Consider the following 57,671-nt stretch of genomic DNA (forward strand, 5'->3'; position numbering starts at 1 on the left):
ATGATATCGGGCCCTATTTCGCTGCAAGGCTGACGACGCTTGAACAGCATCCGCTCGTGGGTGAGGTGCGTGTGTCCGGGCTGATTGCGGGGATCGAGATCGCTGAGGACAAGGCAAGCCGCCGCCAGTATCCGGTTGACCTTGGGGTTGACCAGCTGGTGGGACAGGCGGCCCTGGCGCGCGGGTTGATCGTTCGGCCTGCCGGGAACGTGCTTGTGCTGTGTCCGCCCTTTGTGATCAGCCGGGCAGAGGTTGATTTCATCGTTGATGCACTTGCCGAGGCATTGGACCAGATTCACACGGCGTTGATGGCATCCTGATTCATGCCCGTTGACTTTCAAGCCGCACGCAATAGACAATTCACCCCATAAGAACGGGGGCGCGCCGTCCATCGGCGCCCATTGAGACGGGATCGCATATGGAGCTGTTCGGGCCTTACATCGCCATGGGCGTGGTGGCGTTGATGTTCTACCTGTTCACGCGGGAGAAACATCCGCCGGAGATGGTTGCCCTTGGCGGGGTCACCATCTTCCTGCTGACAGGCATCCTGAAAACCGAAGACCTCCTCAAAGCCCTCTCCAACAGTGCGCCGATCACGATTGCCGCGATGTTCGTGCTGTCGGCAGCCCTTGTGCGCACGGGGTTCCTCACCCGGTTCACGCATCTTCTGAAGGTAACAGGCAAGCGCCATCCTTGGGCGCTGATGCCGCTTCTGTTGATCCCTACGATGGCGGCTTCTGCCTTTGTGAACAACACACCGCTTGTCATGGTGATGATCCCGGTTGTCATGTCGGTGGCGCGCGATCTTGGCAAAGCCGCGTCCAAGTATCTGATCCCGCTTTCCTATGCGGCGATCCTTGGCGGTACCTGCACGATGATCGGTACCTCCACCAACATTCTGGTGGACGGCGTGGCCCGCGCACAGGGGCTTGAACCCTTCGGGCTGTTCGAGATCAGTATCCTCGGGATCGTCATTGCGGCGGCCGGCATGATCTATATGGCACTCATTGGTGTTCACCTGCTGCCGGACAGGTCTTCGCTTGCCGAGATGGTCACGGGCGGCCAGAAGCAGCGCTATCTGACCGACGCCCTGATCAACGAAGGCTCGCCCCTTGTTGGCAAGACGATCAAGGAAGTGACCCAGTTCAAATCGCGCGGCATCACGATCGTTGACGTGATCCGCGATGACCGGTCCCGGCGGGGACATCTGGCCGATATCGTCCTGCAACCACAGGACCGGATCGTGCTGAAGTCCGGTATCGCCGAAGTGCTGAGCCTGAAGGAAGAAAGTGATGTGTCGCTTGGCGCGCCGAGTGGCCTGTCGGCAGTAACCGAGCGCGCGGCCATTGTCTATGAGGCCCTTGTCGCGCCCCACAGCCCACTGATCGGCCATCCGCTGCGCGACCAGCGCCTGCGCCGCCGCTATGGCATCTATGTGGTGGCGATCCACCGGCACGGCGAAAACCTGGGCACCATGATTGCCGATGTAGCACCGAAAGCGGGCGATACGCTGCTGATCGAGGGAAGTATCGAGGACATCCGCCGGTTCGGCGAGGAAATGAACCTCATCAACCTGTCGGAGACGACCGAACGTGCTTACCGCCGCAGTCGCGCCCCGCTTGCTGCTGCCATCATGGCCGGCGTTGTGACGCTGGCAGCGTTCGACGTGATGCCGATCGCGGGGCTTGCTGTCATCGGCATGGTGGCTGTGCTCTTCACCGGCTGCCTTGATCCCGATGAGGCATTCGAGGCAATCGATGGCCGCCTTCTGACCCTGATTATGGCCATGCTGGCCGTGGGGGCAGGGCTTGATGCCACAGGGGCAGTCGAGATGATGGTGAATTCCGTTGTCCCGTTCCTCACTGACCTGCCCCCCTATGTTCTGCTGGCGGCGGTATACATAGTGGCCTCGGGGCTGACGGAGATTGTTACCAACAATGCGGTCGCGGTGATCCTGACGCCCATCGCGATCAGCCTTGCGATCAAGCTTGGGCTCGATCCACGCTCCTTTGTGGTGGTTGTCATGTTCGGGGCAAGTGCCAGCTTCGCCACACCAATCGGCTATCAGACAAACACCCTTGTCTATAGCGCCGGGGGCTATCGCTTCACCGACTTCATGAAGGCCGGTTCACCGCTCAATATCCTTTGCGGGATTGTCACTGTGGCGGTGGTGCCGTTCCTCTGGCCGCTGTGAGATAGACGCCGGGCGGCTCAGGCCGCCCGACGATTTCGTGACCGCACCATCAGCACATTGCCGACAGCGACAAGGCCGACGCCCAGAATGGCGGGCATGGTCCAGTGGAAATTCTCGAAGACCGTTGAAATGGCAAGGGCCACGAACGGGATGAGGACGGACGTATAGGCCGCACTCGCCACACCGATCTGGCCGATCAGCCAGATATAAAGCGCGAAAGCGACCACGGTCCCCATCACCGCCAGATAGCCAAGCGCCATCCAGTATTCGGGGCGCAGGTCCAGTACAATCGGGTCGCCGGTGATCAGGGCATTCACCACATTGCTGATGCTGCCATAGAAAAGCCCCCACGCGTTGGCTGCGAAAAGGGGCAAGGCACGGGCGCGCGGCGTGGCGGCAAAATTGTTGCCGATCGATGCGAGGAAGGTGCCGACGATACAGATCACAACGCCAAGGACGGTCTGGTCTTCAAAGCTCAGCACTTCGATCTCGGGCAAGAAGATCAGCACAAGGCCGAAAACGCCAAGGATCGAGGCGGCGAAGGCCGTCGGCGCAATTGACGCCTTCAGGAAGAGGCGGGCGTTGATCAGGTTCATCAGTGCCAGCAGCGAGAAGGTGACCGCCACAAGGCCCGAGGGCAGATGCTCGGTTCCGTGATAGACAAGGATATAGTTCAGCGAAAACATGAAGACGCCGAAGCCTGCAACCACAGCATGATCCTTCAGCGTGAAGCGCAGGCGTTCGCGCCGTGCGAATGCAATCACGAAGGTGATGATGCAGGCCAGCCCGAACCGGAAGGCGACCGACCATTCAGGTGATGTGGTGCCAAGTTGCCATTCGATGGCGTACCAGGTGGAGCCCCATATAAGGACACACCCGACAAAGGCGATTAGGGCCTTCATTTTATTATGCTCCCCGCTGCTGTGCCTTGAGCGAGTAACAGGTTAAAGCATCCGGTCAAGTGAATTGTCCGGGAGGCGAGGCCTCAGGCGAGGCGCCCGGCCACAGCGGCCTGAACATCGACCGGCAAGGGTGTGCCGTCCTGTACGGCAAAGCGGCCGGTGAAGCCGTTGGCCGCAAGCGCCGAATCAAACAGCGCCGCAAGCTCCGGGGCGAGGGCCGCCGGGAGTTGCGTGGGGGTGCGAAGCACAAGATCGAACCGCCGCCCGGCGACACGGCCGTCCAGCTGGACTGTGCCGAGCTTCGAGAAATTCACCTCGATGAGGAAACGGTCGGCGCCGTCCTTGTCATCTCCCTGTTCACCACCGCCGTCACGCGGGTCATGGCGGGCTTCTTCATGCCGGAACATCATATAGAGGAGCGGGGCATCGTTCGGGCGGATATCGAAGGGGATTTGAACCGCCCGCCATTCCTGGCTGCCATCGGCGGCAAGCGCCAGCGCCCGACCGGTTTCCTGGCGCAGCAGATCAAGCAGCCCGCTATCGCGCTTCTCAAGGTTCGCGACGGTGCCGCTGCCAAGCCAGCCATCCGGATGGCCGCGCCCGGCCGCCTGCAGAAGGAACAGAAGCGCGTTCGTCAGCTTGCCGCCAGCAGCGGCCCGGCTCGCCAGATCGCCGCTTGAGGAAGCCACAGAATGCGCGCTGCCGCTGAAGCTGGATGCGGTGAGCGCCGAAGCAGCCTCAAGCCCCGCCCAAGTGGCGCCTGTGGCTGGGGGCAGGGCCGGGAAATCGTCTAGCGGCGGCAGGGCAACGTCACCCCGCAGCGGCAGGGGTGCTGCGGTTGTCTGTCCCTGTGCGGCTGTCATCTCTGCGGGTCGTGCACCTGTAGCTTGCTGGGGGTGCACATAAAGGGCACTGCCAACAGTCGGGCGGGCATCGGCGGGCAGGCTGAGCGAGAATTGCCCCCACGCGGTGTTCACTGCAATATCCGCACGGTTGCCGCCGGTCGCTGGATAGGCCCGAAGCGTTTGGACGGTGTTCACGACGACAGCGCCCCCGGCTGCTGCAGGACCCGGCACCCGGTCCCTGCGGGCGGGGTCAATGCCAGCCTCCCCGGCCCGCACGAAGCTGACCTGCAGGTTGGCGATCTGGCGGCCATCCGGTTGCTGCAACGTCGCCGTATGGCGAGGCTTGCCTGCCGCGAAAGCTGGAACTGCTGCGGTCTGTGAGGCGCCTGCAGGCGCGGCCTGAGGTGCGGCGGCTGCTGATATCGGCTCGGGTGTCCGGATGGTGGCTGCTGCCGCGACGCTCGCCTGCCCCACACCGGCCTGCAGGCGGACCTGTTCCCCGATCAGGCTGGTCGCAGCATCTGCCGGCATGGCAAAGCGACCGCGCGAGGTTTCAAGCCAGGCCAGCGGCGTGGCTGCACCGGCAAGGGCGGGCAGGGCGGGCATGCCTGCGGCTTCTTGCGGGGTAATGGGGCGTACGCCGCGCACCATGGTCACTTCGGATGCCGGGATGCCGCCGGTCAGCGCCTTGATCGGCGTGATGGTGACGGCCACCCCGGTGCCATCAAGGGCTGCGATGGGTTTGGCGCTGGCGCTTGAAACCGGTTGGGTAAGCGCTGCTGTCAGCGAGGCAAGGCCGACAATCGTGGGGCGGAGGCCCGGCAGGATCGCATTCTCGCCTGCGGGCGGGGCGGCGCTGGCCGGTGGATAGGGTAGCATTGCGCCGGGGCTGGTTGGTTGTTTCCCCCCCTGCAAGGCGGGGGCAAGGCTGATCTGCTTCAGGTAAGCCTGTGCCAGCGGCGGCAGCTTCTTCTGCTGGGCGGCGACAAGATCGGCGATGGCGGCTTTGTCGGCATCCGCCAGCGGCGGCAGGATTTGCGCTGTGTGGGCTGCGATAAGCTCTGGCGGCAACTTCTCTGCCGCTTGGTAGAGCCGGCGGTATGCTGGTCCCGTATGGGCCGGGATCAGCGGTTCTGGAACCTGATCGGGCGGTGCGAGCTGTACGTTCAGCGGCACCGGCAGGCTTTCGCCCCGCCGTTCGGTGAGCCACGCTTCAAGCACCGGGCCGTCGGCTTTCAGCTGCAGGGTGGCGAGGTCACCGCGCTGCAGGTCCGCACTCGGGCGAAGGCGGTAGCTTTTTGCATCAATCGTCACCTGCGCTTCGGATGCCGTGGCCCATTCAACACGGGCGGCGCGGGTTTCATTGACCTGCCAGCGCGATTCCGCCGCCGCCCTTGCCTGAGTGACAGGCTCGCTCGGTGTTGCGGCGGGGGCGGCTTGCGATGGTTCTTGCGGGCGGGCGTCCGTTTCCCGAAGTTCGGACAGGCGGGCCTCAACGCCGTGCAGTTTTACCCGGAAGGGCGGATCAACAGGTTCGCCCCCACGTGCTGTCACACGGGCTTCGGGGGTGACACCGGCCCGGACGATTTCAAACGTTACGGCCTCGCCGGGTTTGAGGCCTACAGCCGGGTCAACCAGATAGCGTTTGCCGGCGGCTTCCACAAAGGCGCGTTCCGGCACGGGGCCGGGCACAAGCTCGACCTGCCGGACCTCACCTTCCCGGAAGGGCGGGGAGGGGGTGGCAGTGGCCGCAGCAGGCGGCGGAGGTGCAACTGTTTCTGTTCGCGTCACGACGGGCTGCGGCTGTGCAGCCGGGGCAGGCGGTGCTGCAGGGGCGGGATTTGCCCTTGCGGTTCCGGCGGGTGGCATCCAGTTCAGGGTCATCACACCGGGCGGAGTGAGCCTGCGGCCGTCCAGAAAAACGACCCGTGCTTCCGCAGGGTTCTTCGGGGCGCCGAACTCGATGGTCGCAAGCGTACCGGTCTTGAGGGGGCGGTCGGCGGTCACCGCGTAAAGTTCCCGCCCGATGCGGACAACCGGCTGCTCGCTTGCCGGGTGGGCGGTCAGCGCCACTTGCCGTGTTTCGCCTTCGCGGAAGGGCGGCGGCGGTACGGCCACGGCCTGCGTGGCTGGCGGTGGTTCGGCAGCTGCAGGTGAAGGCCCGATGCGTTCAAGCGTGATGGTGACGGGCGGTGTGACCGGCTCGCCGCGCCGTTCGGTCAGCAGGGCCTCAGGGGTTGGCGTCAGCCGTGTGATGTCAAGCGTGGCGCTGTCGCCGGGGCGAAGGCCGGCGGGTGGATCAAGTGCCCAAAGGCTTTTGCCGGTGTCGATCACCGGGCGAGCTTCGCCTGCGACCTCGGTGATTGTCACTGCGGGCTTGTCGCCGGGTTTCCACGGCAAGGGCTCGGGCGGGGTGCGCGCATTGTCGCGGAAGCTGGCGGCGGTGGCCTGTACGGGGGCTGCGGGTGGTGCCGGAGTCTCGGCCTCCGTCACCTGCGCAACACGTTCGAGCCTGATGACGATAGGCGGGTTGAGCTGCTCGCCGCGCCGTTCGGTGAGCAGCGCTTCGGGTGTGGGCGTCAGTCTGGTAATTTCGAGCGTGGCGCTGTCACCGGGGCGCAGTCCTGCAGGTGGCTCCAGCGCCCACAGGCTTTTGCCCGTATCGATCACTGGCCTGTTGTCACCGGGGATTTCGGTGACTGTGACGCTTGGCTTTTCGCCCGGCAGCCATGGCGGCGGTGGCGGTGCCTTTTGGTCACTGCTTGTGAAGGCCGGTGGCGGGGCAAAAATCGCTGCAGCATAGGCTTGCCGCGCCGCGCTTGGGTTCGGGGCGCGCGGGTCACGCAGGGGCGGCAGGGCAAGGTCTTTCGCCGTTGCTTCCTCAGTGGGCGGCAGCGGGGTCAGCGTCGGCAGCGGGCGGCGGTAGAAACTTGCGCTGGTTGGCGGCTCGTGCGGCAGCGGGGCGACCGCCGGGGCGTCCGCTGCTGCAGGCGTGCTCGCCGGGCTGTGCAGCGCGATCACAATGAGCTGCAGGCGGACAGGCGGGTCCACGTCGCGGCCGTTCCGCTGGGTCAGGTCCGCCATGACCTGATGGCCGGTCTCGCGCACTTGCAGGGTCACATCGTCGCCCGGCTTCAGGCCTGCATCGGGCCGAAGGGCGAAGGTGGCGGTTTCGGTGATGATGATGGGGCGGCCTTCGCGGTCCACGCTCGCAATCGGGGCCTTGAGATTGTCGCCGACGGCGACATGGGCGGTGGCGGCAGCGATGGAAACAGCAGGATCACGCGCCCGTAAAGCTTCCAGCTCGGACGTGTCGGTGCGCTGCTCCCTTCTGTCCTCATGCCGCGTCTCGGCGCCGGTCTGTTGCCGGTCGCGCGAGGCAGCTGGCACCCGCTCCGGTCCCCGGCTGACCGCCGGGGTGCCTTTCGGCGGCGGTGGACCGGTTATCTCGGCCATTTCCGCTTCCCTCGGTGGGCGCTCCGGGCCTTATGGCGGGGGTCAGAACAGGCCGGCGGCCAGCGTCTTCACATCGCCTGCGGCATCGGACTGCGGGTGGCGCGTAAAGAGCGGCACCTGCGACCGGATGGCGTCCACAATCTTGCTATCCTGCCTGATAATACCGGCAAGTGGCGGTGAAATCTTCAAAAATCCTTCTGCGGCCCGCTTGATAGCCTCGTAGGCACGCTCGCCTTCCCGCTTGTTTGCCACATTGTTCACCACGATGCGGATATCGGCTTTGGGGTCGCGCATATGCGTGACCTTCACAAAGGCGTAGGCATCGGTCAGCGACGTGGGATCGGCTGTCATCACGACAAGGAGCGTGCCGGCCCGGTAGCTGAGAAGCGTGACGGCGGGGTCGATCCCGGCAGCGAGATCGAGGATCACATGGTCATAATCGGCGGCGAGCGCCACCAGCCCTTTGCGGATGCCGGTCAACGTATCGCGGTTGAGGTTGCCAAGGGCGCCTGAACCCGACTTGCCGGGCAGCACATCAAAGCCCGATCCATCCTGCTCGCGGTAAGGAATAATCACGTCCTTGAGCGTGGCGTCGCCCGAGATAACTTGCCCGAGGTCGCGTTCCGGCATCAGGCCCAGCTGGATATCTACGTTGGCAAGCCCGATATCGCCGTCAAACAGCAATACCTTGCGCCCGGCGCGCGCCAAAGCCTGTGCCAGCGTCACCGAAAAGAAGGTCTTGCCCACGCCGCCCTTGCCCGAGGCGACGGCAATCAGCTTGTGTTCAAGGGGCGACAATGGGGTCGGTTGGTCACTCATGGGTGTCATTTCCGGTTCGGGGCTTCTTTGCGGCGCGACGGCAGGGCCGTGATGAGACGCGCCAGCGTCATCGGCGATGCAGGTTCGAGGCCATCTGCGATATAGGGGCTGCGGCTGATGGCGGCGAGGCTGAGGAAACCGGGCCGTGCCGCCATGATAACGCTGGCGTAGCGCCGGGCTGCATCCAGCCGGGTGGCGATGAAGCGCTGGCAGCCCATCTTCGAAAAGACGCCGGCAATTTCCTGCGCATCAAGCGGGTCGATCCCGGCGGGCAGCACCAGCACGGGCTCGGCATCCACCGCGCGGATGAATTTCAGCAGCTCTTCCAGTTCGCCCATGTCAAACGGGTTGGTACCGGGCGTATCGATCAGGGTGATGTCTGCGCCGCCCTTGCCGTTGACGAGGGCCGCGAGTTCGCCGGGGCTGTCGGCGGTCGATACCGTCTGTTTCATCAGCGAGGCGAAGTGATCCAGTTGCTGCACGCCGCCAGCCTTCACGGTGTCGGTGGAAATCACGCGAGTGCGGCGTTCATGCAGCACGGCATCGGCGGTGAGCTTGGCGGTGCAGACCGTTTTGCCAGCACCGGGCGGGCCAACCAGCATCACCGGGCGGCTGGTGCGGTCAGTGAGCGGGCTGAAACGGATCGAGGTTTCAAGCGCGGTCGAGAAAGCTTCGGCAAGGCTTGCGGCATCGGTCGCGCGGGCGGCTTCGCCCAAGTGACTGGCAGTTTCGAACGGCAGGCCGTGGTGGCTGAGCACAGCGCTGACGTCAGCGATATCAAATTCCCGCATTTTGGGGATCGGGTGCGATATCTCGAACGCCAGCGGCGTCTGTTCGGTGTCGGGTGCCCTCGGTGGTGGCGGCGGGGTGATGCCGGCTTCAAGGGCAGCGGTCACGCGCACGCCGCCCACGCCTTTGCCTTCCTCGATGGAAATGATGATGGCGTCCGGACCCATTTCGGCCCGCACCTGATCCATCACGGCGCTCATCGTTTTGGCGTGAAAGGTTTTAAGCCGCATAAAGCCGGGTCATTCCTGCGTTCAAACTCAACATACTCAAATCTGGCCCAGGGTTCGTATCTTGGCCTGGGGGTGGATCTCGTTCTGGCTCATCACCACTGTTGCCGGGCGGAACCGTTCGATGATCGAGCGTACATAGGGGCGCACCAAGGGGCTCGTCAACAGCACCGGGCTTTCGCCGCGGTCGGCATGCTGGTCGTAGGTCATGCGCACCGAATTGATGAATTCCGAAAGCTTCGAGGGCGCCATTGCAAGCTGCTTCTCTTCGCCGGGCCCCACAAGGCTGTCGGCAAAGGCATGCTCCCATTCGGGCGACAGGGTGACAAGCGGCACAAGGCCGTCCGGTGTCTGGTTCACGAAGCACAGCTGGCGGGCAAGGCGCATGCGCACATGCTCGGTGATCGAGACGATATTCTTGGTGAAGCCGGTGGCTTCGGCAATGCCCTCGAGGATCGTCGGCAGGTCGCGGATCGACACACGCTCGGACAGAAGCGCCTGCAGGATACGCTGGATGCCGGATGCCGTGATCTGGTTCGGCACGATATCCATCACCAGCTTCGAATGCTCGGTCGGCAGGTCGGAGAGCAGCTTTTGGGTTTCGGCGTAGGAAAGCAGATCCGGCATATTGTCCTTGATCAGCTCGGTCAGGTGCGTTGTCACGACGGTGGCGGCGTCGACAACCGTATAGCCCCGGAAGGCGGCTTCTTCCTTGGTGCCGGCATCGATCCACATGGCGGGCAGGCCGAAGGCGGGCTCGACCGTCGCTTCGCCCGGCAACTGCACGGGGCGGCCTTGCGGGTCCATCACAAGGAACATGCCGGGGCGCACGTCGCCGCGCCCGACCTCGGTTTCCTTCACCCGGATCACATAGGTATTCGGTGGCAGCTGCATGTTGTCGAGGATGCGCACGGACGGCATCACGAAGCCCATTTCGCTCGCCAGCTGGCGGCGAAGCGCCTTGATCTGGTCGGTCAGCCGGAAGCCTGAGGCATCATTGATCAGGGTCAGGAGACCATAGCCAAGCTCCAGCCGCAGCTGGTCAATCGCAAGGGCCGAGCTGATCGGTTCTTCGACCGGCGTGGCGCGCTGCGATTCCGCCTGTTTGGCTTCGGTTTCCTCAAACACCTTCTCGCGTTCCTTCCGGGCCAGCGCATAGGCGGTGTAGCCAAGCGCACCACCCATCAGGGCGAAGGGCAGGAAGGGGATACCGGGCATGAAGGCCATGGCAGTGAGAAGCGCGGACGAAACGCCAACGGCGCGCGGGTAACCGGCCAGCTGGCCGAACATCGCCTTGTCGGTCTGTCCTGTCACGCCCGCCTTGGTGACGAGCATACCGGCAGCAGTCGACACGATCAGTGCCGGGATCTGCGAGACGAGGCCGTCACCGACCGTCAGGATCGTGTAAACGTCGATGGCTTCAACGAAGGGCAGGTCGTTGATCACCACCCCGATGATGATACCGCCGATGACGTTGATGAAGGTGATCAGCAGGCCGGCGATGGCGTCGCCGCGCACGAACTTGGACGCACCGTCCATCGAGCCGAAGAAGGCGCTTTCGTCTTCAAGCTCTTTCCGGCGGCGGCGTGCTTCGCCTTCGTCGATCAGGCCGGCGGACATGTCGGCGTCGATCGCCATCTGCTTGCCGGGCATGGCATCAAGGCTGAAGCGGGCGGCCACTTCGGCGATACGGCCCGAACCCTTGGTGATGACCATGAAGTTCACGATCACCAGGATCGCGAAGACGATAAGGCCGATGACGATCTGGCCGCCCATCAGGAAGGTACCGAAGGCCTCGATCACCTTGCCGGCGGCATCTGTGCCCTCGTGGCCTTTCGCGAGGATCAGGCGCGTGGACGCGAGGTTCAGCGATAGCCGCAGCATCGTGGCGACCAGCAGAACGGTCGGGAAGCTCGAGAACTGCAGCGGCTTCTGGATGAACAGCGCCGTCATCAGGATCATCACCGAGAAGGTGACGCTCATGGCCAGCATGATATCCAGGAGGAAGGCTGGCACCGGCATGATAAGGACAAGGAGAATGGCGATGAAGCCAAGCGCAAAGGCAACGTCGGAGCTCTTGAGCCCGGCCATCAGGCCGGCCAACGCCGTGTTGCCTCCGGTCTTGTCGGTGGCTGTATCGCTCATTCTGACTTGTGTCCTTGCATCATGCCGTCTGATCAGATCGGCATGCGCTGGTTATCGCCCGGCTGGGGCACATTCACGCCTTCGGACTGATACTGGTTGAGCTTGTTCCGGAGCGTGCGGATCGAAATCCCGAGGATGTTGGCCGCATGCGTCCGGTTGCCAAGGCAATGCTTCAGCGTGTCGATGATCAGGTCACGTTCGACCTCGGCGACCGTGCGGCCGACAAGCGAGGCATTATCCGCACCGCGGTCGGCACCGTCTGCGCCGTCAGCGGATGCCTCGGGCGCCTGCGTGTTCGTCATGCCCGACATGGCAAGGTTGCCACTGGCATCCGGCAGAAGAATGGCAGCGGTGCTGATTTCATCGCCGGTGGCCAGCAGCACGGCGCGGTGCAGGGTGTTTTCCAGTTCCCGCACGTTGCCCGGCCAGTTGTGGGCCAGCAGCACCTTCAGGGCATCCTCCGAAAGCTTGCGCTTCGGCATATGGTTCACGGTCGCATATTTGTCGGCGAAGAATTCGGCCAGAACCTTGATGTCGCCGGGGCGGTCCTTAAGGCTGGGCACGCGGATGTTCACCACGTTCAGGCGGAAGAACAGATCCTCGCGGAAATTGCCGGACTTCACATATTCCTGCAGGTTGCGGTTCGAGGTCGCGATGATGCGGATATCCACATTCACCGGCTTGCCGCCGCCCACGCGGTCGATCTGGCGTTCCTGGATGGCGCGCAGGAGCTTGGCCTGTAGGCGGACGTCCATTTCCGAAATCTCATCCAGAAGCAGCGTGCCGCCGTCGGCTTCCTCGAACTTGCCGATCCGGCGGGCCACTGCGCCCGTGAAGGCGCCTTTTTCGTGGCCGAACAGCTCGGATTCCAGGAGGTTTTCCGGGATGGCAGCGCAGTTTACGGCCACGAATGCCTTGTTAGCGCGGCGGCTTTTCTGGTGAACGAAGCGCGCCATCATTTCCTTGCCTGTCCCGCTTTCACCGGTGATCAGGATCGAGGCTTCGGACGGCGCCACCTGTTCGGCCAAGGCTGCGGCCGACTTCATCACCGGGTCACGGAAGATGAAGGTCTGGTTGTCTTCGGCCACGGCTTCAAGGACAGCGGCGATCAGCTCGGCATCCGGGGGCAGGGGGATATATTCCTTGGCGCCGCCGCGGATGGCAGCCGCTGCCGTTTTCGGATCGGTGTTGATGCCGCAGGCAACAACGGGGATCGAGAAATGCTCGGCGCGCAGGCGTGGCACGAAGGTCGGGATATCCAGTGTGACCTCGATCATCAGGAGGTCGGCACCCTTGGTACGCAGGATGCTCAATGCCGTTTCCACATCCGGGGCATTGGTCACCTGGGCCCCGCGCGACATGGCGATCTGGCTCGCCGCGCCAAGCTGGCCGTTTAAAGTGCCCACGATCAACAGTCGCATCGTCTCTCTCCGTCAGCGGGTGCGCAGCAGCAGGCGCGCATCCCTTATTTGAAGAACACTACCCGCTTGGCGGGCGGCAGAATGGTGTTCAGAAGCATTTCGAGCCGGCGGGGGTTTTCCTGCCGCCGCATCGAGGTTGCCCCGATGGCATAAAGATTGTTCACGAGCGCTTCCTCGGTGGTGCAATGCTCGGTCTTCGCCGCCAGCGGGATGAAGATCAGGTGTGCCAGCACCGCGCCGTAAAGCGTCGTCAGCAGGGCGACCGCCATCGACGGCCCGATCTCGGCCGGGTTGTCGAGGTTGCCGAGCATTCTGACAAGGCCGATCAGCGTACCGATCAGGCCCATGGCCGGGGCCACGTCGCCCGCGCGGCGCAGGAAATCCACCGCCCGCATGTGCCGGGCGGAGGTGGTGCCTGCCTCGCGGCGCATGATCTGCTCGATCTCCTCGACCGGTGTGGCATCAGCCACCAGCTGCATTGCCTTCGCGAGGAAAGGCGTGTCCTTCACCCGGGGCAGCATGCGCTCCACCGCCAGCACGTCATTTTCCTTCCGCGCTTCGACCGCCAGCCGCAGCACCTTCACGGCCTCAGCAGCCGGATCGCGCTGGCCGTGCCGCAGCAGCGTGAAAACATGGTACGGGATGGTCAGCATCTCGCTCAGGGGGAAGCTGATCGCGGTGACGGCAATGGTGCCAAGCACCACGATGAGAATGCTTTCCACATTGATGAACGGCAGCGGCGATCCTCCCATGAGGATTGCCCCGATCACCAGCGCGAAGGCCAGAATCATCCCGATCACTGTGCTCATACGCCCGCTTGCCCCCTTGCTGCCTTCTGCCTGCGCGTCATGTGCCCTTTTGGGCTCAGTTGCCGTCCAGTTTGATGATCTCGGTCATGGTCACGCCCAGATGGTCCTCCACGAGAACCACTTCCCCCCGGGCGACCAGCCGGTTGTTCACATAGATGTCGATGGCCTCGCCGACCTTGCGGTCCAGTTCGACCACGGCGCCCGGGGCGAGCTTCAGAAGCTGGCTGACCTCGAGCGTCGATTTGCCCAGTACGGCCTGAACGCGCACCGGCACATCGAAAACCGGTTCCAGCTCCTGCGCGGAACGAACCTGACCTTCTTCCTTTTTGGCGAGTTCAGGTGCAGCGCTTGATGACGCCAGATCCTGCAGGCCCATGTCGTCGGTTTCACCAGCCATTCAATTCTTCTCCCCCATCAAAGCCCGGCGCCTTCGCCGCCGACTTCGTTGTTTCGTTCATCAAGCAGCATGACGAACCGCTCGACGGCGGCATCGATCTCTGACTGAATTTCGGTTTCCGACCGCTCCACGCCGCCGTCATGCCATTCCACATGGCAATCGAGCGCGCCCATGGCGGGCTCGGCGATCAGGACAAGCTCGCCCGCATAGGCAAGCGACGATTTGATGGCCTCGAGCCGCGCATCGACGGCCTCGGCGAGGCTTTCCGATACCCGCACAACTATGCGCGGTTCCTTGCGCACTGTTTGCAGGCATTCGGCGATCAGGGCCTCAAGCTCGGCGGTCGGATAGCGCGAGATCAGTGCCGGCACGAGCCGCGCGGCGATCAGCTGCGCGAGCGCCGCCATCTGCTTCTGAAGCTCGGCCTCGATGGCGGCATGGCGCTGCAACAGGCCGTTCACATTGGCGGAAAGCTCGGCAAGCACCTGCCGGGTCGCGGCTTCGATCTCGCCAAAGGCTTGCGTGCGACCGGCATCCACGCCTTCGGCATGGGCCGCTGCGCGCGCAGCATCGATTTCCGCGCGCAGGGCAGCAACCTCGCGGTCGTACTTGGTACGCGCACCGCCGTCGAAAGACTGCTCGAAGGTGAATTTGACCGGTTCTGCCATATTGCCTGACTATGATTCCTTTGCGTCGACCCTGCCTTAGTAGACGAGTTCGTCTTCGCCCTTGTTGTCGGACAGGAGGATTTCGCCGGCTTCCGCCAGTTCTTTCGCCTTGTTGACCATTTCCATCTGGGCCTCGTCCACGTCGCGCAGGCGCACGGGGCCCATGGCCTCCATGTCCTCGCGCAGGATTTTGGCCGCGCGTTCCGACATGTTCGAGAAGAAGAGATCGCGCAGCGTATCCGATGCGCCCTTCATGGCCAGCGCCAGCTTGTCCTTGTCGACGTTCCGAAGCAGCGTCTGTACACCGCTCGGATCGAGCTTGGCCAGATCCTCGAAGGTGAACATGAGGGCGCGGATGCGTTCGGCGCTGTCGCGGTTGCGGTCTTCAAGGGCTGCAAGGAAGCGGGCCTCGGCCGAACGGTCGAGATAGTTGAAGATCTCGGCGATCGTTTCATGACTGTCGCGGCGGCTGGTGCGCGCCAGGTTGTTCATGAATTCGATACGGAGCGTCTGTTCGACCTTGTCGAGGATATCCTTCTGCACGGCTTCCATGCGGAGCATGCGCATCACAACTTCCATCGAGAAATCTTCGGGCAACACGGCCAGCACACGGGCGGCGTGTTCGGGCTTGATCTTCTGCAGCACCACGGCAACGGTTTGCGGATATTCGTTCTTCAGGTAGGATGCCAGCACCATCTCGTTCACGTTGCCGAGCTTGTCCCACATGGTGCGACCAGCCGGGCCGCGGATTTCGTCCATGATCTGGGCGACACGGTCGCCGGGCAGCATTTTGACGAGCAGGCGTTCGGTGCTGTCGAACGAGCCATTGAGGTTGCCGACCGAGGAAACCTGCGAGGCGAACTCGACAAACAGGTTTTCAACCGCCTGTGCGGACACCGACCCCAGCATCGCCATATGCTGCGACAGTTCCTTGATCTCGTCCTCGCTGAGGCTTGTCCAGATCGCCCGGCCGTGATCGTCCCCGATGGCCAGCATGAAGGCTGCAGCCTTCTGCGGTCCGGACATCTTGCTCAGATCGTTATGCACGCTCATGCTGATAGCCCCTCTGTCGCCTGAACACGGTTACTCGGCATAAAGCCACTGGCGGACGATAGCGACGGAATCGTCCGGATTTGATTTGATGATTTCCGCCACTTTCTTGAGCGCGGAATCCTTGATTTTGCCTTCGACCTTGGCAACGTCGATCTTGCTTTCGATCTGCAGGTTCGCTTCGTCCAGCGTGCCGGATTCCTTGGCGGCCCGTACGAGGGCGGCGGCATTCTCGTCGCCGGCGGCAGCGAGCGCCACGACCTCGGCGGTGATCGGCGAGTCCGGGCCCATCAGGGCAGGTGGCGCCTGCTGGGCTTCAAGGGCCGCCTTTTGTTCTGCAGCAAGCTGCGCAGCATCCGGGATGCTTTCAAGGACGCGGGTTACGATCGGCCGTACGACCAGAAGGAGTACGAGTACGGCCAGAATGAACATCCCGACCCACGAGCCGATCTGGAATACATCTTCCTTGTTGAAGCCGAAGAAATTGAAGACGGGCTCGGGTGCTTCCAGCGCCGGCGGGTCGGCAAAGCGCATGCTCTGCACGGTGATGGCGTCGCCGCGTTCCTCATCATAGGGAATGGCCGTCAGTACAAGAGTGCGCAGCGCGTCAATCTCGGCTTCCGGCCGGTCCTGATACCCTGTCGTGGTGCCATCTGATGCCAGTTCGCGGATGCCATCCACCAGTACGGAAACGCGAATCTGCGAGACCTGTCCGGGTTCCTGCACCGTCACCGTTTCGGTTTTGGAGTTCTGGAAGTTGGTAACTTCGTTCGACTTCTGCGACGTGCTCGTTGGTCCGCCCGCTGCGGCGTTGCCGCCTTGCTGGGCTTCCGGCAGGTTGTTATCCACCGTCACGGCATTCTGGGGGTCAGTTTCCTGCGCGCGTTCTTCGCCAACGGTCTGCGACAGGACCACCTGACCTTCAGGGTCAAATTCGGTTTCGCTGCGGGTGGTGCGGTTCATGTCCATCGACACGGCAACCTCGGCCCTCACGTTGCCACGACCCACGCGGCTGGCCAGCAGGTTTTCGATCTTTTCCCGGTACAGCTGTTCGCGCGAAAGGCGGGCTTCTTCAAGGTTTGAAAGGCGCGCCATATCGCCGTTCGCGGCCCCGTCCGAAAGGAGGCGACCGTTCGTATCGGTAATGGTTACATGATCCGGCGAAAGGCCGGGCACGGCGGAGGCGACAAGCGCCTGTATCGCCTGTGCCTCGCGGCCTGTGAGGCCCGGGCCCTTGGGCTTGATCATGATCGAGGCAGTGGGCTCGGCGGCTTCGCGCTGGAAGGGGCGGCGCTCCGGCATCACAATATGGACGCGGGCTTCCTGCACAGACTGGATATAGCGGATGGTGCGCGCAAGTTCGCCTTCGATGGCGCGCACATAATTGACGTTGAGTTCAAAACTGGTGCGGCCAAAGCTGTTGCCCTGGTCAAAGAGTTCCTTGCCGACCAGGCTGCCTGCGAGGCCTTCGCCGGCCAGCAGGATGCGCAGGCGGTCCACCTGATCATTGGGCACGCGGATGGTGCTGCCGCCGGCAGCGGTTTCATAGGGAATCTGGTCTGCTTCCAGCCGCTCGACAATGCTGGCAGCGGCGCCTGCTTCAAGATCGGAATACAGGGTCGCCATCGGCTTGTTTTGTAACTGGCCGATAATGAGCGTGAAAAAGCCGACGGTGAGTGCACCGACAACCGCCATGGCGATCAGCCTGCCGGTTCCCAGATTGCGCAGGAATTGTAAAAGTCCGTCCAAAGCACACCTCGACCGGGCTTCCGGTAATCCGCATGACCCTGCGAATAGACCGCTTTTTCGGTCTGTCCGCTGAATTCCCGGTTTCGGCCGTTCTGCCCCACCAGCGTCCGACTATCTGCCTGACAATCGCCCGACACGTATGATTCGGTTTTTCGAGCCTAACGCGACGACTGTAAACAGATGGTTAAATCTAGGCAAAAATTGCCTATAATCAAACAGAAAAACGCTGGTGGGGTGAACTTTGACAGAAAATGCGTCAGGCGCTCTTGGCCTCGCGCGGTCTTTGGATGCGTGTGACCTTCAGGCCGGATACGCCGCTGCGATCAATTGCCTGCTGCCAGGAGAGGAACTCCTCGACAGAAAGGGAATAGCGATCACAGGCCTCTTCAAGGGTCAGGAGACCGCCACGGACAGCCGCGACGACCTCGGCCTTGCGCCGAATCACCCAACGTTCGGTTGAGGGCGGCGGGAGGTCTTTCAGTTTCAGGGTCTTGCCGGTTGGTCCGACAACTTTTAGTTCAGGTTTCATGTCTTTTCCGAATACACGTTACTTAAGGGAACGGACCGGTCCACTATAGGAAAAGGGTGTAAAAAAAGGGCTAATATCGGCTGACTTTCCTGTGATCGACGCTAAGTCTTTCTCGGAAAAGCTCTTTAAAAATGCCGAAACCGGCCCGCCTGTTCTCAGGCGGACCGGTCTGGTGCAAAAGAGTTGGTGGGTAAGGCCGCAGCCTGCCCCGTTAGATGCGGACCAGTTCCTCGAGGATTTCGTCCGAGGTCGTGATGATGCGGGTCGAGGCAGAGAAGGCGCGCTGCACCTTGATCAGTTCGGCAAACTCGTTCGCAAGGTCAACAGTCGAGAGTTCAAGCGCGTTCGGCGCAATGGCACCGGCACCGCCTTGTCCCGCCGTCTGCAGGGCGAAGTTACCCGACAGGTTCGAGAAGCTGTAAGCGTTGCCCTGTTTGCGGGCGAGACCATCCGGGTTCGGGAAGGTTGCGACCGGCAGGCGGAAGATCGGTTCCTGCAGGCCGTTATCGAAGAGGGCATAGACGTAGCCGTCTTCACCGATCCGGATATCGTTCACGTTGCCGAACTGGGCGCCCGTGACGTTTGAGGCAATCAGGGTCGAGGGGCTGTCGAACTGCGAGAAGCCGTTCGCCTGGCCGTCAGTACCGACGTTGAAGACGATGTTGCCGTTATCAACCGAAGTAACGCCGGTGCCGTAGGTGAAGGTAAGTGCTTCGCCAGCTGCTAGGCTGACCGGGTTGCCGCCAATGTCGTTCATCGTGGAGTTCACGAGGTCGATCGAACCATCCGAATTGAAGAGCAGGCTGCCCGAAGCGATAAGGCCGTCGGTGTGGGCTGCATCCAGTTCGCTCGGATTGTCGAAATACATTTCATACGACCAGTCGTTGGCGCTCGATTTGATCGCGGAAAGGACGACGGTGTGCGAAATGCCCTGGCTGTCGAACACTTCGAAGGTGGTTTCGAAGTCCGCGGTCACGGTGCCCGGCGGTGTAGCTGCGGCGGCGGCCATGTCGCCGACGGCATAGGTGCCGGCAGCTGCGTTGACTGAGGTGCTGGACTGCAGGTTGGCGCGCAGCGACACGCGGCCCGTGGCGCTTGCCACACCGTTCAGATTGTCGATGTTGATGGGCTCGAGGAGCGTCAGGTCGTTCTGGCGGGACGGAATGCCGCCGGTGGCGTCAAGTTTCCAGCCCATCAGGTAAAGACCTGCGGTATTCCTGAAGAAACCTTCCTCGTCCTTCGAGAAGGAGCCGGCACGGGTGAACTGGAATTCGCCGTCCTCGTTTGCATTGCCTGATTTCTTCACCACGAAGAAGCCGGCGCCGTCTACCGAGAGGTCGGTCGGCGAGGACGACGGTTGCAGCAGGCCCTGGCGCGAAATCAGCGATTCCGTGAAGGCCCTGACACCGCCCGGCGAATAGGACGAAGCGGAAGATGTTTCGGTCACAAGGGTCGAGAAGCGCGAGCGGCTCTCTTTGTAACCGATGGTGTTAACGTTGGTAATGTTGTCGGCGATCACCCCAACGCTTTGCGAGAAAGCCTGGAGCCCCGATACGCCGGCGGCCAGAGCCGTGAATGCCATTTTACTTCTCCTGAACTCTTTTGCGTGTTCACGTGCGTATGGCGTTCTGCACTTGCCGGGATATCCCGGCGATCATGGCGAGCACTTCGGCCCGCCGGTTTCTTGCGGACGCCCCTTCGGCATCCGCAGGCTTTTCCGGTCAGCTGTCGATCGACAGCCGCAGGATTTCGCTTTGGGTCACGGCGTAAGGGCCTGCCGCGAACCAGGGGGTGGAGGTCGATGTATCCACGCCCGTAATCTTGTGTTCCGAATAGATAAGCGACCGGATGGCGGTGGCCTGCTCGTCGGAAGCTGTCACCTTCAGGGTGTAATTGCCTTCGGGCGCCACGTTGCCGGTCATGTCCTTGCCATCCCACTCGAAGTCCTGGATGCCGGTCGCGCCATTGCCTGTGGTGCTGTAGACGGTGAAGCCGTCTTCATCCACGACCTCGAGCTTGACATTGTAAGCATCGGTTTCGAGTTCATATTGCCACTTGCCGCCAGTGCCGGTGTTCTCGATCGTGTCGGCCTGCAGCAGGGCAGTCTTGCCGAGATAGCTGGTCGAGGCATTGATCGCGTTCACCAGAAGGAGTGACGAGATATTCTCGAGATTCTTGTTGGCGACGATCTGCTGTTCGACGCCGGCGAAAGCCACAAGCTGCTGGGTCATTTCATTGCTTTCCATGGGGTCGAGCGGATCCTGGTTCTGAAGCTGCGAGGTCAGCAGCGTCAGGAAGGTATCGAAATCCTGAGCGAGCGAGGCGCCCGAAGAGGCGGCACTCGAACTGCTGCCGCTTGCAATGCCTGCTGTGGTATTGATTTCCATCGTTCAATCCTTTCCGAACAGGCCCGTCACACGCGGACGTCGATGCCGGTTTCGGCGGTTACATAGGGCAGGATCGCTTCAAGATCCGTGCTGTCGAGATGCAGGACGGCGCCTTCGGCATCGTCCGTTGCGGTGCCGTCGCCATCAGTGCCGTTGCCAGCACCTGCGGCCATGCGTTCATCGATCCGGTCGGCGAGCATGGCTTCGGCGAAGGCCTTGCCAGCGCTTTCCTGGCCGGCGCCATCGTCAAGGCTGAAGCTCAGGCCGGCCATGTCGGTCTTGTGACCGCCGGCTTCCAGCGCCTTTTCAAGCGAACGGCTATCGCGGCGCAGCATATCGAGCGTTTCGCGGCGGTCGGCGACGACCTCGGCGCGCACCACACCATCCTGCGTGAACTGCATCTTCACGGTCACCCGGCCAAGCTCCGGCGGGTCGAGGCGCACGGTGAAATTCTTGTCGCCGGCTTCCACGGCTTTGGCGATCTGGATATTCACCTGATTAAGCACGTAATTGCTTTGCGTCTGTGCCGTGAAGCCGGTGGCTGCAGGACGGCCAAGGAGGCCGGTTTCGCCCTTCAGGGTCGTCAATCCGCCGCCGATCATCGACTGGCCGCTGGTGTCAGACTGGCCGGTCAGGCTTTCGGGCGTGCTGCTGGCGGCTGGCCGGTCGTTCGACGCCAGAAGGAGGCCGGTGTCGCGGCCTGGGGTGCGGGCGGCGTCGTGGGTCTGCTGGGTTGCCGCAGCAACATCGGTGCTTGCTGCTTGCTGGCCACTGGCCGAGCCATTCCCGGCAGCAGCTTGCGCTGCTGCGGACTTGGCTTTGCCGTTCGCATTGGCGTTTGCGGATTTCTGCTGGCCGGTCTGGGCCTGCGCGAGGGCAGGGGCCGCCTCTGCAGCAGCTTCATCGGCAAGCTCGGTCACGCTCGGCATCAGGTCGGGCGAGGACGGCGCTTTCGACTTGGCGGCCGTGGCATGGGCACGGGCGGTATCCGATGCCTGCGCGGGCAGGTCGGCCACAGGTTCATCCAGCGTATCAGCCGTTACGCTTGCGTAATTAACGTCAGCTGGCTTGGGATGCGGCACAGACTGCGCGCGGGCAGCATTGGCGGCGCGCTCGGCGGCAAGCGCTGCGTCGGCGTCGCTACCGGTATCACCTTCACCCTCGCTGTCTGTGGCGGGGGCAGCGGTTGCATCATCGGCGGCAAGATCGATGTCGACGGTGGTATCGGCGTCTGCTTCAACAGTTTCCGTGGCAGCAGCCTTGGCAGGAATGCTGCTGGCAGTCTCGGTAGGCGCTGCAACCTTGTCGGTTGCTGCGGGCTGCGCGGTGGCTTTGGCCGGTGCAACAGCCACTTCAGGGGCAGGTTGCCCGGTGCCGGACTGCGTGTCTGCTTGCGCTTCCGGTGTAGCTGCCGATGCAGCGGGAACGGCGCCGTTGCCTGCAGTGGTCGGCACACTGGTATCTATCGTATCCGAACCCGCATCGATGTTCGCGTCAGCCGTGCCATCCTCGGCACCTGTCTCACCAACGCCCAGCATATCGGGCAGGGCGACAGGCGCATCGGACTGTACGGTCGTATAGCTATAGGGGCCTATGGCGAACATATAATCGGATGCGCTCATGCCGGCCGCGTCGGTGCCTTCCAGCAACTGCCCGTTGGCGAACTTGCCGGGGGCTGCGGTGGCGGTGACGCCGGTCAGCATGTCGGCGAAGCTCTGGCCGGCTGCGCCCTGGCCATTTGCCTTGGTGCCCATGAAAGCAGAGAGCATGCCGCTCGAGGAGGCACCAAACATCTGCATCATTTGATCGATCGGGTTCATCTACGCGAATTCCAAACTGTCCGATCCATTCTGGCGTGTCAGGCGGCCGGGCTTCTCATGGCCGCACGGAAAATCTCGTGAAGATCATCAGCAAGGATCGGGCCAATTCTCCAAGCGGGCAGAAATCAACGGAATTTGATGTGCGGCGGGAAGGGGTGCCAAGGCCCGGAAGCGCAAGCGATCATGTCTTGCCGGGCAAAAAAGTCTGCCGGGCGGCAAGGGCGGAATCGCTTGCCGCCTTGGCCCATCTCCCTTATATGAAGCGGCAAGAAAGGCGGGCAGCGGCCCGCGAAAAAGGCGGCCCCGGCAGCGGGTGGCGCCATTGGCGGCAGGGGCCGGATGTGCCCGCCGCACAGGAACCGAGCCATGAGTGTGAACAGTCTGGGGTTTGACCGCGCCCCCGAAAATACGCGCGTCGTTGTCGCCATGTCGGGCGGCGTGGACAGTTCGGTGACGGCAGCCCTCCTGAAAGACCAGGGCTATGACGTCGTCGGCATCACGCTGCAGCTGTATGATCACGGCGTCGCGGTGCAGAAGAAAGGCGCCTGCTGTGCGGGCCAAGATATCCATGATGCCCGCCGCGTGGCGGAAGCCATCGGGATTCCGCACTATGTGCTGGATTATGAAAGCCGCTTCAAAGATCAGGTGATGGAGGAATTTGCCGACAGCTATATCCGCGGCGAAACCCCGATCCCCTGCGTGCGCTGCAACCAGACCGTCAAGTTCAAGGATCTGCTTGCCACCGCGCGCGACCTTGGCGCCGATTGCATGGCGACCGGGCATTATGTGCAGCGTACGCTCGGCGGCAGTGGCAAGGCACAGCTCACCCGCGCTGTGGACCTTGGCCGCGACCAGAGCTATTTCCTGTTCACCACCACGCAAGAGCAGCTCGATTTCCTGCGTTTCCCGCTGGGCGGCATGGAAAAGCCGGAAGTGCGCGCACTGGCCGAGACATATGGCCTGACCGTTGCCGACAAGCCGGACAGCCAGGATATCTGCTTCGTGCCCGAAGGCCGCTATGTGGATGTGATCGAACGCCTGCGCCCAGGTGCGCTGGAAGCCGGCGAGATTGTCGATCTTGATGGCAATGTGCTCGGTCACCATGAAGGCATCATCCGCTATACCATCGGCCAGCGCCGCGGCCTTGGCATCGGCGGTGTGACCGATCCCCTTTATGTGGTGAAGCTTGATCCTGCCAACAAACGGGTGATCGTGGGGCCCAAGGAAGCGCTCGATACCCGCGCGATTGCGGTGAAGGATGTGAACTGGCTGGGCGAGCCTGTGGGTGCAGACGGCATCGAGGTGCTGGCCCGCGTGCGCTCCACCCGCCCGCCGGTCCCTGCCACGCTGCGTCTTGGCGACAACGGCGATGCCATGCTGGAACTCCATGACCCCGAAGCCGGTGTATCGCCGGGGCAGGCGGCTGTTTTCTATGATGGCGACCGGGTTCTCGGCGGTGGCTGGATCGCAAAAACCGTGAGCGCAGACAAGCGGTTGGCGGCAATCTGACGCATTTCTTCGATCACAAGTTGCGCGGTCGCAATACAAAGGCTTGCGGCTATGGTTAACAAAAGGTAAACTTTGCTTCGTATTGGTCGACTCGACTTTCAGAATCGGGCGACTCTTTTTGTGACCAGATCAGATCAGGGAAGTAACATGCGCTTCGTTACCCTCAAGTCCGCAGTTTGCGCGACTGCCGTGCTGGCGGCCTGTGCCATTACCGCCCCCGTTGCGGCAACCACCAGCTTCCAGTTCAACGGCTCAATCGACGAAAGCTATATCGGCGGCATGCCCGTGGGCACCGAGTTCATGGCCTGGGGTCTCTATGACGAAACCAAGGTCGGCCTCGATGGCAAATACAGCTTTGCGAACAATGGCGGCGTGTTTTTCCTGCAAATCCTCGGCACCATCTTCAAGATGGAAGACGACGACCGCTGGGGCGGTGGCGGCGGCCCGATCCTTTCCTTCGATAACACTGACGCGCTCGACCGTTTCAATTTTGAAATGAGCGGCAGCGATATCCTCGGCATCGGCGGTACCTATCTTGGCGCCTTCGGCCTCCTTGGCTTCGAAAACGATTTCGGCGACTTCGCGAGCGGCACCTACGCGCTCACGAAACAAAGCTATCTGCCGCCGGATCCGGATCCGACCGGTGGTATCCCCGAGCCCGCAACCTGGCTGATGATGGTGATGGGCTTCGGCCTTGCCGGGGCTGCGTGGCGCCGTCGCCTGCTGCTTGTGAAAGCTGCCTGAGGGCCGCCGCGCAATCCCTGAAAAAGCGTCTTGACGGGGTCGGGTACGTCCATTATACCGGCCCGGCTTCCGGCAAAATGCGCCGGGGCACATGCCTTTCGGGGCCGAGTAGCTCAGTTGGTTAGAGCGGCGGAATCATAATCCGTAGGTCGGGGGTTCAAGTCCCTCCTCGGCTACCAATTTTCAGATAAGCCCTTGATTTCAGTGCGAAGTCGAGGGCTTATCTTTTATGCGTCTTGGTGCAGGATTTGCCATTTTAGGATCGCTTGAAAAACGTCAATCCAGCATAGTATTTCCGCCAATATTTGGGGCGGCCAAAAATAGAGATTGATTATTTCAAAAATAAAATCTATTTATGCGCAGCGATATTTTTCTGCTGAGCTTTGGCTGTTGTGTGATTGATTCACACTCTGAACGATCCCTCCCTTTAAAATAGTCGTTACACCATCCGCGGCGCGTATGTTGCGGTCAACTACATTGCTATGAAAGGGTTCAACATGGCCACTGGTACAGTAAAATGGTTCAATGCCACCAAAGGTTTCGGCTTCATCCAGCCTGATGACGGCGGCGCCGATGCCTTCGTCCACATCTCCGCTGTCGAGCGCGCAGGTCTGCGCGAAATCGTCGAAGGCCAGAAGCTCAGCTACGATCTCGAAAGCGATCGCAAGTCGGGCAAGATGTCGGCTGGCAATCTCCAGGTGCTCTAATCTGGTATTTGCTTTCTCGGGATCGTTCCTTCGACACCGGTATTGAAAGCACGAGACAAATGAAGGTCAGGCAATTTGCCTGACCTTTTCCTTTCCGCCCGGTCAATGGGCACCACAGTAAAGGGCGAGCATGACGAATACCAATGCCAGGTCACGTCAACAGGCAGAGCCGGTTGTCGACAGGAAACAGTTGCAGATCGTTGCGCGAGAGCGTGCCTTTGAAGAACTGGAAGAAGCTGCGTCTGCCAGCGACGAAAAGACCGTAAGGCTGCGCGAAGCGCGTCTCGCGCGGGAAATGAAAGATCGCCTGAAGGCCGCCGCCGCAAGGGCTGTTACGAAATCCGCCAGAAAGGCCTGACGTCGGCTATCACCTGACGGTTATTACAAAAGAAAAAGCCCGCAGCCATCAGGCGCGGGCTTTTCTGTTTTTCGGCCTCGTCCGCCTTGTCAGGCGGCGGCAGGTTCCTTGTCGCTCATCAGGCGCGGGGCGAGGAATATCTTGTAGGCGAGGAACACGGCGCCCGCGATGGCGGCAAAGCCGGCATGCAGGGCCCAGAAGCTCGTGGTCGGCATCGTCTCGTAGAAGCCGCCAACCCAGCCGACGGCGAAGTTGCCGGCGAAGAAGGCGAGATAATAGAGGCCGATCACGGTGGCGTTCACCGCCACAGGTGCGAGGCGCGAGAAGAGCGCGAGGCTGACCGGCAGCATGTGGGCAAAGCCGATCGAGTTCATGAAGTGGAAGGCCACCGGCCAGAAGAGGCCGATCTTGCCACCGTCCGGCACGGTGGCGGCGGCCATGAACAGGCAGCCCATGCCAGCGATGGAGAAGATCGAGCCGATGATCAGCTTCGTCAATTCATCGGGCTCCTGCCAGCGCTTGCCGTACCAGCGGTAGAAAAGCGATACACCGGCAAGGAAGCTGACGCTGACCACGGCATCAAGCGTGATCAGCCAGGTGGTCGGCAACTGGGTTCCGAAGAAATTCAGGTCGAAATGCTGGTCACCCCAAACGAGATAGGTGTTGAAAATCTGCTGGTTCGGCATGATGCCAAGGGCAAGCACGGGGATCAGCAAGAGAACGGCCAAAAGCGAGATCCAGTCCTGCCGGGTCATGGCCGGGCGCGCGGCTTTCTCGCGCGGGCCTTGCGGCGTGAAATGTTCCTTCGGCAGATATTTCTGGCCCGCCAGATAGATGACGAGGCCCAGAAGCATGCCAACGCCCGCGGCGCCAAAGCCCCAATGCCAGCCGACCGTTTCGCCCAGCGTGCCGACAATCAGCGGCGAGGCAATCACGCCCGCATTGATGCCCAGATAGAAAATCTGGAAGGCATCGGCACGGCGCAGGTCGTCGGGCTTGTAAAGCGAGCCCACCTGGCTTGCGATATTGCCCTTGAACATGCCGCAGCCAACAACAAGGCAGAGAAGGGCGAACAGGAAGCTTGCCTCGAACGCCATCAGGAAGTGGCCGACCGACATGGTGATGGCGCCGATCAGCACGGTGCGCCGCTTGCCAAGCCAACGGTCAGCAATCAGGCCGCCGAAAATCGGGGTCAGGTAAACCGTGGCGGTATAGGTGCCGAAGATGGCAGAGGCCAAAGCCTGCCCTTCAAGGCCGCCATAGAGTGTGCGGAAACTGTCGAAGAAGGCGATGTTTTCGATATGGCCGGGCGTCAGCGCCACCTTGACCATGTAAAGCACGAGAAGTGCCTGCATTCCGTAATAGGAAAAGCGTTCCCATGCTTCGGTGAAGGCAAGATAGCCAAGCCCTTTCGGGTGCCCCAAAAAGGCGCGGTCGGCATGGTCGGCTAGGGTGAGTTCAGGCGTCGCTTCGGCGCTGGTCATTGTTTTTCTGGTCCCCGTGAAAGTTATTTTGGCGTTCCCGTCTGGTCGCGGGAATCGGCAGGGGAGCGTAGGACGCAGCAATCGGCCTTGGAAAGCGTTTTTTGCACCGGCCGGCCAGCGTGACCGGCCGGTGCCGTGTTTTTACCACCAGGTGGCGTAGAGCGCTGCCGTGATCAGGATCACGAGGAGGGCGGCAAGGTTGAAACCGCCCGAGGTCTTGAAGCCGATCTCGCCAAGATCAACCGAGCCTTCCTGCACCTTGCCGCCTGCCATCAGCGACAGGACAATGGCAATGCCGGAGCAGGCGAGGAAGACGATACCGACGCGGTCGATGAACGGCAGTTCCGGCCACAGCATCTTGAAGGCGAAGGACAGGACGGCTGAACCGATGGCGGCGGCAAGCGCACCGTTTGCGGTCGTCTTGCGCCAGAACATGCCAAGGAAGAAGATCACGCAGATCCCCGGCGTGAAGAAGCCGGTGAATTCCTGGATATACTGGAAAGCCTGATCGAAATTGCCGAGAAGCGGCTTCGCGGTGAGCAGTGCCAGCACCATCGCCGACACGGCAACGATGCGGCCGATCACCACGGGGTCACGGCGTTTTTCTTCTGCCACGAAACTCGGGTAGATATCCATCGTGAAGATCGTGGAGATCGAGTTGGTCATGGAGCCCAAGGACGAGATGATCGCGGCAATCAGGGCTGCGAACACAAGGCCCAGAAGGCCGGCAGGCAACAGCTTCATGGCGGTGGGATAAGCCTGATCGGGTGAGGCCAGATCGGGCTGCAGCACGAACATGGCAATACCCGGCAGCACGACGATGATCGGCATCACGAGCTTCAGGAAGGCGGCGAAGGCGATACCCTTCTGGGCTTCATCAAGGCTTTTGGCACCCAGCGCGCGCTGGATGATATATTGGTTGAAGCCCCAGTAGCTGAGGTTCATCACCCACATGCCGCCCACCAGCACCGAAAGGCCGGGCAGGGACGCATAATAGGGGTTCGACGGATCGAGGATCATGTCGAACTTTTCAGGGGCTTTCTCAAGAAGCATCGAGAAACCTGCAAGCGCGCCTGCGCCGCCCGAGATATCCTCCAGCAGCACATAGGCGATCATCAGGCCGCCGAACACCAGAAGTACCACCTGGATGATGTCGGTGAAGGCAACGGCCTTGAGGCCGCCATAAACCGAATAGGCCATGGCAAAGATGCCCAGTGCCAGCATGCCGTAGACCAGATCAACGCCGGTAACAGCCTCGATGGCGAGCGAACCGAGCCACAGGATCGAGGTCAGGTTCACGAACACATAAACGCCGAGCCAGAAGAAGGCCATCACCATACGCACGCGGTGATCGTAGCGCTGCTCCAGGAACTGGGGCATCGTATAGATGCCGCGCTTAAGGAAGACGGGCAGCAGATATTTGCCGACGATCAGCAGCGAAATGGCCGCCATCCATTCATAGGAGGCGATGGCAAGTCCCATGGCATAGCCCGACCCGGACATGCCGATGATCTGTTCTGCCGAGATGTTGGAAGCGATCAGCGAGGCGCCGATGGCCCACCAGGGCAGGGCCTTGCCGGCCAGGAAATAATCGGAAGCATCCTTGTGGTGGCCGGCTTTTTCGCGGCTGACCCACTGCGCAAGGACGAACAGGATGACCGCATATGCGGCCACCACCGCAAAATCGATGGTGCTGAGCATTGTAACTCCCCTCACTCACACTTTCCCTCGGGCACGCACGATAGGTGTGGATGACAGCGCTGTCAATTTTTACCTGCTAGGCCGCCCGTTCCAAATGAAACCCGAAACCGGTGGGGGAGCGGTAAGGGCGCTGCTACCGTCATGGGTGTTTCGAGTTCGGCAAATCGATTGAACCAGGGGGGAGCCATGTTCGATCGTCTTTTCAAAGGCCGTGCTTTCACGGCTGACGTGTCTGAGCCATCAATTGACCGGCCCGCCCATATTGCCTCTTCGCTACATGCGGAGATGCTCGAAATCCTGCCCTATAATGTGATGCTGTGCGATATCGCCACCTTCGATATCGTTTATGCCAACCGGCGCAGTTTCGATACCGTTAGGTCGCTGGAGCACTTACTGCCGATCACGGCGGAAGAACTGGTCGGCGCCAATATCGATATTTTCCACAAGCAGCCGCTGCATCAGCGCCAGTTGCTGGCCAAGGCGTCGAACCTGCCGCATGAGGCGGTGATCCGGCTTGGCGATGAATATCTGCGGCTGCAGGTCGATGCCGTGCGCGATGCCGGGGATACCTATCGCTATGCGCTTCTCACATGGTCGGTGGTGACAGCGGAACGGCGGGCGACGGCCAAGGCTGCTGAACTGTTGCAGGTTCTGGACAAGATGCCGATCAACGCGATGCTATGCGATCCGCAGACGCTCGAGATGATCTATATGAATGAAACAAGCCGCCACACGCTGATGGGGTTGCAGCATCTGCTGCCGATCCCGGTGGATGATATCATCGGTAAAAGCATCGACGTGTTTCACAAGGACCCGTCACACCAGCGGCGCATCCTTGCGGACCCCACCAACCTGCCCTTCAAGACCCGCATCCGGCTGGGGGATGAATATCTCTGTCTGGAGATTTCGGCCATTCGCGATGTGACGGGTGCCTATACGGCAGCACTGGCAACCTGGGCTGTGGTGACCGCGCAGGTGGCGGTGGAACAGTCGGTCGCTGAAACCGCCGGACGGATGCAGCAGGATGTTGACGGCCTGCGTGCAACAGCGGGGGAATTGACTGGCATCGCGGGTGAAAGCAGCGACCTCGCCACGGTTGTTGCCTCGGCTGCAGAGGAAGCCAGTGTCAATGTGCAGACCGTGGCGCGCGCGGCGGAAGAACTGTCTGCGTCGGTGCGTGAAATCGGCCAGCGTACCCAGCGCACCGCCGATATTGCCTTTGCGGCACAGGAAGAAAGTGCGCGAACCCGCGATATCGTGCGTGATCTTGAGGCGTCGTCCAGCCAGATCACGGCTATCGTCCAGCTGATCGCGGATATTGCCAGCCAGACAAACCTTCTGGCGCTGAATGCGACGATCGAGGCAGCCCGGGCAGGCGAGGCCGGCAAGGGCTTCGCTGTGGTGGCGAACGAGGTGAAAAGCCTTGCCGGGCAAACGGCCTCGGCAACGCAGGAAATCACTGGTCAGGTATCCAAAATCCAGTCGGAAATCGCCCGTGTGGTGCAGACGATGGGAAGCGTGGCGACCGTGATTGACGAAGTGAACGAGATCACCGCTGAGGTGGCCTCTGCCGTGCAGGAACAGGATGCTGCCACGCAGGAAATTGCCCGCAGCATTCAGGAAGCGGCAGAAGGCACCAACAAGGTGGCGTCGGATATCACGCAGGTGGTGGGCCTGTCACAGCGCACATCCGAAGGGGCGCACGGGCTGATGCATGCCGCTGACCGGCTGGAAGCAGGCCGTGAAAGCCTTGGCGAGGCAATCGACCGTTTGATGCAGAATTGAGTATCGAGTGGTGAAGTGTGTAAACGCCGGGGCAGGGTAGCCGCCCCGGCGTTTTTCTATGCTGCCTTAGAATTTGGCGCGCAGGCCAACCCGGAAATTGCGGCCCGGCAGCGGCACGCTGTCTTTCAGGAAGCTTGTGTGCTGGCGTGCGTCCGAATTCGTCAGGTTCATGGCCTTCAGGTCCAGCGAGATATCCTTGTCCTCGAACGGATGGATGCTGAGGTAAGCGTTCCACATCGCATAGCTGTCGGTCGGGATTTCAAACTCGGACGTGCGCTTCTGGGCGCCGGCGATTTCAAGCTCGGTGCGGAAATCGAAGGCGCCGGCATCGGCCTCAAACCCGACAAGCGCGGAAAGCGGCGGGATGCGCGGCAGGCGGTCGTTGCCGGTCACATCCAGCAGTTTGGCCCGCACCAGATCCATCTGGCCGGTCAGGTGGATATCCACCGTGCCGAAGGCGCTGGTGTCGAAGCTGGCTGCATGGAAATCACCCTGTGCTTCGAAGCCCATGAAGCGGGCGTCGGCGGCCTTGAAGGCGAACACGGTCAGCTCGTCGATTTCCTCGCCCGTTGCCACTTCATAGATGAAGTTGTCGTAGCGGGTGACATAGGCGTTGACCGTGCCGCTGAACCGCTCGCCGCGGTACCCGGCCGAGGCCTCGATACCTTGCGCCGTTTCCTTGCCAAGCGTCACATCGCCCAGCTCATAGGCGCTGGTGGCGAGGTGTGGGCCGTTCGAGAAAAGTTCCTCGGTTGTGGGGGCGCGCTCGGTGCGGAAGATATTGATGCCGGCGAATGTTGTTTCGCTGAAGTCATAGCCGAGCCCGGCGGAGGCGCTGAAGCCGGTGAAATCAAGGCTCACGCCCAGTTCATCGGCCTTGTGCGTGGTGTGTTCAAGCCGCCCGCCGAAATCGATATGCCAGTTATCGATTTCCAGATTTTTCAGCGTGAACAGGCCATACTGGTGCGACTTGGTCGGTGGCACGAAGGCCTCGTCGCCAAGGGCCGAGAAGTCACGGCTCGTCACCTGCACGCCGCTGGTGCCGGACCAGTTGCCGCCAAGGTTCTCGATCAGATCGAGCCGCGCTTCATAGCCCTTGTTTGCGAAGATGGTGCCGGTTTCATCGCCCTCGATCTCGGCATGTTCATAATCGCCGTAACCGAACCGGACCTTGGCTTTTTCGAACCAGCCGTCATCGAAGCGATATTCGCCCATCAGGTCGACACGGGTCTGGTCCAGATCGATCGCGACGCCTTCTTCTTCGTGCGCCTCTTCCTCATGATCCTCGCCCTCCTCACCTTCTTCCTCATGGTGATGATGGCCGGCGGGGATGCCATAATCCGAACGCTGCAGTTTCACATTCACGCCGATGAAGCCCTTGTCGCCGATCAGCGACAGGCCGGCCGATGCGCTTTTGGATTTGGAGAAGGAGTTTTCGATGATGCCGAAGGCTTCCTCTTCGCCCTCGTGCTCGTCACCTTCCTCGGCTTCTTCCATATCGCGCAGGCGCTTCGATTCGGCGAATCCGGGGATTTTATAGTCTTCGGAATCGCGCCATGAGCCATCAAGATGCAGCACAAGGTCGGCGCCGCCGAGTTTGCCTGTGGCCACATTCAGGGCGGCGGCGGCGTCCTCGCCGTCATTGACTGTCGAGTGGCCTACTGAAACGCCGGCCTCGAAGCCATTCTCCGGCACGCGGTCGGGGATGCGGCCATCCATCACGTTGATCACGCCGCCGGTTGCCGAGCTGCCATACACAAGCATGGAGGTGCCGCGCAGAATCTCGATTCGCTCAGCCAGTGCGGGCTCAACCGCCACGGCGTGGTCCGGGCTTGTCGAAGATGCATCGACGGAACCGATGCCGCTATCAAGGACGCGGATACGGTCCCCGCCAAGGCCGCGGATCACCGGGCGGCTGGCACCGGGGCCAAAGAAGGTGGAGCTGATGCCGGGTTGGCGGCGCAGCGTTTCACCGAGCGTGCCATCCATCTGGCGGGCGATTTCCTCTTCCCGCAGCACGGTGGTGCCGATCACGGTCTGGTGCAGGGTGCGGCCCTCGATATTGGTGCTGACCACGATCTCTTCGATCCGGTCGGCATGGGGCGGCTGGCCGCCATCGCCGCCATCGGCAAGGGCTGCATGGCTCACCGTCGAAAGCAGAAGAACGGGCAGACTGGTACGCGCACGGTGGCTGCGGGGCGGCAGGCGATTAGGATTGAACATCACTTGTTTCCTCTAGTCCTGAAATCATTGGATAGCCGCGCGCTGCCGGGAAACACTCCGGGCGGCGACGGCAGTCATTGGATGAAGTTCAGGCGGAAACGGGCGGGTCGCGGGAGGACCGTGCCGGACGGACGGTCGCCACAAGGGCAAGGACCGGCAGGATTTCAATCACTGCCCCGGCTTCGGGCAGGATCAGCTGCGGCGGGGATGCCACATCAAGGGCGTCATGGGCCTTCGACACCGAGACAATCGCGCAAGGCTCGCTGCCGTGCAGGTGCTTGTCCGGCCCGAAGGCAGCCAGGTGCGCCACCAGCATCACCTGCGCAGCAACGAACATCACCGCAAGAAGCGGCAGGATCGTCGAAAGGCGGGCTCTGAACTGGTGCAACGTCATGGACTGGCTGATAGCAGATTAATGTAACTATGTAACATTAATCTAAGGGGCTATGCCACCGGATGGCAAGCCCCAACGCACAGGCCTCAACCTTCGTTGAGTTTGGGGCGTTTGGGCGGGGAATCCTCCTTGCGGACCGGTCTGTCCTTCACTAATAACAATCCTGAAATGAAAATGTCATCGAACACGTCTTTAATCTCCCTGTGCAGGTGCGCCCCGGTAGCTTATTCCCGGCCGGCCAGCCGCCTGTCTTGTCGCAAGGGGGGAAAGGAGCCATGTTCGAGGCCCGGATCAATTTCCAGGAGGCCATGCCTCTCGTCAGGGGCGCCAGCATGACGGCGCACGGCGAGATCAAGCCGACCGACCTGAGGGTCGCGCTCTTTTCCGGCAACTATAATTATGTACGAGACGGCGCCAATGCGGCACTGAACCGTCTTGTGGCGCACCTCGAGCAGCGCGGAGTGACCGTGCGCGTCTATTCACCCACAAGCGATACCCCGGCGTTCGAGCCGGCGGGCACGCTGGTCTCGGTGCCGTCCGTGCCGATCCCGCGCCGCAAGGAATACCGGCTGGCGCTTGGCCTGCCGGCCTCGATCCGGCGCGATCTTGATGCCTTCCAGCCGAACCTTGTGCATATCTCGGCGCCTGACTTTCTGGGCCAAAAGGCTGTGAAATACGCGCGCTCGCGCGGGCTGCCGGTGGTGGCTTCGGTGCATACACGGTTCGAGACCTATCTCAGCTATTATCACCTCGGCTGGCTTGAAGGCCTGCTCAGCCGCAAGATCGGCGCGCTGTATAACCGCTGCGACGAGATTTACGTGCCCGGCGACTGTATGGGCGACGTGATGCGCGCCACCGGCGTGACCACCTCGATCAAGATGTGGAGCCGCGGTGTGGACACCGACCTGTTCCACCCGTCGCGCCGCGACATGGAATGGCGCCGGTCGCTCGGTTTCTCGGACGACACGACGGTCGTCTCCTTCGTTGGTCGTCTGGTGCTCGAAAAAGGCCTCGATCTGTTCGCGGCATCCATCGAGCGGTTGAAGGATATGGGTGTGAAGGCGGAAGCGCTGATCGTTGGCGAAGGCCCCGAGCGTGAATGGTTCGCCGAGCGTATGCCCGGGGCCGTTTTCACCGGCTTCCAGCGCGGTGAGAATCTGGCGCGGGCCTATGCCTCGTCCGACATCTTCCTCAATCCATCGACGACCGAAACTTTCGGCAATGTGACGCTTGAGGCCATGGCCGCCGGTGTACCGGCTGTTTGCGCCAACGCTACGGGCAGCAACTTCCTCGTGCAGGACGGCAAGACGGGATATCTCGTCGATCCCACCGATGTGAATGCCTATGCCGACCGGATGGCTGCCATCGCGCGCGACCCGGCGCTGGCCAAGGCCCTGTCCGAGGCGAGCCGGGCACGCAGCCTGGAGTTCACGTGGGACTCGATCCTCGAGAACCTGCTCGGCCATTATATCGATCTTCTTGGACGCCGCCGGGCGGAAGAAGCGCAGCAGGCTGCGGTCTAGAAACCCGGACTGGCCTTTTCGCGCCAAATCAGCTATGGAGTGGCGCTTGATTAGTGAAAGGCGCCCGCTCCTTGCAGACATTCTGGCAGAATATAGCGACCCGCATGCAGAACGGGCCGATTGTCAAATTGTTGCAATTTCTGCTCTTTTCGGTCGTGATCCTGTATCTCGCGGATCGCCTGGGTGCGATTGGCTGGCGCAATGTGATGGCCTCGCTGCCGACGAATCCCTTCTTCTATCTGGTGCTGGTGGCCGGCTATTTCGTGATGCCGATTTCCGAGCTCGCGATCTATCGCCGCCTTTGGGACCATGACCTGAAGGGCGCGATGCCTGCGTTCGTGCGCAAGAAGGTGCTGAACGAGGCAGTGGTCGGTTATTCGGGCGAGGCTTATCTCTTCCTCTGGGCGCGCAAGGCGCTGGGGATGGAAGGCCGTCAGGCCTTCTCGACGATCAAGGACAACAATCTCCTGTCGGCTGCCGTTTCCACATCCACCGCCGTGCTTCTGGTGATCTTCTTCATGTTCACCGACTATTTCGAGGTGGTGTTCAAGGCGAGCCCCGACAATTCCACCTCGCTGATCGTGATGCTTTGCATCTCCGCCCTGATGGTGCCGATCATCTTCCGCTTCCGCCGCAAGCTGATGAGCCTGCCGCCCGAGATGATCCGCCGCGTGCTGACGATCCATATCCTGCGGCTGCTGACCGTTGAACTGCTGCAGATCATCCTGTGGTCGATCGCACTGCCCGATGTGCCGGTGATCACATGGGTCGCCTTTGCCGCAGCCCAGATGGTGCTGACCCGTGTGCCGATGCTGCCGAATAAGGAACTGATGCTTTTGGGCCTTGGTGTCACGCTTGCCACTTATGTGGATGCACCGAGTGCGGCTGTCGCCGGCATGTTCTTCGCCGCCGGCGCGCTTCTCCAGATTTTCAATGTGCTGGCTTTCACCGCATCAAGCTTTGCCGGTGCCCGCGTGAAATCCGAGCCCATCCTGATTGAAGGCCCTTCGGAAACCCCGAAAGAGGCCTGATCCTTCAGGCAGCCGGCAGGGACGGCTTGCGCCGCCGCAGCCAGCGCACAATCGGCAGCCGGGGGAAAAGGTCGATGACCTTGAAGAAACCGTCCAGCGGATGCTGCCCGCACTTGTACGCAAACACGTAGAAGCACCGAAACCCTAGCGCCATATAAACGGCAAGCGCCGGCCACAGCACATAGCCCGGCGGGAACGACGTGACGTTCGATCCAAACTCCAGCACTTTGAACATCAGGATCAGGAGCGACAGCCCGATTACCACGCCCGAGGCCGATGCCCGGCGCGGCGGCGGCGCTGCGATGGCAACGGCGAGGAACGGCAGCACCAGGGGCAGCAGGCCAAGGATGATCCGCCGCTGGCTTTCGCCGCTTGCTGCCCGCCGTTCTATTTCCGGGATTTTCCCGCTCAGTGCCATGGAGATCAGCTCGGCGAGCGTGCGTTCCTTCTCGGTGCCGCCGCGATTGCGGAATTCCTCGATCAGGGGCAGGGGGACCGCGATATCATGCTGGTCGAAGGTCAGGAGGCCCGGTTGCGGCCAGTCGCTGATGCCGGCGGTGAAAATCTGCCCGTCCTCAAGCCGCAGGATCACCACCGTATCGTTTGACGAGCGCAGGAACTGGCCTGATTTGGCTGCTGCCACAACCTCGGCACCGTTTGCGCTGTGTTCATAGAGGAAAATATCCGTCAGCATCCCTGTGTCGCGGTCAAACGATTGGGCCCGCATCGTGGTGCCTTTGCCGAGCGAGACAAATTCCGCCAGCTGGATCGACCGGCCGAATGCGCCGATGCTGGCCTTGAAGGTCAGTTCCCGGTAGGCAAACTCGCTATGCGGCTGGATATAGCTGACCAGTGCGAAATTGACCGCCGCCATCAGCATGCCGAAGATCATGGGAACGCGCAAGAGTTGCCACGGGCCGAAACGGCAGGCCAGCATCGCCGCCATTTCCTGCTGCATGGCGATCCGCCGGTAGGCGAGGAGGACACCAAGGAGGAGGCTGATCGGCGCCCCGAACACGGCATATTCAGGCACCATATAAACGAGCAGGTCGAACACCACTTTCAGCGGTCCGCCTTCGTTCAGGGTGAACTGGAAAAGCCGGAGCATCTTGTCGAGCAGCAGCAGAAGGATGGTCAACGCCATAGTCGCTGCCATCGGCGTGAAAATCTGTCGCGCGATATACCGGTCTAGGGAGGGGACCATGGTTTCTTCTGACTGGCCGGACTTGTGCCGGATGATTGCTCTGCCGCCTTTCATGGCAAAAAAAGCCGGATGGGTCGATAGAAAGCGAGGGGCTCACCGGAATTTTTCTCAGGGCCGCTTGTCAGCCGGCTATATGGGGCATCAGAATGCGCTTCTTTTCCAGAAAGGACATTTCAATGACCAGCATGATCAGGCTTCAAACGCACGGCAAAGGCGAAAGCAATCCGATTGCCGCCGAAAAGCTGATTGCGGGCACGCCGACCGGCACGGTGGACAATCAATATATCAACAAAGCGGGCAATTTCTTCTGCGGGGTGTGGAGCTCCGACGCCGGCATCTGGCGCATTTCCTATACCGAAGACGAGCTCTGCACGATCATCGAAGGCGAGGCCATCGTCACCGATGCTGCCGGCAATGCCGAGCGGGTGACGGCCGGCGACACGTTCGTCATCCCGGCGGGCTTCGAAGGCACGTGGGAAACGGTTGGTTCCGTCCGCAAATTCTATGCGGTTTATGAAGCCGCCTGAGCGGCCTCAGATCACCTCGACCGGTACCGGGTCACCGTCATTTTCCGCTGGCGCCTGATCGTGAAGCGGCAGGCAGATCACCACGATCGTGCCGGTGCCGGGGGTGGAATCGATCGATAGCGTGCCCCCCAGCGCCCGCACCAGCCGGTCGGCAAGGCTGAGGCCAAGGCCGATGCCTTCGCTGCGGCGGGCGAGGTGACCGCTGACCTGCGAGAAGGGCTCCAGCGCCCGGTTGATTTCTGCCTCGCTCATGCCCGAACCGGTATCTTCCACGCGCACCTTCAGTGTGTTTGCGGCGCGTGCGACCTTGATCCGCACGCGGCCGTCAGGGCGGTTGAATTTCACCGCATTCGAAATCAGGTTCAGCATGATCTGCCGGATGGCGCGTTCGTCGCTCATGATGGCGCCGACCTTGATATCCCGTTCGATGGTCAGCGCGCGGGAGCTGATGAAGGGCGCGCAATATTCAAGCGCACCTTCGACCACCTTTTCGATATCGCAGGCTTCGGATCGCAGCTGCATCTCGCCGGAATCAAGCCGCGACAGATCGAGGATATCATTGATGATATGCAGAAGGTGCGTGCCGCTGCGCTCGATGGTCTCAAGATAGTCCTTGCGCTGTTCGGGCGTCGTCGGGAATTCGTCGTTTTTCAGGATTTGCGCAAAGCCGATCACGGCATTGAGCGGCGTGCGCAGCTCGTGGCTCATGGACGCGAGGAACACCGCCTTGGCGTGATAGGCCTCTTCTGCTGCCCTGATCTTTTCCTTGAGTGCCGCCTGTGTCTGCTTCCTGAGCTCCACTTCGGTATCGAGCATCACCAGCGCCTTGATCCAGCTGAAAAGCCCGATGCCGACAAGGATTGTGCCGGGGGCAAAGCCGAAGAGCATGATCAGTAGTTCGTTCTCGCCAGGTGCAGCGAGGCCGAGCCAGCGACCGAACGGGACGATTTCTTCAGACATATCGAGGAAGGCGGCGACGACGGTGACGAAAATACCGCAAGAGATCAGCCAGTAACCGACCCTGCCGAGCGTTCGGGGATGCGGGCGGGTCAGGAAGGTGACGGACATGAAGGTGACACCGGCCATGAGCGCCACATCACACAGAAAACGGCTGAAGGAATAAAAAAGATCCGATTCCGGGGTCATACAAAAGTCGCCTTCCTCGCGGACGATACGCTATCCGCACAAATTTCAACCTTGGCGTATAAAAGTGAACAACGTATTGACTTGCAAGAGTTACATGCATGCTAGGCACAGGCAGGGGCATCTGCTAATGCTGGCGAGTGGAGAGTGAGAGCCATGCGGAGGGATGAGGTCATGAGCGAGCATATTCTGGTCGATGTCAAAGACAGGGTGATGACCATCACCTTCAACCGCCCCGACAAGAAAAATGCCCTGACCCACGCAATGTATCAGGCGATCAACAGCGCCATCGAGCGCGCCAACACGGACAAGGCCGTTCGGGCCGTGCTGTTCCTTGGCGCGGGTGGTGTCTTCACTGCCGGTAACGACCTGATGGATTTCCGGGACAAGCCGCCGCTTGGCCCCGAAGCGCCGGTTTCGCGCTTCCTGCAAAATATGCTGAAAGCCGAGAAGCCTATGGTGGCCGCGGTTGGCGGTGTGGCCGTGGGTGTGGGCCTGACCATGCTTCTCCACTGCGATCTGGTGATCGGTTCGAAATCCGCCCGCCTCAGCGCGCCGTTCGTTGATCTGGCCCTTGTGCCGGAAGCGGGCTCGAGCCTGCTGCTGCCGCGCGCGATTGGCCATGCGCTGGCGTCTGACATGTTCTTCACCGGCCGGGTGCTGAGCGCCGAGGAAGCCTTGGGCGCCGGTATCCTGTCGCGCCTCTATGACGACGCAGACCTTGAAGCCGAAGCCCGCAAGCTTGCCTTGTCGCTTGCCCGCAAGGCGCCGGATGCGATCCGCCTGACGCGCCGCCTGATGCACGGTGACCGCGCCGATGTGGCAAAACGCATGGCTGAGGAAGGCGAGCTTTTCGCCCGCCAGCTTGTCTCCAAGGAGATGAAAGAGGCCATTCAGGCCTTCCTCGAGAAACGGGCTCCCGACTTTGGCTGACACGATGCCGGACGCTTCTGTCCGTTCTGAAATGGCAGACCGGCTGCTGGCTGCGGCGGGATGGTCCGGTGCCGTGCGTCACCCGCTGCCGGGTGATGCCTCCGCGCGCCGCTATATCCGTCTCACGCAGGGCGGTGAAAGCCGCATGCTTGTGGATGCGCCACCGGGGCGGGAAGATCTCGGCAAATATCTGCGTCTCAACCGGCATCTCGCCTCCCTTGGCCTTCGGGTGCCGGTGATCCATGCGGCAGACGAGGCTTCAGGCTTTGCGCTCATCGAGGATTTCGGGGATGCCACCTTCACCCGGTTGCTCGCCGCAGGTGAAGCAGAAGCCAAGCTTTACGACCGTGCCGCTGATGTGCTTGTCCGCCTGCAGCAAGCGCCGGGCGCGACCGACATTGTGGCACCGCCCTATGATGACGCACTGCTCTTGGAAGAAGCCGGTCGCTGCGCGCTCTGGTATCTGCCGCTCGCTATGGGGCGTGACCTGACGGAGGCAGAGCGTGCTGACTTTGACGCCGTCTGGCGCCGCACGCTCGGTGATATCCGCGACTGCCGCGATGTGCTCGTGTACCGCGACTTCCATGTCGACAATCTGATGATCGTGGACGGCCCGAAGGGGCCCGAGGTCGGCTTGCTGGACTTTCAGGACGCCGTCATCGGCCACCCGGCCTATGACCTTGTCTCGCTGATCGAGGATGCCCGGCGCGATCTGGCGCCCGCGACGCGGGAACGCGTCCTTGCCCGTTACCGCGAGGCGATGGGGGTGGGGGCCGATGAACTGGTCGAAAAGGTCGCGATCCTCGGGGCGCAGCGCCACACCAAAATCCTTGGCCTTTTCGTTCGGCTGAGCCGCCGGGACGGCAAGCATGGCTATCTGCCGCATATCCCGCGCTTGCAGCGGCAGCTGGCGGGGGCCTTGCAGCACCCTGCACTTGCCGAGGTCGCCCGCATGATGCACGAGATCGCCCCCGGCTACGAAAGCCTCAATGTGACGCCACCTAGTGGCTCATGAAGATTGGCAGGTCGCTGTTGCCGACCAGCCATTTTGTCACCCCGCCAAGGATCAGTTCCCGCCAGCGCGCATGTGAATAGGCGCCGATCACCATCAGGTCGGCCCCTTCCTTGTGGGCGGCACCCAGGATCTGCTCGCCGATGCTGCTGCCGCTGTCTGCGGGCGTCAGGGCTTTTGCCTTGATACCATGCTGGGCCAGATAATCGGCGATGGCATTCACATCCGGCCGGTCGGGGTCGGGATCACCGATTTGCAGCAGCGTGACTTTCTCGGCGTCGACCAGAAGCGGCAGGGCAGCGCCGACGGCACGGGCGCCCTCGGCCCGACCGTTCCAGGCGATCAGGATATGCCGGCCGATATCGCCGCTCGCTTTGGTGGCCTTCGGCACCATCAGGAGCGGACGGCCGGACCGGAACAGGAGGTCATGGAACACATCGGCAGCATCTGCCCCCATGCCTTCGGGGCCGTCGCAAACGGACAGGTCCGACGTGCGGGCACGGCGCCCGGCATGGTCGGCAATCTGGCCGACGGCAACCTGCCAGCGTGCGGTGGCGCTTTCTGCAGTCGCCGTGTCTTTCAGCGGGATGGCGGCGGCCTCCAGCGCTTGCGTAAAGCGGGTATAGCCGTCGTCAGCGTCCGCCTTGCCGGAGGAATCCGCAGCGTCGCACAGTTCCTGGATCATCACGGCGCTCATCCCTTCGCCGGTATAGGGCACGGCGGCGCGCGGGTCGGGGCGGATGAAAAGCCCGGTCAGCATCGCCCGGTTGCGGCGCGCGAGGGCCGCCGCCAGCGTCAGTGTCTGCTGGCTCGGGCAGTCGGCGGTCATGGGCAGAATGATGGATTTCATCGTGGCTTCCCCTGTCTGTTGTTCGTGTCGCAAAGTCCGGGACGGCAACCCTTTACCCGGGCGCCCGTGCCCTGTAGCTTTCTGGATGCTGACACGGACTTCGGGGGCAAGCTTTGATCCCGATCAATTCCGGTTCATCATCCATTCAGCCGCAAGGCCCGAAAGTATAACGCATGATGACCTTTATCCGAAAATTCTGGCTGGCCTTCCTCACGCTCGCACTTGTCGCCCCCCTTGCGCCCACCGCTGCCGAAGCGCAGCAGCGTGGCAGCAACCGCGCGCAAACCGAGCAGGACGAAGCACTGGCCGCACAGAAACGCGGCGACGTGCTGCCCTACCACGAGATCAAGAAGCGCACCGAGGCGCAGATCGGCGGGAAGGTGGTGGGCCAGCGCCTGCGTAACACCAATACAGGTTGGGTTTACGAGCTGCGAGTCATGGGCGGGGACGGCAAGGTGGCCTTCGTGCTTGTGGACGCGGCCTCCGGCAAGATACTCAAGGCACGTTGATAGGAGCCCCATATGCGCATCCTGATTGTCGAAGATGATGAAGCCCTGGCCCGCCAGATGCGGGACAGCCTTGTGGAAGCCGGCTATGCCGTCGATCACGCGACAGACGGCGAGGACGGCCACTTTCTGGGCGATACCGAGCCCTATGACGCCGTAGTGCTGGACCTCGGCCTGCCGGTCCTTGACGGCCACAGTATCCTGAAGCGCTGGCGCAGCGACGGCAAGGTGATGCCCGTCCTGATCCTCACCGCCCGCGATGGCTGGACCGACAAGGTGGAAGGGCTGGATGCGGGTGCTGACGACTACCTGACCAAGCCTTTCATGATGGAAGAACTGCTGGCGCGTCTGCGCGCCCTTATCCGCCGCGCGGCGGGGCAGGCGTCAGCCACGCTCACTATCGGCCCCCTCACGCTCGATACCCGTTCAGGCAAGGTCAGCGTGGAAGGCAAGGCCGTGAAGTTGACGGCGCAGGAATTCAAGCTTCTGGCCTATATGATGCACCATCAGGGCAAGGTCATTTCGCGCACCGAACTGACCGAGCATATCTATGATCAGGATTTCGACCGCGATTCGAACACGATCGAGGTGTTCGTGAACCGTATCCGCAAGAAGCTCGGGATCGAGATCGTGCATACGGTGCGCGGGCTCGGCTACCAATTGGACTGGCAGGGGGAAGGTGCGAGTGCTCGCACGGCTTAGGCACTTTTTCAGGACACTGACCGGCCGCCTTCTCGTTTCCGCCTTCCTGTGGTCGGCGGTGGCGTTGACGGTGGGCGGTTTTGTCCTGTCTGCTGCCTTCCGCTCCTATGTGCTGCAGGATGTGGACGAGCGCCTTTCGGTGCTTCTGGATACGCTTGTCGGCTCCAGCGAGGTCGCGCCCGATGGCATGTTGCGCTTCAACCGGCCGCTCGTGGACGAGCGGTTCGCTACCCCCTATTCGGGCCTTTACTGGCAGGTGTCGGAGGAGGGCGTCCCGCCGTTCCGGTCGCGGTCCCTGTGGGATTTCGAACTTGGCAATGTGCATGCCGACCGGGTCTTCACCCTGCATATCGAGGAAGCGCCGGGGCCGGACGGCCAGCGCCTGAGGGTCGCCGAACGGGATATCATCCTGCCAGAAGCCGACCGCATCTTCCGCTATCAGGTGGCGAGCGATCTGGGCGAAGTGCAGGCTGCTATTGAACGTTTCAACCAGCTACTACTGCAGGCCTTGGGGCTTATCATGGGAACGCTGACGGCGGCACTCGTGCTGCAGGTTGCCTATGGCCTGCGTCCCCTCAGGACCATCGGCAAGAACCTCGCCGACGTACGGGCGGGCCGCGAGGCGCGACTGCCGGACGACTGGCCCGCTGACCTGCAGCCGCTGGCCGCCGAGATCAATGCCCTGATCGACCAGAATGAAAAGCTCGTTGCCCGTGCCCGTACCCATGTGGGCAATCTGGCCCATGCGCTGAAAACACCGCTTGCGGTGATCCTGAACGAAGCCGACGCCGACAAGGGGCCGCGCGGCGCCACTGTTGGGCGGGCGGCGCGGGATATCAAAAGCCATATCGACCACCACCTCAAGCGCGCCCGGATTGCCGGGGGTGGCAGCGGGCCCGGCCTGCCGGTGCGCGAGCGGCTCGACAAGCTCGCCAAGGCAATTGCCGCCATGCACCGCCACAAGGACATCGAATTGAGCGTCGAATGCGCCCCGGCCCTTGCCTTTGACGGCGAGCGCGAGGATTTCGACGAAATGCTTGGCAACCTGATGGATAATGCCGGCAAATGGTCAGCCGGGCAGGTGTCTGTCAGCGTCAAGCTGGTGGAAAAGGATTTACCGCGCCCGATGCTGGAAATCCGGGTGGAGGACGACGGCCCCGGCGTGCCCGAAGATCAGTGGCAGGTGCTGTTCGAACGTGGCCGCCGGCTTGACGAGCATGTGCAGGGCACTGGTCTCGGCCTCGCCATCGTGCGCGATATCGTTGATATGTATGGCGGGTCGGTACGGCCCGAGCATGCAGCCCTTGGCGGGCTTGCCATCGTGATGCGCCTGCCGGGCAAGCTTATCCCTTCCTGAGTACCCCGGCACCCAGCATCAGCCAGCCCGTGATAAAGGCAAGGCCGCCAAGCGGGGTGACCCAGTGCGCGGCCCCAAGGCTGCCGGGGCCATGGATCGCCAGCCAGTAAAGGCTGCCCGAAAAGGCCAGCATCCCGAAAACGAACGCCCAGACGGAAGCGCCAATCAGGCGGCTTGCCGACAGCGTTGCCGCGAAGGCGGCAGCAACCAGCGCGAAACTGTGCAGATACTGCATACGCACCGCCATTTCCCACCAGTCCTTGCCTTTTTCGCCGACGTCCGCAGGCAGGGCATGGCTGCCCGCTGAGGCCGCGATGGTGGCAAGGGCAGCCAGGAATGCGGCAAGGGCGAGGATGCGGCGTGGTGTCATGGCGGGTGTCCTACTATCTTTCGGCATTGGAGGTTCGTTTAGTTTCGTGCAACTTTTATCGCTATCACGGGAAGTGGCCCCTAAGATGGTGGCCGAACTGACAAAAACCAGTAAGGGGGTAGACGATGATTGGCAAGGCACGCTTGCTCGCGGCGCTCGCCGTGTTCGGAGGGGTGATGATCGGATTTGGGGACAGTATCAAGGCGGATGATCTGGTGGCGCGCGGCGACAATCGCGGGACCCGGATCAACGGTGCAGACTGGGCGACACGCAGCCCGGCGCTTGCAACGAACGGCATGGCCGCGACCTCGCAGCCGCTGGCAACGCAGGCAGCGCTTGATGTGCTGAAGGCCGGCGGTACGGCGGTCGATGCCGCGATTGCCGCGAACGCTGTCCTTGGCCTTGTGGAGCCCACCGGCAACGGCATGGGCGGCGACCTGTTCGCCATCGTCTGGGACCCCAAAACCAAAAAGCTTTACGGCCTCAATGCCTCGGGCCACAGCCCGAAGGGGCAGACACTGGATGACCTGAAAGCCAAGGTGAAGGCCAAGGGGCTTGATGCCATTCCGGGCTGGGGCGTGCTGCCGGTGACCGTGCCGGGCACCGTGGACGGCTGGTTCACCCTGCATGGCAAGTTCGGCAAATTGCCGATGAAGGACAATCTGGCGCCGGCCATCCATTATGCGCGGGAAGGGTATCCTGTTACCCAGCTCATTTCCTATTATATGCAGCGCTCGCAGCCGATGTTCGAAGCGAAGTTCAAGGATGGCGTGCTGGAAGAAATCGACAACTACCGCAAGACCTACCTGATCGACGGCAAGGCGCCGGCGGAAGGCCAGATTTTCAAGAACCCCGATCTCGCCAACACGTTCGAGGCAATCGCCGAGGGCGGTCGCGATGCCTTCTATAACGGCCCGCTGACCGACACGATGGTTGCCTATTTCAAACGCCTCGGCGGCGCGCTGACGAAGGAAGATTTCGCCAGCCAGCATGCCGATTGGGTGGAGCCCACCTCCACCAATTATCGTGGCTATGACGTGTGGGAACTGCCGCCGAACGGGCAGGGCATCGCCGTGCTGCAGATGCTGAATATCCTTGAAGGCTATGACCTGAAGGCCATGGGCCACAATTCGGTGGATTATCTGCATGTGATGGCCGAGGCCAAGAAGCTGGTTTACGAAGACCGTGCCCGTTTCTATGCCGATCCGAAATTTGTGGATGTGCCGGTTGAGGGACTGCTTTCCAAAGCCTATGCCAAAAAACGCCGCGCGCTGATCGATATGAAAAAGGCCGCCAAGGAAGTTGATCCGGGCGATCCGATCCTTGGCCACGGCGACACGATCTATATGACGGTGGCCGACAAGGACGGCATGATGGTCTCCCTCATCCAGTCCAACTTCCGGGGGATGGGGTCGGGCCTTGTGGCGGATGGCCTCGGCTTCATGTTCCAGGACCGGGGTGAGCAATTCGCGCTGGATGCCAGCCACCCCAACGCCTATGCGCCGGGCAAGCGGCCGTTCCACACCATCATCCCGGCTTTCATGACGAAGGACGGCAAGCCGCTCCTGTCGTTTGGCCTGATGGGCGGCGACATGCAGCCGCAGGGTCATGTGCAGATCGTGGCCAACATTGTCGATTTCGGCATGAATGTGCAGGAAGCGGGCGATGCGGCGCGCTACTATCACACGGGCTCAACCGAGCCTGACGTGCTGAAGCGCATGACGGATGGCGGCGAACTGCAGCTGGAAACCGGTGTGCCGCAAGCGGTGGCGGATGCGCTGAGGGCGCGTGGCCACGCTGTGTCCTATTCGAAGGGGCCGTATGGCGGCTATCAGGCCATCCTGCGCGATCCGGAAACCGGCGTTTACTGGGGTGCCAGTGAAATGCGCAAGGACGGGATGGCGGCCGGTTACTGACCGGCCGCCCCTGCGGTTCACTGTTTCAGGGAACCAGAACGATCGGGATGCCGACCGTGTGTGCCAGCGAGTTGGCCACACTGCCCAACAGCAGGTCGGCAACCCGCGACCGCCCGCGACGGCCCACAAAGGCCATCACGGCCTTCTCTTCCTTGATGCGCTTCTTCAGCACATCAACGGGATGCCCCCAGTGAAATTCCTTGGTGATGGTCACGCCGCTTGCCTTGTGCTTGGCGACGAGCGGATCAAGGATTTCACTGCTGGCGCGGGCTTCCTCGCCCGCCTTTTCCAGCGGCCGGGCTGCGATCTCTTCGACCGACAGCGGCTGGATGCCCGACCAGGGAATGACAGTGACCAAGCGCACTTCGGCGCCAGTTTGTTTGGCTAGCGAGACGGCTTTATCCGTCGCGCGTTCCCCCCACTCACTGCCATCCACGGCGACCATGTAAAGTTGATGCTTGGACATTGAAACTTCCCTTTCGCTGTTTGACTGGTATCAACCTAACAGCGAAAGGGAGGGCTCTTTTTGCGCAAGATCAAATTCAGGCGCGATAGGCGGCCTTGATGATATCGGCGCAGCGCTCGGCAATCATGATGGTGGGCGCATTGGTGTTGCCGCCAATGAGGCGCGGCATCACCGAGGCATCGGCCACCCGCACGCCGGCAAGGCCCACGACCTTCAGGTCCGGGTCCACAACGCTTGTTGCATTGTCAGTCGGGCCCATCGCGCAGGTGCCGACGGGGTGATAGATCGTCTCGGCCAGGTCGCGGATCGCGGCTTCGGTGCCGGCATCATCGTCAATATCGATGCCATGCCACGGGTCTTTCTCGCGCGAGATGAAGGCCGCAAGCGCAGGCTGCCGGTACATGCGGCGCACCAGCTTCACGCCTTCCCGCATCACCCGCAAATCCTCAGCTTCGCTCAGATAGCCGGGGTCGATCTTGGCAGGCGCCAACGGGTCGGCGCTTTGCAGGCCGATGGTCCCGCGGCTGTGCGGGCGCAGCTGGCACATGTGGATGCCCATGCCGTGCTCGTGCGGCTTTTCAAAGCCGTGCGGCACATCTGCCATCGCCAGCATGATATGGAACTGGATATCCGGCCGTTCGAGCGCCTTGTCGGTTTTCAGAAACGCCCCGACCGGTGTGACGCAGTCGGACAGCGCGCCGGGTTTGTGGAGGAACCATTTGGCCATCTCGATCAGGCCCGCTACCGGCTTCTGGTAGCGCATCATCGAGATCGGGTCCTTCAGGTGCGCGTTCACATTGATGTCCAGATGGTCCTGCATATTCTTGCCGACGCCCTTCAGGGCATGCACGACCTCGATCCCGTGCGGCTTGATATCGTCGGGATTGCCGACGCCGGAAAGCTGCAACAGTTGCGGGCTGTTGATGGCCCCACCTGCCAGAACCACTTCGCGCGCAGCTGTGTAGGTTTCAACCTTGCCGTTGCGGCTGAGTTCCACCCCTGTGGCGCGCTTGCCATCAAATACCACGCGGCGGACCTGCGCTTCCGACAGGATCGTCAGGTTTGGGCGGTCCTTCGCGGTTTCAAGATAGGCGCGGGCCACCGTCATGCGGCGGCCGTCATGGATCGTCTGGTCGTAGGGGCCGATGCCTTCCTGCTGCGGGCCGTTGAAATCGTCGGTCTGCGGCAGGCCCATCTGTTTCGACGCTTCGACGAACGCGTCGTTCAGCGGATGGGTGGAGGTGCGCTGGGTGGTTTTCAGCGGGCCGTCTGTTGAGTGATACTCACCCGCCGGGCGGTCGCTGCCTTCGGACTTCAGGAAATAGGGCAGGACCTTTTCCCATGTCCAGCCGGTGCAGCCGGCCTGCGCCCATTCGTCATAGTCGCGGGCATGGCCGCGCACATAAAGCATGCCGTTGATGGCGGACGAGCCACCGACGACCTTGCCGCGCGGCCAGAAAAGCTTGCGGCCATTCAGCGCCTTCTGGGGCTCAGTCCAGTAGGACCAGTTGATATCACACGGCGGCACGACCTCGGCGATCATGGCGGGCATGGCAACCTTCAGCCCGCCCGATGCCTTGCCGGCCTCGATCAGCAGCACATTGAAAGACGCCACTTCGGAAAGGCGTGCAGCGATGGTGCATCCCGCCGAGCCTGCGCCGACGATGATGAAGTCGAAAGTCTTGTCGGTCATACACTCAGTCCAGCGGCTCGAGGGTTATGGGCAAGCCGTCGACAGGTTTGATCAGCGGCAGGATCTGGAATTTTGTCTGGTAGCCTTCGGGCAGCGTGATGCGCCAGTGGGGCAACAGGTGGGTCATGATCACCTTGGCCTGCATATAAGCAAAATGCAGCCCGAGGCACATGTGCGCGCCGCCCCCGAACGGGATCCAGGCATATTTGTGCCGGCCCTTGCTGTTTTCGGGTGTGAAGCGCAGCGGATCGAACTTCCCGGGTTCCGGCCACAATTCCTCGCTCCGGTGCGTGTAAACCGCACTGATGCCGATCGTGGTGCCCTTCGGGATCGTGTAGCCGGCAAACTCCACATCGCGCACCGTCTTGCGGGGCATTGCGGGCACCGGCGGGTTCATGCGCAGGGCTTCCTTGAAGGCATATTCGGTGAGCGTCAGTTCACCCATCCGCTCATAGGGCAGCCGGCCTTCATTCAGGCCCATCGTGGCGATTTCCTCGCGCAGCTTGTCCTGCCAGTCGGTATGACGACCGATTTCATAGACAAGTGTGGTGACGGACGAGGTGATCGTGTCATGGGCGGCGAGCCACATGAAGATCATATGGTCGATCACTTCCTGATCGGTGAAGGCATTGCCGTTTTCGTCTTTCGCATTGACCAGCTGGGTGAACATGTCGGTGCCTTCGCGGCCGCGCCGTTCAGGGATAAGACCGCGCAGATAGTCTACGATGAACTTGCGGCCCTTTACGCCTTTTGCCATCTGGGTGCCGGGGATCGGCACGCGCACGACAGCAACGGCGGCCAGCACCATATCAGTCAGCGCCTGGAAGATTTTCTTGTTGTCTTCGCTATCGGGATCGATGCCGAGGAAAACGGCCGAGGCCATATCAAGCGTCAGCTGCTTGATCGCGGGATAGAAGGCGAAGTGCTCCATCTCGCCCCAGCGCGCGATGCGCTTTGGAATCTCGTCATTCAGCCGGTCCATATAGCCTTGCATCGGTCCGGTCTTGAAGGCGGCAGCCATGATGTGGCGGTGGGCCTTGTGTTCATCGAAATCCATCAGCATCAGGCCGCGCGGGAACAGGCGGACCAGATAATTGTTCCAGCCTCCCTCGCTTGAGAAATTGCGGCCCTTGTCCATGAGGACGAACTCGTTCGCCTCGGGGCTCAGCATATTCACCTGATCATGGAAAAAGGCGTTCGAGCGGTAAACGGAACCATATTGCTGGCGCATCCGCTTGCCGTAAGCTTCCGAGTCCCTCAGAAGCTCAAGCGTGTGGCCAAGGATCGGCAGGCCGCTATCCCCCGGAATATCTTCAAGTCTGGCTTGGCGCGCTGTCATAATGCCCTCCCTTGCATGTCAGACCGGCCTTCTTGGACTATAAAGTCCAGTAAATGAGTGTAGGCGAGCCTGCGAGCCTGTCAATTCTTTTACGCGGCCCTTCGGGGTGTGACGATGTGCCGCTTTCAGGAAACTTGCAAGGGCGCAGGTGCCGCGCTAGACGCACCATTATGTACGCCTTCTATTCCCAAATGCGCCATGCGGCCAAGCTGATGCGCCTTCTGCATGCCCGGATGCCGGTCCTTGCGGTGGCGATGCTTGTCGTCTGGCAGGGAATCGTCGGCGCCAGCGTGATGGCTGGTGACAATCAGCCTCTCGGTGGTCGTCCGGCGGCCTTGTCCTATGTGGTTGACGGCGAACGGGTCCAGCTTCCCTCGTCGCTCGCCTATTGCAATTTTTCGGACAGCGAAACGGACGGCAAGGGCGCCTGCCCGGACTGTGCCGGTGCGAATGCAGCCGCCCTCGTCACGCCGATCCTTTCCTTGCCCCGGATTTATGCCGGCTTGCCCGTGTTGCCGGCAGCGATGCGGCATCTTGTCGGTATTGCCCCGGCTGCCCGCTCAGCGCGGGACCCGCCCCTTTCTTTCTGAGACTTCGACCTGTTCGACCCGGCGCTACCTGCAGCCGGGCCTATTCCTTTGAAAGAAAGACATATCATGACTTTGACCAAATCCGGCGCGGCCCTGATGCTGGCCGCCGCCCCCGTGCTGTTTTCAAACGCTGCCTCCGCCCATGAGGGGGAAGGCTATACCGCCCGCGTGGACGATCATGCGCCGATCGGCGTGATGGCCGACCATTTCCACCGCAAGGGCGAATGGATGGCCTCGGCCCGCCTGATGCTGATGTCGATGGATGATCCCGAGATGGCAACAGGCGCCCAGAAAATGTCTGGTACCATGGTGATGGCGGGGATGATGTTTGCCCCTACCGACTGGGTCACCCTTACTGCCGGCCTTTCGTGGGCCGACCGCGACATGACGATGGCGATGCCCATGGGCGGCATGATGGGCGGCACGATGGAAAGCGAAATGTCGGCGAAAGGCATTGGCGACCTCAAGCTCAATGCGCTGTTCCCGATCATTGCCGACAAGGAAAACCGCTTCCTCCTGAAGGCGGGTATCACGCTGCCGACCGGCAAGAACGGTTTGGAAAGCGATGCAGGCACCCGGCTGATGGCCAGCCTGCAGCCGGGCACGGGCTCTTATGCCTTCACGCCGGCGGCCACCTATGTGCGGTTTGGCGAGGGCTGGTCGCTCGGCCTGCAGGCGGCCGCTGACCTCTATCTTGATCACAACGATCACGGTGAAAAGACCGGCGACCAGTATAAGGCGACGGCATGGGCATCCTATACGCTTGTCGACAATCTCAGCGCTTCCGTCCGTGTCGCGCAGGCGTGGGACAAGCCGCTGAAGTCGGCCATGGCAATGGGCGGTGAAACTTCGACCCAGACGACGCTTCTTGGCGGCTTCAATTATGTGATCCGCTCGGGCGCGCTCAAGGGTAACCGCTTCGCGGTCGAGGTCGGCCTGCCGGTTGGTGGCGATCGCGGCTGGCGGCCTTTGAAGCCCGATACGTCACTGACGCTTGGCTGGCAGCTCGCCTGGTAAAACAAAGAAGGCGCCGGGGCTGTCCGGCGCCTTTTGCCTCAGATGTCGTCAAGGCCGACGGCGTAGGTGCGCTCCACCTTTGCCACACGGGTGATGTAAGCCCGGTACCAGCGCTTCTGGCCGGCGGCCTGCGCGGCGCGGTGGTCGGCGTTCTTCTTCCAGGCCTTGATGGCGGCTTCGTCCCGCCAGTAGCTGACGGTGATGCCGACGCCCTCGGCATCCCGCACGCTTTCAACGCCCAGATAGCCATCCTGCTGCGCCGCCAGTGTGACCATCGCTTCGGCGGTCTGGGCGTAGGCATCGGGTTCGGCATCGTTGCGGATGTTCGAGAAAATCACTGCGTAATAGGGTGGTTCAGGGGTGCGGGCGAGGGGGCTGCCGTGACTGCTCATTCTTCTTTCTCTCCATAACCGCCGCCGCCGGGGGTTTCGACCCTGATGCGGTCGTCGGGTTCGACGCTGGCGCTGCCAGTAGCGCCAAGCTCATCAATCGCGCCACTTGCACGAAGGATATGGGTATGGCCGACCATGCCGGGCTCGCCGCCCATAAGGCCGGGTGGGGCGATTCGGCGGTGGCCCGAGAGAATCGATACATCCATCGCTTTAAGGAAGCGGATCTCGCGAACGATGCCGTTGCCGCCATGGTGCAGCCCGGCGCCGCCGGAGCCGCGCCGCACGCCAAAATGTTCGACCCGCACCGGATAGCGCCATTCCAGCACTTCGGGGTCGGTCAAACGGCTGTTGGTCATGTGCGACTGAATGGCGTCGGCGCCGTCGAATGTCGCGCCTGCACCGGTGCCGCCGCCGATGGTTTCATAATATTGGTGGCGGGCGTTGCCGAAGGTCAGGTTGTTCATGGTGCCTTGGCTGGCTGCCATCACACCCGTTGCCATCAGAAGCGCGTTCGTCACCGCCTGGCTCGTTTCCACATTGCCGGCCACGACAGCGGCGGGCGGCTCTGGGTTCAGGCAGCAGCCGGCGGGCACGATCAGTTTGATTGGCTTCATGCAGCCGGCATTCAGCGGGATATCGCTGCCGGCAAGCAGGCGGAAGACATAAAGGACAGCAGCACGGGTAACGGCCAGGGGTGCGTTGAAGTTGGTGGTGCTGAGGCCGCTTGTACCTGTGAAATCGACCGTCACGCCGCGCGCGGCGCGGTCCACCCGCACTTTCACCTTGATGGTGATGCCGCAGTCCATCGGGTAGCTGACGTCGCCGTCCGTCAGCCGTTCGATGGCGCGGCGCACGGCTCCTTCGGCATTGTCCTGCACATGCTGCATATAGGCGTCAACGACCGGTGCGCCGAACTCGCCAACGAGCCGGAGGACGCCATCGATGCCGCGCCGGTTGGCAGCGATCTGGGCCTTGAGGTCGGCGATATTCTGGTCCGGATTGCGGGCAGGGTGCGGGCCGGCCGCCAGCAGTTTGCGGATCGTGGCTTCACGGAACTTGCCGCCCTCCACAAGGGCTGTGCTCGCAAAAGCGATGCCCTCTTCCGTGATGCTGGTCGAGTTCGGCGGCATCGAGCCGGGCGTGATACCGCCGATATCGGCATGGTGCCCGCGCGAGGCCACATAGAAACGCGGCGGTTCGTCCGGGTTCAGCCAGACGGGCGTGACGACCGTGATATCCGGCAGGTGGGTGCCGCCATGATAGGGATCGTTCGTCATGAAGGCGTCGCCCTGCCGCATGGTGGTGCCATTGGCGGCGATCACGGCCTTCACGCTGGCACCCATGCTGCCAAGATGCACCGGCATGTGCGGGGCGTTGGCGATGAGTTCGCCGTCTGCATCGAATACGGCGCAGGAGAAATCGAGCCGTTCCTTGATATTCACCGAGTGCGCGGTGCGGGCCAGCACGCCGCCCATATCCTCGGCAACCGACATGAACAGATTGTTGAAGACCTCAAGCAGCACGGGGTCAGCTTCCTGAAGCGAAACGCCACGCCGTGTGGTGGCGGCTGTCCGGGTTAGCAGAAGCTGGTCGTCATCCGTCCGCTCGGCCCGCCAGCCGGGCTCCAGCACGGTGGTGCTGCCGTTTTCAAGGATGATGGCCGGGCCATCAAGCGGCGTGCCGGGCACGATGCTGCGGCGGTCGATCACCGGCACGGTGCGATGCTTGCCGGCCATATAGATCTGGCGAGGCTCGTGCGCCTTGGCCGCACTCCCCATGGCCGCTTCAAGCGTGCCCTCATAGCCGCCGCCCGAGGCCTCGACCTCGACCGCTTCCACAAGGATCGGCCTGTCATCTTCCGTGAAGCCATAGGCCTCGGCGTGGGCAGCGCCGAAGGCGGCGCGCATTTCACCGGCACTGCCGAAGGCGATGGGCAGGGTCGTGTCCGATCCCTTGTATTTGAGCCGCGCGTCGATCCGCAGCGCAACGTCAGCGCGCGGGACACCCTGCGCGACAAGCGTGTCGGTGACCGTTTCTTTCAGGTCCTCTACGATATCGGCGAGGTCGGCTTCAGCCTCAATCGGTGCTTCGACGGCGGCGGTGCGCAGGGCCTTGAGATCGGCGAGACCCATGCCGAGTGCGGAAAGGACCCCGGCAAAGGGCGGGATCACCACGCTATCCATATGGAGCGACGCGGCGAGGAGGCAGGCATGCTGCCCGCCGGCGCCGCCAAAGGTAAGGAGGCTGTAGCCCGTCACATCGTGCCCGCGGGCCACCGAAATGCGGCGGATCGCGCGGCCCATGTGTTCCACCGCCACATCAAGGAAGCCTTCGGCGATGGCCTCGATTTCCATGCGTTTGCCGGTCTCTGTTTCGATCCTGTCGGCAATCGCGGTGAAACGTTCACGGGCTGCAGCCACATCAAGGGGCGCGTTGCCATGCGGGCCGAAAACGGCAGGGAAAAGATCGGGCTGCAGTTTTCCCAGCACCACGTTGCAGTCGGTGACTGTGGCGGGGCCATCGAAACCATAGCTCGCGGGGCCGGGGTAGGCGCCCGCCGATTCCGGGCCGACCTGGAAGCGACCGTCCTCGAACCGGCAGACCGAACCGCCACCCGCCGCCACTGTTTCAATCGACAGCATGGGCACACTGACCGGGATACCGGCAAGGGTGGCGTCCACGCAGCGCTCATAGACGCCGCGATAATGGGTCACATCGGTAGATGTGCCGCCCATATCGAAGCCGATCAGGCGTTCCTTGCCCGCCCGGCGGCCCATTTCCGCCATGGCGACAACGCCGCCTGCTGGGCCTGAAAGCACGGCATCCTTGCCGTTGAACGTGTCGGCGCGAGTCAAGCCGCCGTTCGACTGCATGAAGAAAAGCGGTGCGCCGTTCACGTCATCTTCCAGCCGACCCACATACTGCGCCAGCACGGGGGAAAGATAGGCATCCACAACACTGGTGGCCCCGCGCGGGATCAACTTCATCAGCGGGCTGACCTTGTGGCTCACCGACACATGGGTGAAGCCCTCGTCAACGGCGATGGCAGCGGCGAGCGCCTCGTGCGCCGGGAAGCGGTAGCCATGCATGAAGACGATGGCGAGGCTGGTGAAGCCATGGCGCCGCGCTTCGGCCAGCGCATGGCGCACTTCCACGGCATCCAGCTCGGTGATGATATGGCCGTGCGCATCGATCCGCTCGTCCGCCTCGATGACAAGGTCATAGGGCGGGACAGCCCGACCTGGCTTCAGGGCGAAAAGATCTTCGCGGTGTTGCTGGCCAATCAGCAAGGCATCCGCCATGCCGCGCGTGATGAGAAGGGCGGTGCGGCAGCCCTTGCGTTCAAGGAGTGCGTTGGTGGCCACCGTGGTGCCCATGCGGATGGTGGTCACGCGCTCGGCAGGAAAGGGGGCCTTGGCCTCAACGCCCATGATCTGCCGCATCGCATAGACAGCGGCGTCACGGTAGCGGCCGGGGCTTTCGGACAGATATTTGTGTGCGGAAAGGATGCCTTCGGGGTTGCGTGCGATCACATCGGTGAAGGTGCCGCCCCGGTCGATCCAGAATTGCCATTTGCCATCATCTGCACTCATGCGCGCTACCCTAAGCCAGCCTATGGCCGGACGCCAGCGCACAATCGCAGTATCGGTTTTATGTCAGGCCTTTATATCAACCTTGCGGCCCACGCCTTGCGCCTTGGCGGATCGGCGGGCGTTATCGGCGCGGCGATCTGCGGCGATACGCTCGGCATCGGCATTATGCTTGCGGGCATTATCCTGTGCGGCACTTTCGCGTGCCTTTTCCCTGATCCGGGCCTGTTGGGCAAGATTCTCCGCCGACAGGCCGCCCCCTTTGCTAACGGACGTCATTCTGTTCCCCCTGAGCGGGCCGACACGCGCTCCCGGCATGCCTTTCAGAGCCCGATCAGGTGATTCTGCGTCAAATTAACCATGTTGGGAAGCCTTTATGGCCATCTAGGTGGCCATAAAGGTGCTTCAGATATGAAAAAGACGCCTCTCGGGGCGTCTTTTCAGGTCTCAAGCTGGCCGGATGGGGCTCAGACGCTGATGTCGAGCTTTTCGCCGGTGCCAGGTGCCGTGGCCGACAGGCGGTTAGCTGCGCTGGAGCGGCGCTCCGCGACACGGTCAGCGGCCGCGCTGCGGCTGTCGCGCTCGTCGCTTGCGGTCGTTTCACGCGAAGCCTGACGGGCGGCGAGTTTCTCGGCGAGGCGGCCTTCGGCAGTGGTTGCCTTCTTGGTCGTCGTCGTGGCAGCAGGTGCCGACGCACTTGAGGTTTCAGCCGGCTCGGACGTTTTGGCAGCGGGTTGCGCCTGCGAGGCTGCCGGGGCAGCATTCGCGGCAGGTGCTGCTTGCGTTGCGGGGGTGCCACTGCGGGCAGTCTGACGGGCAGAAAGCTTCTCGGCGAAGCGTTCTTCGGCCGAGCGCAGGCCCTGCTTCTCTTCCGACTTCGATTGTTCCGTCGGCTGCGAGACCGTGGCGCTTGCATTCGTTTTGGTCGCGGGGGCGGTTTGCGAGGCCTGTGCCGACTGCTGCGCCTCCTGTGCGCCGCCGCCAGTCAGCCGGTTCGCGGCACCTTCGCGGCGGGCCAGAACGGCGGCTTTGCGAGCGTCCGCTTGTGCGCGCGCTTCGCTGGCCAGTTGCGCCGATGAAAAACCGGCATAGCTGTTCACTGCAGGCATGATGTCACCCTGTTTAAGGGACTTCCGGCGCGACCCACGCGGTGGAAATCCAACCCGATCAGGCGATCATTACGCCATGGGCAAAATAAAGCAAAGCTTTGGATAAAATTGTATCGAGTTTGCCTAGCTGCGGGTGAGGGCAGCTACTTCACCCAGCACGCGGGCGCGGGCGGCGGCAATCACGGTCGAGCCCTTCTGGCGGGCACCGGCGCCAAGATCGGCCTGCAGGTTCATCAGGCGCGAAAAGTGCGGCGATGCTTCGTGGTCCGATACCAGCGAAGCCAGTTCACCGGCGGTGAAATGCTGCTGGTAAAGGTCGGCCATCACTTCGTCCCATGCGGCACCATAGGTGCCCTGGGCATCGCGGATGAGGCGGACGACAATCGTTTTGGCAGCTTCAAAGCCATAGCGCTCGACAAGCGCCGCGACTTCGGGGGTCGTTTTCACGTCGTTCAGGATCAGCAGCGAGAGATTGCGGTTCAATTCCGTCTCGCGGATGAAGCGCAGTGCCGTGACGCGCGCGTCCGTTGCTGCCAGTTCAAGCGTCGGGCCGAAGCTTTCGGCGCTTGCCATATCGGGCGTGCTGAAATCACCCGGCATGCCGGCAGCTGCAGGCAGCGTGAGGCCAAAATACAAAGCCGCCTGCAGAAGGGTGCGGGGGGCAAGGCCGTGACGGCGGGGCATGTTCAAATGAGTCGTGCGCATGTCGACGCACGTAAAGATGTTCAGTTACAGGAATGTGACAAAGGGGCCTCTGTCACGCCAATTTCACATTGAGGGGCGAAAAATGGCCTATGTCATAAAAAATTCATAAAACAGTCATCGCCATGTAATCGATTCGGGAACCGGCAGAAATGCTCGGGTCGGGGTGTAACATTCAGAAAAGCGGCAGACTTCTGCGGAAAATCTGAATTATGACGCATTGCATCGGTCGCCCGCTGGCCGATAATGGAGCCATACCAAGCGTCGAAGCGACCATGAGAGTTTCAAAAGGCGTTTCGAAGCGATCTCGGGCACAATCAAGCGAATCTCGTGATCAAGTAACAAGTGGAAGGGGTAGTGACATGGAAAAACAACTCAAGAAAGCGCTGGCCATCGGTTCCTTCGCCGTTCTGTTCGGCGCATCGTCAGCAATGGCACAACCGGTTGCCGCAATGCCGAATGAAGAGGGCAAGACCTTCGCGGCTGAAGCGATGAAATCCGGTGACTGGTCGAGCGCAGAAGAAGACCTGATGGGCAACGGCGAATCCGTCTTTGCCAAACTGAACCTCGCTTCGGTCTATGCCCAG

50 protein-coding genes and 1 tRNA gene (2 of these 51 only partly in view) are annotated in these 57,671 nt (G+C 61.9%); 20 read left to right on the forward strand and 31 right to left on the reverse strand.

Annotated features, from left to right (window positions below):
- Nucleotides 1–320, forward strand: partial view of an aminotransferase gene (locus tag PH603_RS06355; protein WP_289505187.1) — the 3' portion only. It extends 1,105 nt beyond the left edge of the window; 320 of the gene's 1,425 nt are visible here — the last part of the coding sequence; its start codon lies beyond the left edge, outside the window; its stop codon occupies nt 318–320.
- A 98-nt stretch (nt 321–418) separates the two neighbouring features.
- Nucleotides 419–2,194 carry an SLC13 family permease gene (locus PH603_RS06360; protein ID WP_289505188.1) on the forward strand — a complete coding sequence of 592 codons (1,776 nt, stop codon included), beginning with the start codon at nt 419–421 and terminating at the stop codon, nt 2,192–2,194.
- 17 nt (nt 2,195–2,211) lie between these two features.
- Here PH603_RS06360 and PH603_RS06365 read toward each other — a convergent pair whose 3' ends face one another.
- From PH603_RS06365 to PH603_RS06435, 15 genes are all read right to left on the reverse strand, one after another.
- Nucleotides 2,212–3,096: a DMT family transporter gene (locus tag PH603_RS06365; protein WP_289505189.1), complete on the reverse strand. Its 885-nt coding sequence runs from the start codon at nt 3,094–3,096 to the stop codon at nt 2,212–2,214.
- Between the two features lie 83 nt (nt 3,097–3,179).
- Nucleotides 3,180–7,397 carry a hypothetical protein gene (locus tag PH603_RS06370; RefSeq protein ID WP_289505191.1) on the reverse strand — a complete coding sequence of 1,406 codons (4,218 nt, stop codon included), beginning with the start codon at nt 7,395–7,397 and terminating at the stop codon, nt 3,180–3,182.
- A gap of 42 nt (nt 7,398–7,439) precedes the next feature.
- Nucleotides 7,440–8,216, reverse strand: coding sequence for a MinD/ParA family protein (locus tag PH603_RS06375; RefSeq protein ID WP_289505192.1), 777 nt, complete (start codon nt 8,214–8,216; stop codon nt 7,440–7,442).
- 5 nt (nt 8,217–8,221) lie between these two features.
- Nucleotides 8,222–9,235 carry a flagellar biosynthesis protein FlhF gene (locus PH603_RS06380; RefSeq protein ID WP_289505193.1) on the reverse strand — a complete coding sequence of 338 codons (1,014 nt, stop codon included), beginning with the start codon at nt 9,233–9,235 and terminating at the stop codon, nt 8,222–8,224.
- Between the two features lie 36 nt (nt 9,236–9,271).
- Entirely contained in the window at nt 9,272–11,377 is a 2,106-nt protein-coding gene (gene flhA, locus PH603_RS06385) for a flagellar biosynthesis protein FlhA (protein WP_289505194.1), read from the reverse strand.
- Between the two features lie 32 nt (nt 11,378–11,409).
- Nucleotides 11,410–12,798: a sigma-54-dependent transcriptional regulator FlbD gene (flbD, locus tag PH603_RS06390; RefSeq protein WP_289505195.1), complete on the reverse strand. Its 1,389-nt coding sequence runs from the start codon at nt 12,796–12,798 to the stop codon at nt 11,410–11,412.
- A 44-nt stretch (nt 12,799–12,842) separates the two neighbouring features.
- Nucleotides 12,843–13,607, reverse strand: coding sequence for a motility protein A (locus PH603_RS06395; RefSeq protein WP_289505196.1), 765 nt, complete (start codon nt 13,605–13,607; stop codon nt 12,843–12,845).
- Between the two features lie 55 nt (nt 13,608–13,662).
- Complete coding sequence (fliN, locus tag PH603_RS06400; protein ID WP_289505197.1) at nt 13,663–14,004, reverse strand: flagellar motor switch protein FliN; 342 nt, start codon at nt 14,002–14,004, stop codon at nt 13,663–13,665.
- A gap of 17 nt (nt 14,005–14,021) precedes the next feature.
- A complete protein-coding gene (locus PH603_RS06405; protein ID WP_289505198.1) occupies nt 14,022–14,672 on the reverse strand; it encodes a FliH/SctL family protein in 651 nt (216 codons plus the stop codon).
- A 36-nt stretch (nt 14,673–14,708) separates the two neighbouring features.
- Nucleotides 14,709–15,725 carry a flagellar motor switch protein FliG gene (fliG, locus tag PH603_RS06410; RefSeq protein WP_289505200.1) on the reverse strand — a complete coding sequence of 339 codons (1,017 nt, stop codon included), beginning with the start codon at nt 15,723–15,725 and terminating at the stop codon, nt 14,709–14,711.
- Between the two features lie 30 nt (nt 15,726–15,755).
- Nucleotides 15,756–17,471: a flagellar basal-body MS-ring/collar protein FliF gene (gene fliF / locus PH603_RS06415; protein WP_289505201.1), complete on the reverse strand. Its 1,716-nt coding sequence runs from the start codon at nt 17,469–17,471 to the stop codon at nt 15,756–15,758.
- A gap of 256 nt (nt 17,472–17,727) precedes the next feature.
- Entirely contained in the window at nt 17,728–18,000 is a 273-nt protein-coding gene (gene sciP / locus PH603_RS06420; RefSeq protein ID WP_289505202.1) for a CtrA inhibitor SciP, read from the reverse strand.
- A gap of 211 nt (nt 18,001–18,211) precedes the next feature.
- Nucleotides 18,212–19,582, reverse strand: a complete 1,371-nt coding sequence (locus tag PH603_RS06425) for a flagellar hook-basal body complex protein (RefSeq protein ID WP_289505203.1) — start codon at nt 19,580–19,582, stop codon at nt 18,212–18,214.
- Nucleotides 19,583–19,721: 139 nt separating this feature from the next.
- The gene (locus tag PH603_RS06430) at nt 19,722–20,387 is read right to left on the reverse strand and encodes a flagellar hook assembly protein FlgD (protein ID WP_289505204.1); all 666 of its coding nucleotides are present in this window, start codon (nt 20,385–20,387) and stop codon (nt 19,722–19,724) included.
- A gap of 26 nt (nt 20,388–20,413) precedes the next feature.
- Nucleotides 20,414–22,207 (reverse strand): flagellar hook-length control protein FliK, encoded by a 1,794-nt coding sequence (locus PH603_RS06435; protein ID WP_289505205.1) that lies wholly within the window; start codon nt 22,205–22,207, stop codon nt 20,414–20,416.
- A 366-nt stretch (nt 22,208–22,573) separates the two neighbouring features.
- On the opposite strand from PH603_RS06435, the gene mnmA reads away from it, so the two are divergent.
- From mnmA to PH603_RS06460, 5 genes are all read left to right on the forward strand, one after another.
- A complete protein-coding gene (gene mnmA, locus PH603_RS06440; RefSeq protein ID WP_289505206.1) occupies nt 22,574–23,716 on the forward strand; it encodes a tRNA 2-thiouridine(34) synthase MnmA in 1,143 nt (380 codons plus the stop codon).
- A 147-nt stretch (nt 23,717–23,863) separates the two neighbouring features.
- Entirely contained in the window at nt 23,864–24,460 is a 597-nt protein-coding gene (locus PH603_RS06445; RefSeq protein ID WP_289505207.1) for a PEPxxWA-CTERM sorting domain-containing protein, read from the forward strand.
- Nucleotides 24,461–24,562: 102 nt separating this feature from the next.
- Nucleotides 24,563–24,639: transfer RNA gene (locus PH603_RS06450), tRNA-Met, on the forward strand.
- Nucleotides 24,640–24,942: 303 nt separating this feature from the next.
- Nucleotides 24,943–25,167 carry a cold-shock protein gene (locus PH603_RS06455; protein WP_353507373.1) on the forward strand — a complete coding sequence of 75 codons (225 nt, stop codon included), beginning with the start codon at nt 24,943–24,945 and terminating at the stop codon, nt 25,165–25,167.
- A gap of 130 nt (nt 25,168–25,297) precedes the next feature.
- Nucleotides 25,298–25,525: a hypothetical protein gene (locus PH603_RS06460; protein ID WP_289505209.1), complete on the forward strand. Its 228-nt coding sequence runs from the start codon at nt 25,298–25,300 to the stop codon at nt 25,523–25,525.
- Nucleotides 25,526–25,614: 89 nt separating this feature from the next.
- On the opposite strand, the gene PH603_RS06465 is transcribed toward PH603_RS06460, so the two are convergent.
- Nucleotides 25,615–27,009 carry a peptide MFS transporter gene (locus PH603_RS06465; protein WP_289505210.1) on the reverse strand — a complete coding sequence of 465 codons (1,395 nt, stop codon included), beginning with the start codon at nt 27,007–27,009 and terminating at the stop codon, nt 25,615–25,617.
- A 141-nt stretch (nt 27,010–27,150) separates the two neighbouring features.
- On the reverse strand, nt 27,151–28,710 hold the full coding sequence (locus tag PH603_RS06470) for a sodium/sugar symporter (protein WP_289505211.1): 1,560 nt from the start codon (nt 28,708–28,710) through the stop codon (nt 27,151–27,153).
- A gap of 186 nt (nt 28,711–28,896) precedes the next feature.
- Here PH603_RS06470 and PH603_RS06475 point away from each other — a divergent pair, with 186 nt between their 5' ends.
- Entirely contained in the window at nt 28,897–30,495 is a 1,599-nt protein-coding gene (locus tag PH603_RS06475) for a methyl-accepting chemotaxis protein (RefSeq protein ID WP_289505213.1), read from the forward strand.
- A gap of 66 nt (nt 30,496–30,561) precedes the next feature.
- On the opposite strand, the gene PH603_RS06480 is transcribed toward PH603_RS06475, so the two are convergent.
- On the reverse strand, nt 30,562–32,718 hold the full coding sequence (locus PH603_RS06480; RefSeq protein WP_289505214.1) for a TonB-dependent receptor: 2,157 nt from the start codon (nt 32,716–32,718) through the stop codon (nt 30,562–30,564).
- Nucleotides 32,719–32,806: 88 nt separating this feature from the next.
- A complete protein-coding gene (locus tag PH603_RS06485; protein ID WP_289505215.1) occupies nt 32,807–33,112 on the reverse strand; it encodes a hypothetical protein in 306 nt (101 codons plus the stop codon).
- Nucleotides 33,113–33,462: 350 nt separating this feature from the next.
- Here PH603_RS06485 and PH603_RS06490 point away from each other — a divergent pair, with 350 nt between their 5' ends.
- Together PH603_RS06490 and PH603_RS06495 are read left to right on the forward strand one after the other, a co-directional pair.
- Entirely contained in the window at nt 33,463–34,635 is a 1,173-nt protein-coding gene (locus tag PH603_RS06490; protein WP_353507387.1) for a glycosyltransferase family 4 protein, read from the forward strand.
- A gap of 71 nt (nt 34,636–34,706) precedes the next feature.
- Entirely contained in the window at nt 34,707–35,666 is a 960-nt protein-coding gene (locus PH603_RS06495; RefSeq protein ID WP_289505217.1) for a hypothetical protein, read from the forward strand.
- 4 nt (nt 35,667–35,670) lie between these two features.
- Here the strand turns inward: PH603_RS06495 and PH603_RS06500 are convergent, their stop codons facing one another.
- On the reverse strand, nt 35,671–36,870 hold the full coding sequence (locus PH603_RS06500) for an LptF/LptG family permease (protein ID WP_289505218.1): 1,200 nt from the start codon (nt 36,868–36,870) through the stop codon (nt 35,671–35,673).
- 176 nt (nt 36,871–37,046) lie between these two features.
- Between PH603_RS06500 and PH603_RS06505 the strand changes: the two genes are divergently transcribed.
- Entirely contained in the window at nt 37,047–37,397 is a 351-nt protein-coding gene (locus PH603_RS06505) for a cupin domain-containing protein (RefSeq protein WP_289505219.1), read from the forward strand.
- A gap of 6 nt (nt 37,398–37,403) precedes the next feature.
- Here the strand turns inward: PH603_RS06505 and PH603_RS06510 are convergent, their stop codons facing one another.
- Entirely contained in the window at nt 37,404–38,543 is a 1,140-nt protein-coding gene (locus PH603_RS06510; RefSeq protein ID WP_289505220.1) for a sensor histidine kinase, read from the reverse strand.
- Nucleotides 38,544–38,714: 171 nt separating this feature from the next.
- Between PH603_RS06510 and PH603_RS06515 the strand changes: the two genes are divergently transcribed.
- Complete coding sequence (locus PH603_RS06515) at nt 38,715–39,473, forward strand: enoyl-CoA hydratase (RefSeq protein WP_289505221.1); 759 nt, start codon at nt 38,715–38,717, stop codon at nt 39,471–39,473.
- Nucleotides 39,466–40,488 carry an aminoglycoside phosphotransferase family protein gene (locus PH603_RS06520; RefSeq protein WP_289505222.1) on the forward strand — a complete coding sequence of 341 codons (1,023 nt, stop codon included), beginning with the start codon at nt 39,466–39,468 and terminating at the stop codon, nt 40,486–40,488. Before PH603_RS06515 ends, PH603_RS06520 begins: the two co-directional genes overlap by 8 nt.
- Here PH603_RS06520 and PH603_RS06525 read toward each other — a convergent pair.
- A complete protein-coding gene (locus PH603_RS06525) occupies nt 40,475–41,335 on the reverse strand; it encodes a universal stress protein (protein ID WP_289505223.1) in 861 nt (286 codons plus the stop codon). The genes PH603_RS06520 and PH603_RS06525 overlap by 14 nt on opposite strands.
- 173 nt (nt 41,336–41,508) lie before the next feature.
- On the opposite strand from PH603_RS06525, the gene PH603_RS06530 reads away from it, so the two are divergent.
- Genes PH603_RS06530 through PH603_RS06540 form a run of 3 tightly spaced genes read left to right on the forward strand, consistent with a single transcriptional unit; the run spans nt 41,509 to nt 43,900 of the window.
- Entirely contained in the window at nt 41,509–41,844 is a 336-nt protein-coding gene (locus PH603_RS06530) for a PepSY domain-containing protein (protein WP_289505224.1), read from the forward strand.
- A 12-nt stretch (nt 41,845–41,856) separates the two neighbouring features.
- The gene (locus PH603_RS06535) at nt 41,857–42,543 is read left to right on the forward strand and encodes a response regulator transcription factor (RefSeq protein ID WP_289505225.1); all 687 of its coding nucleotides are present in this window, start codon (nt 41,857–41,859) and stop codon (nt 42,541–42,543) included.
- A complete protein-coding gene (locus PH603_RS06540; protein WP_289505226.1) occupies nt 42,527–43,900 on the forward strand; it encodes a sensor histidine kinase in 1,374 nt (457 codons plus the stop codon). Before PH603_RS06535 ends, PH603_RS06540 begins: the two co-directional genes overlap by 17 nt.
- Here the strand turns inward: PH603_RS06540 and PH603_RS06545 are convergent.
- On the reverse strand, nt 43,887–44,270 hold the full coding sequence (locus PH603_RS06545; protein ID WP_289505227.1) for a DUF423 domain-containing protein: 384 nt from the start codon (nt 44,268–44,270) through the stop codon (nt 43,887–43,889). The two genes, PH603_RS06540 and PH603_RS06545, sit on opposite strands and share 14 nt — an antisense overlap.
- A 176-nt stretch (nt 44,271–44,446) precedes the next feature.
- Between PH603_RS06545 and ggt the strand changes: the two genes are divergently transcribed.
- The gene (gene ggt / locus PH603_RS06550) at nt 44,447–46,186 is read left to right on the forward strand and encodes a gamma-glutamyltransferase (RefSeq protein ID WP_353507388.1); all 1,740 of its coding nucleotides are present in this window, start codon (nt 44,447–44,449) and stop codon (nt 46,184–46,186) included.
- Between the two features lie 25 nt (nt 46,187–46,211).
- Here ggt and PH603_RS06555 read toward each other — a convergent pair whose 3' ends face one another.
- From PH603_RS06555 to PH603_RS06565, 3 genes are all read right to left on the reverse strand, one after another.
- Nucleotides 46,212–46,652, reverse strand: a complete 441-nt coding sequence (locus PH603_RS06555) for a universal stress protein (RefSeq protein ID WP_289505229.1) — start codon at nt 46,650–46,652, stop codon at nt 46,212–46,214.
- A 76-nt stretch (nt 46,653–46,728) separates the two neighbouring features.
- The gene (locus tag PH603_RS06560) at nt 46,729–48,345 is read right to left on the reverse strand and encodes a GMC family oxidoreductase (RefSeq protein WP_289505230.1); all 1,617 of its coding nucleotides are present in this window, start codon (nt 48,343–48,345) and stop codon (nt 46,729–46,731) included.
- Between the two features lie 4 nt (nt 48,346–48,349).
- Nucleotides 48,350–49,684, reverse strand: coding sequence for a cytochrome P450 (locus PH603_RS06565; protein ID WP_289505231.1), 1,335 nt, complete (start codon nt 49,682–49,684; stop codon nt 48,350–48,352).
- 170 nt (nt 49,685–49,854) lie between these two features.
- Between PH603_RS06565 and PH603_RS06570 the strand changes: the two genes are divergently transcribed.
- Together PH603_RS06570 and PH603_RS06575 are read left to right on the forward strand one after the other, a co-directional pair.
- Nucleotides 49,855–50,274, forward strand: a complete 420-nt coding sequence (locus PH603_RS06570) for a hypothetical protein (RefSeq protein WP_289505232.1) — start codon at nt 49,855–49,857, stop codon at nt 50,272–50,274.
- Between the two features lie 66 nt (nt 50,275–50,340).
- Entirely contained in the window at nt 50,341–51,291 is a 951-nt protein-coding gene (locus PH603_RS06575) for a transporter (RefSeq protein ID WP_289505233.1), read from the forward strand.
- Nucleotides 51,292–51,329: 38 nt separating this feature from the next.
- On the opposite strand, the gene PH603_RS06580 is transcribed toward PH603_RS06575, so the two are convergent.
- The 5 genes from PH603_RS06580 to PH603_RS06600 form a co-directional block, all read right to left on the reverse strand.
- Nucleotides 51,330–51,683, reverse strand: a complete 354-nt coding sequence (locus PH603_RS06580) for an antibiotic biosynthesis monooxygenase family protein (protein ID WP_289505234.1) — start codon at nt 51,681–51,683, stop codon at nt 51,330–51,332.
- Nucleotides 51,680–55,276, reverse strand: coding sequence for a hydantoinase B/oxoprolinase family protein (locus PH603_RS06585; RefSeq protein ID WP_289505235.1), 3,597 nt, complete (start codon nt 55,274–55,276; stop codon nt 51,680–51,682). Before PH603_RS06585 ends, PH603_RS06580 begins: the two co-directional genes overlap by 4 nt.
- 63 nt (nt 55,277–55,339) lie before the next feature.
- Nucleotides 55,340–55,552 (reverse strand): hypothetical protein, encoded by a 213-nt coding sequence (locus PH603_RS06590; RefSeq protein WP_289505236.1) that lies wholly within the window; start codon nt 55,550–55,552, stop codon nt 55,340–55,342.
- A gap of 188 nt (nt 55,553–55,740) precedes the next feature.
- Nucleotides 55,741–56,382: a hypothetical protein gene (locus PH603_RS06595; protein ID WP_289505237.1), complete on the reverse strand. Its 642-nt coding sequence runs from the start codon at nt 56,380–56,382 to the stop codon at nt 55,741–55,743.
- A gap of 123 nt (nt 56,383–56,505) precedes the next feature.
- Entirely contained in the window at nt 56,506–57,066 is a 561-nt protein-coding gene (locus PH603_RS06600; RefSeq protein WP_289505238.1) for a hypothetical protein, read from the reverse strand.
- 380 nt (nt 57,067–57,446) lie between these two features.
- On the opposite strand from PH603_RS06600, the gene PH603_RS06605 reads away from it, so the two are divergent.
- A protein-coding gene (locus tag PH603_RS06605; RefSeq protein WP_289505239.1) for an outer membrane protein assembly factor BamD crosses the window boundary here: on the forward strand, nt 57,447–57,671 show its 5' portion. It continues 144 nt past the right edge of the window; only the first 225 of its 369 coding nucleotides appear in the window; the start codon lies at nt 57,447–57,449; its stop codon lies beyond the right edge, outside the window.

Origin of the sequence: Gimibacter soli (assembly GCF_028463845.1) — a bacterium.
GTDB lineage: Bacteria > Pseudomonadota > Alphaproteobacteria > Sphingomonadales > Kordiimonadaceae > Gimibacter > Gimibacter soli.

Coding starts and splice junctions, on each gene's coding strand:
- PH603_RS06360 (WP_289505188.1), top strand. CDS start 419: ATGGAGCTGTTCGGGCCTTACATCGCCATGGGCGTGGTGGCGTTGATG.
- PH603_RS06365 (WP_289505189.1), bottom strand. CDS start 3,096: ATGAAGGCCCTAATCGCCTTTGTCGGGTGTGTCCTTATATGGGGCTCC.
- PH603_RS06370 (WP_289505191.1), bottom strand. CDS start 7,397: ATGGCCGAGATAACCGGTCCACCGCCGCCGAAAGGCACCCCGGCGGTC.
- PH603_RS06375 (WP_289505192.1), bottom strand. CDS start 8,216: ATGAGTGACCAACCGACCCCATTGTCGCCCCTTGAACACAAGCTGATT.
- PH603_RS06380 (WP_289505193.1), bottom strand. CDS start 9,235: ATGCGGCTTAAAACCTTTCACGCCAAAACGATGAGCGCCGTGATGGAT.
- flhA (WP_289505194.1), bottom strand. CDS start 11,377: ATGAGCGATACAGCCACCGACAAGACCGGAGGCAACACGGCGTTGGCC.
- flbD (WP_289505195.1), bottom strand. CDS start 12,798: ATGCGACTGTTGATCGTGGGCACTTTAAACGGCCAGCTTGGCGCGGCG.
- PH603_RS06395 (WP_289505196.1), bottom strand. CDS start 13,607: ATGAGCACAGTGATCGGGATGATTCTGGCCTTCGCGCTGGTGATCGGG.
- fliN (WP_289505197.1), bottom strand. CDS start 14,004: ATGGCTGGTGAAACCGACGACATGGGCCTGCAGGATCTGGCGTCATCA.
- PH603_RS06405 (WP_289505198.1), bottom strand. CDS start 14,672: ATGGCAGAACCGGTCAAATTCACCTTCGAGCAGTCTTTCGACGGCGGT.
- fliG (WP_289505200.1), bottom strand. CDS start 15,725: ATGAGCGTGCATAACGATCTGAGCAAGATGTCCGGACCGCAGAAGGCT.
- sciP (WP_289505202.1), bottom strand. CDS start 18,000: ATGAAACCTGAACTAAAAGTTGTCGGACCAACCGGCAAGACCCTGAAA.
- PH603_RS06425 (WP_289505203.1), bottom strand. CDS start 19,582: ATGGCATTCACGGCTCTGGCCGCCGGCGTATCGGGGCTCCAGGCTTTC.
- PH603_RS06430 (WP_289505204.1), bottom strand. CDS start 20,387: ATGGAAATCAATACCACAGCAGGCATTGCAAGCGGCAGCAGTTCGAGT.
- PH603_RS06435 (WP_289505205.1), bottom strand. CDS start 22,207: ATGAACCCGATCGATCAAATGATGCAGATGTTTGGTGCCTCCTCGAGC.
- mnmA (WP_289505206.1), top strand. CDS start 22,574: ATGAGTGTGAACAGTCTGGGGTTTGACCGCGCCCCCGAAAATACGCGC.
- PH603_RS06445 (WP_289505207.1), top strand. CDS start 23,864: ATGCGCTTCGTTACCCTCAAGTCCGCAGTTTGCGCGACTGCCGTGCTG.
- PH603_RS06455 (WP_353507373.1), top strand. CDS start 24,943: ATGAAAGGGTTCAACATGGCCACTGGTACAGTAAAATGGTTCAATGCC.
- PH603_RS06460 (WP_289505209.1), top strand. CDS start 25,298: ATGACGAATACCAATGCCAGGTCACGTCAACAGGCAGAGCCGGTTGTC.
- PH603_RS06465 (WP_289505210.1), bottom strand. CDS start 27,009: ATGACCAGCGCCGAAGCGACGCCTGAACTCACCCTAGCCGACCATGCC.
- PH603_RS06470 (WP_289505211.1), bottom strand. CDS start 28,710: ATGCTCAGCACCATCGATTTTGCGGTGGTGGCCGCATATGCGGTCATC.
- PH603_RS06475 (WP_289505213.1), top strand. CDS start 28,897: ATGTTCGATCGTCTTTTCAAAGGCCGTGCTTTCACGGCTGACGTGTCT.
- PH603_RS06480 (WP_289505214.1), bottom strand. CDS start 32,718: ATGTTCAATCCTAATCGCCTGCCGCCCCGCAGCCACCGTGCGCGTACC.
- PH603_RS06485 (WP_289505215.1), bottom strand. CDS start 33,112: ATGACGTTGCACCAGTTCAGAGCCCGCCTTTCGACGATCCTGCCGCTT.
- PH603_RS06500 (WP_289505218.1), bottom strand. CDS start 36,870: ATGGTCCCCTCCCTAGACCGGTATATCGCGCGACAGATTTTCACGCCG.
- PH603_RS06505 (WP_289505219.1), top strand. CDS start 37,047: ATGACCAGCATGATCAGGCTTCAAACGCACGGCAAAGGCGAAAGCAAT.
- PH603_RS06510 (WP_289505220.1), bottom strand. CDS start 38,543: ATGACCCCGGAATCGGATCTTTTTTATTCCTTCAGCCGTTTTCTGTGT.
- PH603_RS06515 (WP_289505221.1), top strand. CDS start 38,715: ATGAGCGAGCATATTCTGGTCGATGTCAAAGACAGGGTGATGACCATC.
- PH603_RS06525 (WP_289505223.1), bottom strand. CDS start 41,335: ATGAAATCCATCATTCTGCCCATGACCGCCGACTGCCCGAGCCAGCAG.
- PH603_RS06530 (WP_289505224.1), top strand. CDS start 41,509: ATGATGACCTTTATCCGAAAATTCTGGCTGGCCTTCCTCACGCTCGCA.
- PH603_RS06535 (WP_289505225.1), top strand. CDS start 41,857: ATGCGCATCCTGATTGTCGAAGATGATGAAGCCCTGGCCCGCCAGATG.
- PH603_RS06545 (WP_289505227.1), bottom strand. CDS start 44,270: ATGACACCACGCCGCATCCTCGCCCTTGCCGCATTCCTGGCTGCCCTT.
- ggt (WP_353507388.1), top strand. CDS start 44,447: ATGATCGGATTTGGGGACAGTATCAAGGCGGATGATCTGGTGGCGCGC.
- PH603_RS06555 (WP_289505229.1), bottom strand. CDS start 46,652: ATGTCCAAGCATCAACTTTACATGGTCGCCGTGGATGGCAGTGAGTGG.
- PH603_RS06560 (WP_289505230.1), bottom strand. CDS start 48,345: ATGACCGACAAGACTTTCGACTTCATCATCGTCGGCGCAGGCTCGGCG.
- PH603_RS06565 (WP_289505231.1), bottom strand. CDS start 49,684: ATGACAGCGCGCCAAGCCAGACTTGAAGATATTCCGGGGGATAGCGGC.
- PH603_RS06570 (WP_289505232.1), top strand. CDS start 49,855: ATGTACGCCTTCTATTCCCAAATGCGCCATGCGGCCAAGCTGATGCGC.
- PH603_RS06575 (WP_289505233.1), top strand. CDS start 50,341: ATGACTTTGACCAAATCCGGCGCGGCCCTGATGCTGGCCGCCGCCCCC.
- PH603_RS06580 (WP_289505234.1), bottom strand. CDS start 51,683: ATGAGCAGTCACGGCAGCCCCCTCGCCCGCACCCCTGAACCACCCTAT.
- PH603_RS06585 (WP_289505235.1), bottom strand. CDS start 55,276: ATGAGTGCAGATGATGGCAAATGGCAATTCTGGATCGACCGGGGCGGC.
- PH603_RS06590 (WP_289505236.1), bottom strand. CDS start 55,552: ATGACGTCCGTTAGCAAAGGGGGCGGCCTGTCGGCGGAGAATCTTGCC.
- PH603_RS06595 (WP_289505237.1), bottom strand. CDS start 56,382: ATGCCTGCAGTGAACAGCTATGCCGGTTTTTCATCGGCGCAACTGGCC.
- PH603_RS06600 (WP_289505238.1), bottom strand. CDS start 57,066: ATGCCCCGCCGTCACGGCCTTGCCCCCCGCACCCTTCTGCAGGCGGCT.